This is a genomic window from Pelistega suis (genome assembly GCF_013133795.1).
In the GTDB taxonomy this organism is placed as follows: domain Bacteria; phylum Pseudomonadota; class Gammaproteobacteria; order Burkholderiales; family Burkholderiaceae_B; genus Taylorella; species Taylorella suis.
The window spans coordinates 57,048-114,718 of sequence record NZ_JABGBN010000004.1 but is presented as its reverse complement, the minus strand read 5'-3'; the positions used below and the strand labels follow the sequence as shown (position 1 = coordinate 114,718).

Genomic DNA, 57,671 nt, shown 5'->3' with positions numbered 1-57,671 from the left:
GGTAAGAGTATGTGGGGGGCGATGATTACCTTAGTCGGTGGTGATAATATTTCCAAAGAGGCTGTGGAGTATTATGGCCCTGTTAATCCAGAGTTAGTGCTAGCAGCAAAGCCTGATGTGATTGTCATCAGTGGTCGTGAGACAGAGCTGAAGAAAAATCCAGAGGCTTTAGCAATGGGCTTTGGTATTGATAAGGCTGAAGCAGAGAAACGCCTCGCTGGTTTCGCTAAGCGTCCGGGTTGGTCTGAATTACCTGCCTTAAAAAATAATCGTTTATATGGCGCTTATCATGCTAACTCACGTACTTTATCAGATAGTGCATCTATCCAATTTATGGCAAAAGCGATTTATCCTGAGTTATTTGTTGATTTAGATCCCACAGCTACGTATCTTGATTTCTATAAGAAATATTTACCTGTTGTGCCAGAAGGTACTTTCTATTTAGTTCCTGCATCTAAATAATTGTTGAGAGTTTAGATATATGGATAAATCGGTGGTTGCCGATATCGTCAAAAGCCAGCGTAAGCTTGAACGCAAACGCTGGCTTGTGTTGTTGGCATTTGTGATGATAAGTATAACGGGGCTGGTCTTTGATATTGTGACTGGACCGTCGATGTTACCTGTGACAGAGGTGATTAAGGCTTTGCTGGGGCATGAAACGAGTGATGCGATTAGCAAAGTCATTGTGTATGATTTACGTCTTCCCATGGCATTAATGGCCTTGGTGGTGGGAGCCGCTTTAGGTGTAGGTGGTGCAGAAATTCAAACGCTCTTAAATAATCCAATGGCAAGTCCGTATACGCTTGGTCTTGCCGCTGCCGCAGGGTTAGGGGCTTCATTGGTGATTGCTTTTGGTGGGTTTGGACTTCCGCCGGGTTTTTCTGTGCCTTTGGGGGCATTTGTAATGACGATGTTGGCGTCGGGTATTCTTTTTATGTTTGCCTCAATGAAGCGCTTTACATCGGCTATGCTGGTATTAGTTGGGATTGCTTTATTATTTTTATTCCAATCTATTTTGTCGCTTATTCAATTTATTGCGGCACCAGAGATTTCACAACAAATTTTATTCTGGTTATTTGGAAGTCTAACAAAGGCAACATGGGATAGCTTGCTGATTACGACGGTGGTGACGGCTATCTGTATTTATTTACTTTCTAAAGATGTCTGGAAATTAACCGCATTGCGTCTTGGAGAGGATAGAGCAAATAGTCTAGGCATCAATCTGCAATGGTTAAGATTTAAAACATTAGTGATTGTAGCGATGATGACGGCAACGGCGATTAGTTTTGTTGGGGTTATCGGGTTTATTGGACTGGTAGCACCACATGTTGCACGGATGCTTGTGGGGGAAGATCAGCGCTTTTTCTTGCCTGGCTCTATGCTAGTGGGTGCTGCATTTTTATCAATCGCCTCTGTTTTATCAAAGGTTATTATACCGGGGGCGTTATTCCCTGTAGGTATCGTGACATCTTTTGTAGGTGTACCTTTCTTCTTTTGGATTATTTTAACTAAGCGCTAGGAGAGGGTCATGTTAGTGTTAAAAAATTTAAATATACAACGTGGTCCTTTAACGATTGTTGAAGATGGCCAGCTATCACTTTTGGCGGGTAAAACCTATACGATTTTAGGTCCAAATGGTGCGGGTAAATCGACTTTATTAAAGACGATTTTTGGTGAGGTTGCTTTTAGTGGAATGATGAGTTATAAGGGGCAGGTTTATTCGAATAAGCATCCTTTGCGATGGCGTAAACCGATTGGTTATATGCCGCAAGATACGATGGTAGAGGCCTCATTAACAGCACTAGAAGTTGTCCTCCTTGGGCGAATTGATGCTTTACATATGCATGTGAGTGATGAGTTATTAGCGGAAGCGGCAGGGGTGCTGACGTTGTTGGGTATTGGTCATCTAGCTCATCATGATGTGATGCGTTTATCAGGGGGACAACGCCAATTAGTGATGTTTGCCCAAGTATTATTGCGTCAGCCTGAAATATTGATGTTAGATGAGCCGGTGAGTGCATTAGATATGCACCATCAGTTGAATTTGTTGAGCCGAGTTTGTCAGTATACGCATGAACAGAATTTAATAACGGTAATGATTTTGCATGATTTAAGTCTTGCTGCTCAGTTTTCTGATGAAATCATTTTGTTGGGTAATGGCAAAATTCAAGCTCAAGGCAAACCTGCTGATGTCTTAAAGGCAGATATTATTAGCGAACTCTATCGAGTGGATATTGAGATTTTATATGATAGTCGAGGATTACCCGTCATTCGACCGATGCGTAAAAATTAATTAAAGTATAAAAGGAAGTGAAGATGAAAAAATTATTAGTGATGGGTTTAATACTTTTATCGAATACCGCTTTTGCTGAACATTATGACATTAAAATGCTGAATCATGGCAGTGACGGTGGTATGGTTTTTGAACCTGCTGTATTAAAAGCTAAGGTCGGTGATACGGTGACGTTTAAACCGACGAATAAAGGGCATTGGGTACAAAGCAGAGTTGTACCAGAGGGGGCAGAAAAGTTTTTATCCGAGGAGGATAAAGAGTTTACCTTAACATTGACACATGAAGGGGTGTATGTGTACTTATGTCCACCGCATCGTATGATGAATATGGCTGGACTTATTCAAGTTGGAGCGGCACTTAACAAAGAAAAGGCAGAAAAAATGGTGCTTGAATTGGATAAGCGTGCGATGGATAACAAAGGGCGTTTAGTTAAATATTTTGAGCAAATTCAATAATGACAACGTTATGGCTAACGACTTGTCGGACATGGTCTAATCTGCCTGATAATTTAACTCTACTAGTACAGCAATTAGAGGAGCAAGGCGTAAAAGTGATTGTGGCGCCTTGGCAAGACTGGCAACAAGCAGACTGGGTATTGCCATTATGTGCATGGGATTATGCTAGTCATAGCCATGCGTTTCGTGCATGGTTAATGCGTCTCGCAGAGAAAGGGACTGGTGTATTTAATCCCTTAGAGTTGGTCCGGTGGAATATGTCTAAAGACTATTTGCTTGACTTGGCTAAAGTGGTTGAGGTGATTCCTACGATCGTTTTAGATGCACCTAATCCAGAGGCTTTTCTTGCATTGATTCATCAGAAATCATGGTCTGAGGTCGTACTCAAACCTTTAATCGGACAGAGTGGTAAAGCCGTCACAAAATGGCATGCCATGCAACAAACCGCTTTGCCTGATTTTAGTTGTTATTCATCAGGATTGATTGTGCAGCCTTATATTCAGGAGATTGAGCAATATGGCGAGACGAGTATGGTATTTTTTAATGGAAAGTTTAGTCATGCCGTCAAGCGGCAGCCACCTGTAGGGGAGTGGCGAGCAAATTCTGCTTATGGTGTTGAGGTCTTTGCGATTACACCGAGTGCAGTTGCTTTAGCGAGTGCTAATCAGGTATTGCAGTCATTGCCTGTGATGCCGATGTATGCACGTGTTGATGGGACAGATATTTTGGAACAAGGGCATTTTTTATTGAACGAATTGGAGGTGATTGAACCTGCTTTGTATTTACATACTGCGACGGAGGCAACCGCACAATTCGTTCAAGCGATATTAAACAAAATACGTAAGGGATAGTTAGGTAGCACTTTTGGGTGCTTTAACACGAGTTTTCCACCAAAACATTGCCATGGCAAAGAGGAAGAAAATCGCATTCACCAGAATGGTACCTGTCCAGAAATCAAATTTTCCTGAGCCAATCCATCCTCGCATCATATTCAGCAAATTCATATAGAGTAAGCCAACGAGAGCAGCAATAATGATACTACCTGATTTACCCATACGAGGATTCACTGAGCCGAGAGGAATAGCTAATAAGGCCAAATTTAAAAGCGCAATAGGTAAAGAAACACGCCACATGAGTTGAGCATCACTGTGAGGTCTTTTATCTTTGAGCAAAAGCTCTGAGGGTCGTGCTTTGAGTTGTTGTAAGGCGATGGTACGGATGGTATTTTCTGAGACTGCATTATCATTTTCTAAACGTAATGTGACCTCATCAAAGGCGGCGACACGTACTTCTGGAGATTGAGGAAGTAAGTCATAGCGGCTACCGGGACCTAATTCAATAAAGCGCTCTTGAGTTTTCTCGTCAGTTTTGAAGTTGGCGTATTGAGCACTAATAAAACTAACGGTACCATTGGCATTAATCTCACGAGCAAAAACAGAGCCCATCTCATTTTCTTTATTTTCTGAGGGCTCAATAAAAAAGACTCGTTGTCCTCTGGCTGTTTCAAGGAATTGCCCTTGAGCGACTTTGGCAATATCGGAGCGTTGAGCATAGCGTTGGCGATATTCTTCTGCTTGGCGATAAGCCCAAGGAGAGCTGACCATCGTCAGAACAGTTAATAGAAGGGCTACGGGAATAGCAATACGGAAAACTGGATTAATCCAGTTGGCTAGCGAAACTCCGCTTGAAAACCAGACGAACATTTCTTGTTCTCGATAATTACGCGAAATCGTTGTCAAAATCGCAATAAAGAGGGAAACGATAAGAATAATCGGTAGGGCAGTGATACTTGAAAAAGCTGAAATGGCAATCACCACGTCGGCACCAATCGTCCCTGCAGCCGCTTCACCTAGTAGGCGTACTAATAAAACGCTAAGCCATACAATAATCAGCGTTGAGAATACAACGCCGGCATGACTTAAAATTTCTGCGACAACTGAGCGTTTGAATAGCGACATAATAAAACTTTTAGGTAATAATAATGTTATACAACATAACAAGGTGATTTAACATGCAATTTACCACACAAACTAATCGTTCTTTCCATCAACTAAAAACACCGGCTTTATTTGTGGGTGTCTTTGCCGATGGCCATTTAGGCCAAGTAGCCGCAACGCTAGATAGTGACGGCAGTCTTAAGAAAATCCTTAAAAAAGAATTTAAAGCCGATATTGGCGCTACATTAGTGCTGCGTAATCTCACGGATATGGCTGCGGAGCGACTCGTATTAGTTGGCTTAGGTAACAAAGACAATTATAACGCGAATGCTTTGATGAAAGCACATTCAAGCATTGTCGAGTATTTAAAACAAAGTAGCCTAAATGAGGGGGTGAGTACTTTATTAGAAGAAAGTGCTACGCTTGGTTTTGTAGAGGCAGCACGATTTGCGGCACGTGCAGTAGGTACAGCGACGTATCAATACACGACGACATTAAGTAAACCTGTTGAAACCGTTGCCTTGAAGAAACTGACGTTCACGTGCGATAAAACCAATGATAAAGACGTTAAACTCGGTCTTGCTCAAGGTCAAGCGATTGCTAATGGGATGAATTTCACGCGTCAGTTAGGTAATTTGCCAGCAAATATTTGTACGCCGACATATTTAGGTGAACAAGCTAAAGCCCTAGCTAAAGAGTTTGCTAGCATCAAAGCAGAGGTTTTAGATAAGAAACAAATCGAAGCGTTGAAAATGGGTTCTTTCCTATCAGTAGCCGCTGGTTCAGATCAGCCTCCCCGTTTTATTGTGATGCAATATAGTGCTTCAGGTAAAACGACGAAGAAATCTAAACAAAAACCCATCGTACTAGTTGGTAAGGGCGTGACGTTTGATACGGGTGGTATTTCATTAAAACCAGGTCTTAATATGGACGAAATGAAATACGATATGTGTGGTGCTGCTACGGTATTTGGTGTGATTCGTACAGTGGCAGAGTTAGGTTTACAGCGTGATGTCGTTGCTTTAATTCCAGCGACAGAGAATATGCCGAGTGGTCATGCCACAAAACCCGGTGATGTGGTGACCAGTATGTCTGGTCAAACCATTGAAATTTTAAATACGGATGCCGAGGGTCGTTTAATCCTATGTGATGCTTTGACTTATGCCGAGCGTTTTGACCCAGAAGTCGTGATTGATGTGGCGACATTAACGGGAGCTATTATTATTTCCTTAGGTCATATTAATACCGGTCTTTTCTCTAATAATGATGATTTAGCACAGGAGCTCTTACAAGCAGGTAAGCGTGCACAAGATACGGCATGGCATATGCCTTTAGAAGAGGCTTATCAAGATCGTCTAAAGAGTAATTTTGCGGATATGGCGAATATCGGTGGAGCACCAGGTGGTTCAATTACGGCAGCTTGCTTCTTATCACGCTTTACTAAAGCTTATCCTTGGGCACACTTGGATATTGCAGGTACGGCATGGGATAGCGGTCCTAAAAAGGGAGCGAGTGGTCGCCCAGTACCATTATTAGTTGATTTCTTATTGAATAAACAATAATGAGTCGTATTGATATTGCTTATGGTGCAGAACACCGTATTAAGCAAGCCTGCCAAACGGTATATAAACACTTTTTGGCAGGTCGCCATGTACTTGTCTATTGTACTGATCCCAAGCGACTAGAAGCATTTAATAAAATGCTCTGGTCGGTTGAGGCGACGGCTTTTGTTCCTCATCCGTATTTAGGCGAGGGAGGAGATATGGCAAGAGTACATCTTTGTCATGAGCTATCGGCCCAAAGCTTAATACAATGGGGGGATGGGCAAAAACCTTGGTTGCTTAATTTGGATATCCATTGTCCTCCTTTTTTTGAGCAGTTTGATCGCGTATTAGAAATTATTTCTACTCATTCTGAAGACCGTCGTCTGGCGAGAGAGCGAGTGGCGGTTTATAAGCAAGGGGCTCATCAGATTGTTTATCACGATTTGTCGGCTAAAAATTAAGTGGGAGATTGAAATAGTTGTTGTTAAGTGTAGTGGAAATTGCTTGCATTTTCGCTTATCTACGTTAAAATCAATACTAACAATCATTTCTTTTATAGAGGTTCTTTATGAATAATTACGAACAATACTCAACAGGGCAAGCCAATGGTGCTGTTGTCCGTAATCGTGTCCTACGTAACACGTACACTTTATTGGCCATCTCTATGGTGCCAACAGTATTAGGTGCTTTATTAGCATTAAAGTTAAATCTTTTTGCAGGCCTAAGTCCTTTAATTAGCACTGTGGTCTTTTTTGTCGGTGCTTTTGGCTTAATGTTTATGGTCGAGAAAAACAAAAATAGCGCGGCGGGCGTAGGTTTCTTAATGCTCTTTACGTTCTTTATGGGCGTTATGCTTTCTCGTATCTTAGCGGCGGTATTAAGCCTAAGTAATGGTGGTGATATTATTACCATGGCTTTTGGTGGTACAGCGGTCATTTTTGCGGTGATGGCCTCTATTGCAAGTACATCTAAGCGTGATTTCTCTTTCTTGGGCAAAGCGTTATTCACGGGTGTTATCGTGGTTATCTTAGCGGCGATTGCTAATATCTTTTTAGCCATGCCTGCGTTGACGTTAGCGATTGCAGCGGCAGCGACGGTTATTTTCTCACTCTTTATTCTTTATGATGTACAACGCATCGTTAATGGTGGTGAGACAAATTATATTTCAGCGACTTTATCGCTTTACTTAAATATCTATAATATCTTTACGAGCTTATTACAGTTGTTTGGTATTATGGGTAGTGATGACTAATTAATGCACGTCATCTTTTAAATAAAGCCGGAAAGTCTATCTTTCCGGTTTTTTCATGTGTTATTTATTTTGGGGAGAATAAAATGTCAGATAATACGAATAATCCATTGCCAAATGAATATGTGAATTCAGTTAATAATCAGGTGATTCCGCAGAGTGTGGATACCCAAAAAATTGAATCGGCAGCGACTTACACCAAAATCATTTATGCGCTTTATTTGGCTTCTTTAGTGCTAGGGGTAAGCTTGATTATTGGTGTGATTATTGCTTATGTTAAGCGTGATGATATGACAGGTACTATTTATCGCAGTCATATTGATTCACTGATCAAAATTTTCTGGGTGAGTTTAGTCGTTGCGATTATTGGTTACTTGACTGCCTTTGTATTGATTGGTTTTGTTATTTTATTTGGTTTAGCGATTTGGTTCTTAATTAAGACAGTAACGGGTCTTATTAAATGTATTGATGGTAAGCCGCTTAATCCGTAAACTATAAAAAACTTAACTGCTGTGAGGTGGCGTGGTCTTCGCGGATATAACGGAAAATAAGCGTCCCCTCATAATTTTTACGCTTGCCCACTTCTACAGTCAATTTCCATGTGGGAATAGCTGCTTCTTGTTCTAATTGCTGGATAAAGATATTGAGTTCGCCTGTCTTGCGCCATTGATGGATATGACGTTCTTGCGCTGTCCATTCTAATCCTTCCTCTGGTCCCATTTTGCTTTCATCAACAGTAAATCCAGCATAGCGAATCGCATAGCCGTTTTTAATCTTGTCACAGGCAGGCACCATCACTTCTGCATTGAATAGTTGTTCTAACGCTTGTTTAGACGGACGAATACTAGGCGTTTTGGAGTTGCCTGCACGCAAGGCGAGGAGTTCATCACAAAGACTGACAATGTCTTGTGGATTGACTAAGGCTAAAAAACGACTTAATGATGCCCAGCTACGATCCGACTCGGCAAGTTTGGCATTGTCTCGCAACAACTTAATTTGTTCGGAGTTCATTTCTTCCTAGGAGTTATTATCAATTGAACAAAAGTTTGATATTTTACAAAGGATTTTGCCTAAATTTATTTTTATCATAGGAAGTGTAAAGAATTATCTTTCATCACAGAAGGTATCAGGAGTGATTCAAAGGATTGACTTTATAATGGTAGGTATGCTCGTTATAGGAATATGCTATGCCTACTTATTCTTCTATTTCTCTGGAACAGTTATTAACGTTGCCCGCAGCACAGACGGCTGTTATTACTGCGAATAATCGATTAAGTGTCTTTATCAAGACGGTCTTGTTATCGCATCTCAAATCGCAGAATAAGACGATAAGTTTACCCGCCATTAGTCCTTATAAAGCTTGGTTGGCACAGTTAGCAGATACGCTTGTGTTTCATCATGCGGATATGCCAATTGTGCTCAATGAAACGGCACAGCGTTGGTATTGGCAAAAGGCGATATTAAAAGAAAAAGCAGGTGAAGAGGTCTTAAATCCTTCGGCAGCAGCAGCTTCTCTAAGCCAAGCGCATCGTTTGCAAACAGAGTGGCAAATAGATGTTCATGATGATGAGATTAACCCTGAGTATGAAGCATTCGCCGCATGGCGATTATTATATCAACAAGAGATTGTTCCCTTAGCCGCATGGGATACACCACGATTAGCCAAGGAGATGTTAGACGCTATCAACAATAGACAGTTGCGTGTGCCAAATCATGTTGTGCTTTTAGGGTTTTATAGTTTAAGTGCTTATCAGAGGTCTTTATTAGATGGCTTAGTTGCTCAAGGGACGCAAGTGTATACATTGACGCTACATAGAGAAGTGGCCAATAGTGTGCAAGTGTTTCAGGCAAAGGATAATCAGCAAGAATTACTGGCTGCCTTACATTGGGCGAAGCAAAGCATTCAAGATTATCCAAAGCATAAATTGGCATTGGTTATTCCATCATTGCAGGAAGATGCCGCTTATCTGCGTCGAGTATTAAATAAAACGTTTGCAGGAACAGCTTTAGATAAGCGTTGGCATATGGCGGTAGGACGTCCTTTAGTCGAATGGGGATTAGTCCGCTCGGTAATGGCATGGTTTTCTCTATTGGCTGATTTTCAAAAAGGTAAAGTGGTTCTTGCCAAAATTGGTGAAGCGTTACTTAATGCAGAGTTTGCTTTTGATACTTATCATGCCGATCAGCTGGCTGTCTTGGATAGTGATTTGCGAGAAGAGGACAGTATCGCTTTATCTCGTACTCAATTTGTAGAAAGATTAAAGCGTATTCAGCCAGATTTAGCGCAAGTTTTTGATGATAAATGTATGGCTTGGCATCAAACTTATCGTTGTGCGGATTGGGCACAGGTTTATCGAGATACGCTATCTGCTTTTGGGTTTCCGGGCGTGATGAGTTTGAGTAGTGTCAATTACCAGCTATGCCGAGCTTTTGAGCAGGCAATTAAGAATTTTGCCTTATTAGATGAGATGTTGCCTGCATTAAATGCGAGTGAGGCTTTACAACTTTTCCAGCAGCAATTAATGCAAACTAGTTTCCAAGCTCAGCGAACTAAGGATGTTGTGCTGGATATTGTCGGGCTTTATGAAACAGAAGGTGGGCAATGGGACAGTGTCTGGGTACTCGGTTTGACAGATAAAGTGTTACCGCAGATGCCTAATCCTAATCCCTACTTGCCGGTGCGTAGTCAGCGACGTTGTGGTGTGATGCATGCTACACCTGAAAGTGAGATGCAATGGGCTAATCAGCTGTTTAATGCGATTTTGCATAGTGCGCAACGAGTGATATTGAGTTGGCCACATCAGGTAGGTGATGAGGTCTTACGTCATAGCAGCTTATTAAAACCTTATCTTTCTCAGGTGCAGCTATTAGCTGAAGTAGAGCGTGGTGTTGAGGAGAGTCTAGCACTTGAGGTTATTAGGGATACTAAAGGCTTACCAAAACAAGGACAAGTTAAAGGGGGGTATGGTACCTTAGAACGTCAATCGAAAAATCCACTTTGGGCGTATGCCACATTACGTTTAAATTTAAAACAATTGCCTGCTTACCCAGATACAGAGCTTAATAGTTTCTTGGTGGGTAATTTATTACATCTTGTAATGGAAAGATGTTATGCCAATGCGACATATGCAGATTTACATGATAAAGCTTGGGTTGAGACACGCTTGAGTGAAGCCTTAGCGTATGCGGAAGAAAAGGTGTTGTCGGTGGTTTCTTCAAAGGTTCTCAAGGAGTTATGTTTGCAAAGAGCCAAAGAAATCGCCTTGGAATTTATCGCTTATGATCGGGATAAGCGTTTGCCATTTGAGGTAGCAGAAGTCGAGCGTAGTTATGACTTCTCGAGTCATGGTTTGGATTTCCGATTTAAGGTGGATCGTGTGGATAGGATAGACCAAGACGGACTGGCACACTATATGTTTATTGATTATAAGACAGGTTCACTCAGTAGAGAAAATGAATACAAGGATCGTTGGTTTATACGTGAACGTTTATTAGATTTGCAATTGCCACTCTATGCCTCTGTGCTTAAACGTGCTCCAGTTAATCAAGTAGCAGGAATTGCTTTTGCCAACCTATCGCGTAAAACTCAGGGCTATGTAGGGATATGGCAGATGGCGACCACGGCTGATTATAAAGAGGATAAATTATTGTCTGAAAGTGAATGGTTAAGTATTAATCAGACATGGCAGCAAAAATTAGAAGGACTTTTCCAAGAAATTGCTGAGGGAGAGGCAAGTAATCGTGCCTTAAGTCACAAGGATTTAACGTATTGTGAGGTGACACCATTTTTACGCTTGCACGCGGTAGAGGAAGAAGAAAATGACTAAAGTAGCTATTGATCAAGAAGCGCGTAATAAAGCGGTAGATCCTCGTTATTCTTATATTGTGCAGGCGCCAGCTGGGTCGGGTAAAACGGAGCTATTGACCGATCGTATTTTAGCCCTATTAGCGATAGTGAATCGTCCAGAGGATATTTTGGCGATTACGTTCACGCGTAAAGCAGCAGCTGAAATGCGTGAGCGTGTGATGCTAAAGTTAGAGCAAGCGTTACAGGCAGAACCTACTGAAGTACATAAAAAAGGCTCATGGCAAAAAGCAAAAGCCGTTTTGCAGCGTGACAGAGAGTTGGGGTGGCACTTATTTGATAATCCTAATCGACTACGCATTCAGACGATTGATTCTTTTTGTCAGTCTTTAGTCCGTATGACACCTAGTCTTTCGGGGGCAGGTGCGAGTCTATCACCCACGGAAAATAGTCGAACTTTATTTGAGCAGGCAGTGCAGCGAACCCTTTCGATGTTGGATAAAGAGCCTTGTGTTAAGCAAGTACTCTCACATCTTGATGTGAATGTGGGTCGATTTCATGAACTATTAGTACAGATGCTCGAAAAGCGTCAGAACTGGTTAAAACTGACTCAAGACCCTCAGACGGCGCTAGAGGAAATGGTCGCAACACTCCATGGGATTGTACAACATACATTAGAGGAAGCGATTGTTGCATTGGGTCCAGATTATTTTGAGCAAGTAAAAGCCATTGTTTCTGAGGCAGCACATATGCTGGCGAGCAAAGGGGAAGAGAATCCTTTGAAAGCGTGGCTGACTTGGGATGGGCATGTATTGGGTGCGGATAGTGGCGATGTTGCGCTATGGAAGGGGGTCGTGCACTTGATGCTGACTAAGGATGGTAACTATCGCGCAAAGGTGGATTCGCGAGATGGAGTTGATGCCAAATCGCCTCATAAAAAAGCCTTTCTTGCTTGGTTAAAGACCTTGAGTGACAGTTGTGCAGAGAAATTGCATGCCATTCGTTTGTTACCTGATGAGCTGATTACAGACCATAGTCTTGAAGTGTTTCCCCAGTTTTTTGAGTGTTTGGCCTTGTGTGAGCGTTGTTTACAAGAGGTGTTTAAGGAACAGGGAGAGGTGGATTTTAATGAGATTTCTCAGCGAGCTTTACGTGCTTTGGGTAGTCAAGAAGAGCCTACTGAGATGCTACTTAAAATTGATGCCGACTTAAAACATATTCTCATCGATGAATTCCAAGATACAAACTTAATTCAAAAAGAATTATTGGATTTAATTACGTCAGGTTGGTCATATGGTGACGGTAGAACCTTGTTCTTGGTGGGAGACCCCATGCAGTCGATTTATCGTTTCCGTAATGCTGAAGTGAGTTTGTTTTTAAAAATTGCTGAAGAAGCCAAAAAAAATCAAGGTTTAGCGGATAAGGACAAACAAGTCGTCTTAGGTAATGTGGTGATGGACTTGTTGCTGCTAGAAGAAAACTTTCGTTCAGATGCGGGCGTGGTTAATTGGGTTAATCAGACATTTAAAGAGATTTTTCCTGCGAGCAATCAACTGGCATTGGGAGGAATCTGCTATACCCCTTCAAATGCTTTTAAACCAATGCAGTTTGATTCTCCGGTACGTTATTACCCCTTTACATTCACAAAAGACGAAGAGGGAAGTAAGGATAGGGCTATTCAACAGGCATTGCAATGCGGTGTCAAGCTGGTAAAAGAGGCTTTACAGACTCATTCAGAGAGTGATAATGCCGTAGCAGTATTGGTACGTTCGCGCTCACATTTAGAAGGTTTAGCGGAAGCCTTGGCTGCTGAGGGTATTCCTGTGCAAGCAGTTAAGATGGTTCCTCTTGGCGCTACTGAGGAAGTCTCTGATTTAGTACAGTTAGTGAGGGCTTTGAGTCATCGCAATGATCGTTTGGCTTGGATGTCTTTATTGCGTGCGCCATTTTGTGGTTTAACTTTAAAGAGTTTGACACACCTTTTTGAAAATCAGCTCTTGCAAAGTATTCCATTGCAAATTTCCCATTACTTGCAAGATTTAGTGAATGTAGAGCGTTTGATTGGTCGTGATGAGGCAAAGCGTCTTGCCTTTATTCATCAAGCGGTGAGTATTCCTTATGCGCAGAGTGATATGACTTTTACGGCGTATATTGAGCAGTGTTGGGAGCGTTTAGGTGCTAACCGCTTATATGCGAGCGCAGCGGCTCAAGAGAATATCCAAGCTGTGCTTAAGGTTGTCGATACTTTGGCGCCTTACGGCAATTTAGACTTAAACGAATTTGAGCGAAAAATTAATGAGTTGTTTGCGGCACCGACGAGTGAAAAGGGAGCGGTGCAAATAATGACGATGCATAGCTCAAAAGGATTAGAGTTTAACGAGGTTATTTTATTTGGTTTGCATAAGCAACCTCGAGGTGAAAGAGAGGCACTCTTAGAGATTGAAAGCGAACAAGGGCACTTGCTATTAGGGTCGATTACCCATAAAGCAAGTGGTATAGCAGATCAGGTATCTGCGTTGATTCGTGAACGTAATAAAGAGCGACAAGAGCATGAGGTCAGTCGTTTGTTGTATGTGGCATGTACACGAGCCAAAGAAAAACTGCATTTAGTGTATGTGCAGAATGCAGAGCGAGCGGCGACCAAATCGACAATGTTGGCACGTTTAGAAACGCTAATCGATCCACAACTGGTTGTGGAAGCACCTGAAGTAGACAATTCCATGCCGAGTATGCCATCGCTAGAATGGGAGGTCGATAATTCGAATCTGAAACGTTATCCTGTATCGTTGATAGAGCAGTTATCGCTGCAACACCAGTCGATACCCATGGGTTTCTCAGCACATCAAGGTGGGGCGTGGATCTTTGAGGATAAATTACCTTCTGCTATTGGTACGACGGCGCATTATTGGTTAGAACAGATGGGCTTGGATAAATTGCAAGGGTGGTCGATAGAGCGTATTGAATGTTCTGCTAGCTTAATTAAGCGTCAATTGCGTCATTTAGGTGTAGAGAGTGCAGTATTGGAAAATGCAGCACAGAAAGTGATTGATTTGTTAAGTGGGGTGCTCAATGATGAAAAAGGGCGTTGGCTATTAAGTCATCCAGCTGCTACGCAAGAATGGAGTCTCTTTAATGAAGAGGAGCAAAATCGGATTGTGGATTTGGCGATTAGTACAGAGGAAGGGTGGTTAATTGTGGACTATAAGACAAATCAACGCTTTGATGACGAAAGTCTAGATGCCTTTAAACAACGACTAATAGCTATGTATAGTGAACAGCTTAAAGGTTATGCCCATTATTTAGAGCGTTTAGACGGTCGTGTAGCAAAAACAGCAATTTATGCACTAGATGGTTGTGTGTGGATTGAGCTATTTTAATTCTGTGTTACAATGCTTGTCGGTGGGCCCCTTCGCATGGGTCGGCAGTGAATCTGGTCAGGTCGGGAACGAAGCAGCCATAGCTGTGCGGATCTAGTGCCGGAGTAAGGCTCACTCTTCATTTATACCTTTGCTTTTTCGCATGACTAATAATTATCTCGTACTCGCTCGTAAGTGGCGTCCTCGTACTTTCGAAACCCTTATTGGACAAGACCATGTGGTTAAGGCATTATCCAATGCGTTAAGCACCCAGCGTCTACACCATGCGTGGTTGTTTACAGGGACTCGCGGTGTGGGTAAGACAACATTAGCGCGTATTTTGGCGAAATCACTTAATTGTGAGCAAGGAATTAGTCCAAATCCATGTGGTGTATGTCAAGCGTGTACTGAGATTGATCAGGGACGATTTGTCGATTATCTTGAGTTTGACGCAGCATCTAATCGTGGTGTGGATGAGATGACACAGCTTTTGGAGCAGGCGATTTATGCGCCTACCGTTGGTCGGTTTAAGATTTATACCATTGACGAGGTGCATATGCTTACAGGGCATGCGTTTAATGCCATGCTCAAGACGTTAGAAGAGCCACCACCACACGTCAAGTTTATTTTGGCGACGACCGATCCTCAAAAAATTCCCGTTACTGTTTTATCACGTTGCTTACAGTTCAATCTGAAACAAATGGCACCAGAGAATATTGTGTTGCATTTACAGAATATTCTGACCCAAGAAGCAGTGAACTACGAAAATGAGGGCTTGCGTTTATTAGCACAAGCGGCTGCTGGCTCGATGCGTGATGCTTTATCTTTAACTGACCAAGCGATTGCGTATTCTGGAGCCAATATCACGGCAGATGCTATTCGTGATATGTTAGGTACGATTGATCAGCGTTATTTAGTGAGATTTTTGCAGCAACTTTTAAATGCCAATGCGCAAGGTATTTTAGACGTTGCTGATGAATTGACGACTCGAGGCTTTTCCTTTTCTAGTGCTTTAGAAGATTTGGCGAGCTTACTGTCACGTATTGCGATTGAACAGCGTTTGCCCGGTACCGTCGCTCCAGAAGACCCTAGTGTTGAGGATATTGTGCAATTATCGCAAGCCATCAATCCAGATGTGTTGCAACTTTTTTATAGTATTGCTATCCATAGCCGTGCTGAATTAGCTTTATCGCCTGATGAATATACAGGCTTTGTGATGGCGGGGTTGCGGATGTTGTCTCTGGTATCACCTCAACAAATGCGTACTGTACCTGTGCCAATATCTGCGCCGATAACACCGTCTCGTCCCGCTCAAGAAGTAGGTACTATTCAAGAAACGGCACCTCGTATTGAATCCATTTCTGGTGGGGAATCTGTTGCTGTGACAGGTGAGGATGTTGTAGAGCCCGTTGATGCTCCCCCTGTTTCTACTGAGATTGCTGTTGAGGCTCAAAAAAAAACTGAACAATTAGCAAAAACAGATGATTTTATCCCTGCTTGGGAAGATATACCTGCTGCTTCCTTACCGGAAACTGCGAGTGCTTTGTCTGATGAGGATTTTCCTTTGCAAGAAGTCTTTATTCCTGTTGATATGGGAGATGAGGACGGTGCAGCGATGATGGTGGATAGTGATTTATCATGGGTGCCACAGCATCAAGAATCCCAGAATTATACACTGGAGCAAATGGATGCCGAAAAGTGGGTGCAATTAGCCAAATCCTTTAATGTATCGGGGATGTTAGGCGAGTTGTTGCGACATACAGAATGGGTGGGTGTACAGCAAAATACGATAACCTTACGTCTATTGATGCGTATATCGGATAATTTGGGTTCAAAGGCAAAGCTGAGTACTTTATTAACTGAATACTTTAAACGGATTGTTAAGCTGAATATTGAGTTTGGTGATACAGACCAGACGGCTTTTGCGCAGGAGCAAGCCCAGGCTAAACAACGTCAGCAAGCGGCAGAGCGTAGTGTGGCAGAAAATGCTTTTGTCCAAAGCTTGCAAAAAGACTTTCAAGCGACGATAGTTCCAGATTCTATACGACCATTTTCAGGTTAAAATAATCAATGTATAGAGAGGCAAGGTTCCTCGTTATTGTTTTTAAGGAATTTATATTATGATGAAAAATCAGTTAGCTGGTTTGATGAAACAAGCACAGCAAATGCAAGAAAACATGAAAAAAGCCCAAGAGTCTTTGGGCGATATCGTGGTTGAGGGTGCTGCAGGTGGTGGTTTAGTTAAGGTATCTATGACTTGTCGTCATGATGTTAAGCGTATCACGATTGATGCTTCTTTACTAGGCGATGCTGATGAAAAAGAATTCTTAGAGGATTTAATTGCTGCTGCCGTCAATGATGCTTTGCGTAAAGTCGATAGCACGACACAAGAGAAAATGTCTGCCGTCACTGCAGGTATGCCTTTGCCTGGCGGTTTAAAATTCCCATTCTAATCTGTCCGTTCTATGTCAGTCTTACCCGATCCCGAACCTTTATATGAGTTGATTGAGGCACTGACTCAATTGCCTGGGGTCGGTAAGCGTACGGCACGCCGTATGGCATATTATCTTCTTCAAAATGATCGAGAAGGCGCATTAGCCATTCAAAAAGCGATTGAGAGTGCCTTACAGGATCTTCAGCATTGCAAGATGTGTAATTCCTTCACGCAAGAGGAAATTTGCGCTACTTGTCTTAGCCCTCGTCGAGATAATACTATTCTTTGTGTGGTAGAAACAGCTGCGGATCAGAATATGATTGAGGCTAGCCATAGTTATCATGGCCTTTATTATGTGCTGATGGGAAAATTATCGCCATTAGAGGGAATGGGTGCCGATACGCTAGGTTTTAAGCGGTTATTGCAACGCGTATTTGATTATCCTGTAAAAGAAGTCATCTTGGCGACTAATTTTACGGCTGAGGGCGAAACAACGGCACATTATTTAGGTCAAGTACTAAAAGAACACGGAATTAAAGTCTCGCGCATTGCGAGAGGTGTCCCTAGCGGCAGCGAATTAGAATACGTTGACGCTGGGACTATTGCATGGGCATTAACCGAGCGTCGAAGTGATTAGCGTATCTAGTTTCTCTGCATCAGCGACAAAGGCGCGAATACCTTCGGCAAGTTTTTCTGTTGCCATCGCCTCTTGATTTAATAAAAATCTAAACGTTTTTTCATCTAATACTAAAGGGTTGATGGCTTTTTGTTGGCTATCTTGTTCGTCAAGTACACGAGTTATTGGTGTATCCTGCTGCGATAGTGCTTGCAGTAAATCTGGGCTAATGGTTAGCAGATCACAACCCGCCAACGCAAGAATTTGCGAAGTATTTCTAAAACTCGCCCCCATAATTTCCGTTTTAATACCGAATTTTTTATAGTAGTGATAGATTTTGCTGACGGATTTTACGCCCGGATCATTACTGCCCGCATTATCCGCTTCTACCCATTGATTGCCGGCTTGTTTTTTATACCAGTCGTAGATACGTCCAACGAAGGGAGAAATCAATTGTGCTTTAGCATCAGCGCAAGCGACCGCTTGTACAAGCGAGAAGATAAGGGTCATATTGCATTTAATCCCTTCTTGTTCGAGCTGACGAGCGGCTTGGATGCCTTCCCATGTTGCAGCGATTTTAATTAATATTCGTGAACGATCGATACCGGCTTGCTCATAGAGTTGAATCAAATGTTTTGCACGCTCAATGGTTCCTTGTGTATCAAAAGAGAGGCGGGCATCTACTTCTGTTGAAACGCGTCCCGGTACAACATCAAGAATTTTCTGACCAAATTTAATTAACAAATGATCGAGCTTTTCTTCTACAGAATGGTTAGGGAATTCTTTGATAGTTTCAATAAGTAATGGCTTATAAGTGTCTTGTTGTACTGCTTTTAGAATGAGGGAAGGGTTAGTCGTAGCGTCTGTTGGTTTGTGTACACGGATGCTTTCAAAGTCGCCTGTATCGGCAACAACAGTAGTAAATTGACGTAATTGATTGAGTTGGCTAGGCATAAAATCACTTGTTTTAAATAGTAAAATTAATCAGAACTTTACATTAATTAACAATAATTGCAGCTTTATGACGACTTTCTTAAGTGTAAGTATCTTTATAAAAGATTGCAAAATGTTAAAATCAAAAAAAAATAAATAGTATTAAGTTTGATAATTTGTAGGTTTTTCTCGGGTTTGATATGTTGAGTACCAAACGCCTATTTGTCAAGATTACTCTTGTGCTATGTATGTTTTTATTATACCCAGCACAAGCCAAAGAGCGTGAGTATCGTGTTGGTGATACAGGGCGAATGTTAGGCTTTTCCAAAGTGGAAAATGAATTAGCCATTAATCCTTGTCTGGATGAGGGGCTGATTCGTGCTAAGTATGCCGATCAGGGGGTTCAATACGCTCGTGAGAATCTTAAAAAATACCCGCCGAATCTTTGCACTAATAAACAAACGCTATCTCTACTTTCTAATTGGCATTATAATGCCTCGGCTTTAGTAGCTAATTCAGAGCGACCCTTTATTTTGGGGCGAGAAATTGCTAAGAATTATGTTTTGCTAAAAGAGTGCACCACAGTGGACTGTCTAGGAAAACGCTTGCCGAGAATGCTTGAGTGGTCTAAGACAACGCTTAGCCGTACTCCGATTACCTCTCGTGATGTACAGCCACTATTTATGGGGGGAGCGCCTATTGGACATCCTCAATTGGCATTGAGAGGTCTACAGTTACCACTATCTCAACAAAAAGAAATCTGTGGTTCGGAGGATTTGTCGTCATTGAAATTTGCGACAAGCACTTTGTTGGTTTCTGGACGTGCATTGGCTGTAGTGACTTGTCATGATAAGAAGCGTTTAGGTACTTGGTTACTTGAGCGTAGCGAAAATAAAGGTCAATGGAAAGAGATTTTAGTCTTACCTGGTTTTGAAGATGTCGCTGTATTACCTAATAATCGAGAATTATATCCGCATATTTTCTACAAACAGAAGCAAGGCTCTACAGAAATTATGACGATTTTACGTTATTCGGAGGCATTTGGTTACCAAAAACGTATCCAGTTTGAGCTAGATTTTGATGCTTATGGCTTGGCTCACGCATTTAATATTCAGGTGTTTTAATTTTTGTTAATCGCTCAGATTGCCAGCAGGAAATCGTCAAAAAGTGTAAAATCAGAAAGTTTATTTATTGAATTTAACATTTCTGGGGTTTTATGGCGCTGTCATCACTACTTAAGGGAAATCAAGAGTTTCCCACAGCAATTTTAGCCCTCGCCGATGGTACTGTTTTTAAAGGTATTTCAATTGGCGCAGCTGGCCAAACTGTTGCTGAATTAGTTTTTAACACTTCTATGACGGGTTATCAGGAAATTCTTACTGATCCTAGTTATACCCAACAAATTGTTACTTTAACTTATCCTCATATCGGCAATACAGGTATTAATACCGAGGACGTCGAGTCATCAAAAATCCACGCAGCGGGTCTTGTTATTCGTAACTGTCCGACGCTTCTTTCTAATTTTCGTGCGACACAGTCTTTACCTGAATACTTAAAAGACAATGGCATCGTTGCGATTGCAGAGATTGATACACGTAAATTGACACGTATTCTCCGTGAGGGGGGGGCTCAAGGTGCGTGTATTTTGGTAGGGGATGATGTAGAAAAGGCGGTTGCGTTGGCAAAAGCATACCCTGGAATGGTGGGGCAAGATTTAGCGACACAAGTCAGTGTAAGCACCTCACACAATTGGACACAAGGTACATGGGATTTAACGCAAGGTTATACAAAACCCGCCCAAGATCAATACCACGTGGTCGCTTATGATTTTGGTGTTAAGTCTAACATTCTCCGTTTATTAGCTGATCGTGGTTGTAAGATTACCTTAGTACCTTCTCAGACCTCAGCAGATGAGGTATTTGCACTGAACCCAGACGGTGTGTTTTTAGCGAATGGTCCAGGTGACCCAGGTGCAGTCGAGTATGCTATTGAGACAGCCAAACAAGTCATCGCCAAGAAAATCCCTTTATTTGGTATCTGTTTAGGTCATCAAATTATGGGATTGGCGTTAGGTGCTAAGACTGTAAAAATGAAAACAGGTCATCATGGTGCTAACCATCCAGTTAAGGACTTAGCGACAGGTCGTGTTTATATCACAAGTCAAAACCATGGTTTTGCGGTTGATGGAGAGACATTGCCGTCCAATGCGCGAGTGACGCATATTTCATTATTTGATGGGACATTACAAGGCTTTGAGCTAACGGATCGCCCAGCGTTTTGTTTCCAAGGTCACCCAGAAGCTAGTCCGGGACCACACGATATTATTGAACTATTTGACAAATTTATCAGCCACATGGCGAAGTAGGAAATTATGCCAAAACGTACCGACATAAAAAGTATTTTGATTATTGGTGCAGGTCCAATCATTATTGGTCAAGCATGTGAATTTGACTACTCAGGCGCTCAAGCATGTAAGGCATTAAAGGCTGAAGGTTATCGTACTATTTTAGTCAATAGTAATCCGGCAACCATTATGACCGACCCTGAGACGGCGGATGTAACGTATATCGAGCCGATTACTTGGCAAGCAGTTGAAAAAATTATCGAAATCGAAAAACCAGACGCTTTATTGCCAACAATGGGTGGTCAGACAGCGCTTAACTGTGCCTTAGACTTAGCTCGTGAAGGTGTATTAGCCAAGCATGGTGTAGAGCTGATTGGTGCTAACGAAAAAGCCATCGAAAAAGCAGAAGACCGTTTAAAGTTTAAAGAAGCGATGACGGCGATTGGCTTAGAATCTGCTAAGTCAGGTGTGGCGCATTCGATGGAAGAAGCATGGGAAGTACAACAGCGTATTGCCAGTGAGATTGGTACTTCAGGTTTCCCTGTAGTGATTCGTCCAAGCTTTACATTAGGTGGTTCAGGCGGTGGTATTGCTTATAATCCAGAAGAGTTTGAGACAATTTGTCGCCGTGGTTTAGAGGCTTCTCCAACCAATGAATTATTGATTGAAGAATCTATGTTGGGTTGGAAAGAGTTTGAGATGGAAGTGGTGCGTGATAAGGCAGATAACTGCATTATTGTGTGTTCTATTGAAAACTTAGATCCAATGGGTGTACACACAGGTGACTCTATTACTGTTGCGCCAGCTCAGACCTTAACTGACAAAGAATACCAAATCATGCGTAATGCTTCTATTGCGGTATTGCGTGAGATTGGTGTAGATACGGGTGGTTCAAACGTTCAGTTTGCGGTGAATCCTCAAAATGGTCGTATGATTGTGATTGAAATGAATCCTCGCGTATCACGTTCATCAGCGTTAGCCTCTAAGGCCACAGGTTTCCCTATCGCTAAAGTGGCAGCACGTCTAGCGGTGGGCTATACTCTAGATGAGCTACAAAATGAGATTACGGGTGGGGCGACACCAGCATCTTTTGAGCCTTCTATTGACTATGTTGTCACGAAAATTCCTCGTTTTGCTTTTGAAAAATTCCCAACAGCAGACTCTCGTTTAACGACACAGATGAAATCTGTGGGTGAAGTGATGGCGATGGGACGTACATTTAAAGAGTCATTCCAAAAGGCATTACGTGGTTTAGAGGTCGGCGTTGACGGTCTTAACCAAAAGACGGTTGATCGAGAAACTTTACAAGTAGAGCTAGCTGAGCCGGGGCCTGAGCGTATTTGGTATGTGGGTGATGCATTTGATAAAGGCTTTTCGCTTGAAGAAGTCCATCAACTGACAAAAATCGACCCTTGGTTCTTACAACAGATTAAAGAAATCGTAGACGTTGAGCTTGCTTTAGAGCAAAAAACCTTAGCCGATTTAGATGCTGAAACATTACGCGATATTAAGCGTATGGGTTTCTCTGATCGTCGTCTAGCTTATCTATTAGATACGTCAGAAACTGAAGTACGTAAAGTACGTCATCAGCATGGTATCCGCCCAGTTTATAAGCGTGTTGATACATGTGCCGCTGAATTTGCCACAAATACAGCGTATATGTATTCTACTTACGAAGATGAGTGCGAGGCACAACCTACAGACAAGAAAAAAATCATTGTCCTTGGTGGTGGTCCAAACCGTATTGGTCAAGGGATTGAGTTTGATTACTGCTGCGTACATGCGGCACTCTCATTACGAGAAGATGGTTATGAAACCATTATGGTGAACTGTAACCCTGAAACCGTATCGACAGACTACGATACCTCAGATCGTCTTTACTTTGAACCACTTACGCTAGAAGATGTGTTAGAGATTGTTCATGTAGAGAAACCTATCGGTATGATTGTGCAATATGGTGGTCAAACACCATTGAAATTAGCACGTGCGTTAGAAGCAAATGGTGTGCCTATTATTGGTACTAGCCCAGAGTCTATTGACATTGCTGAAGACCGCGAGCGTTTCCAGAAGTTATTGCATAAATTAGGTTTAAAACAACCTCCTAACCGTACAGCACGTACAGAAGCTGAAGCGATTGCACATGCTGAAGATATTGGTTATCCATTAGTCGTTCGTCCTTCGTATGTATTGGGCGGTCGTGCGATGGAAATTGTTCACGAGCAGGCTGACTTAGAGCGTTATATGCGTGAAGCCGTTAAAGTGAGCAATGATTCCCCTGTATTGTTAGACCGTTTCTTAAATGATGCTACCGAGGTCGATGTGGATTGTATCGCTGATGGCGAAACAGTATTTATCGGTGGAGTCATGGAGCATATTGAGCAGGCAGGTGTTCACTCAGGTGACTCAGCGTGTAGCTTACCTCCTTATTCTTTATCACCTGCAGTGGTTGAAGAAATTAAGCGTCAGACAAGTATGATGGCAAAAGCATTAAATGTTAAAGGTTTAATGAATGTTCAATTTGCTATTCAAAATGACGAAGTCTATGTCTTAGAGGTGAATCCTCGTGCCTCTCGTACTGTACCGTATGTATCAAAAGCGACGGGGCTTCAATTGGCGAAGATTTCTGCGCGTGCGATGGCGGGTAAGACATTAGCAGAGCAGGGTATTACTAAAGAAGTGACACCGAGCCATTACTGCGTAAAAGAGGCGGTATTCCCATTTGTGAAGTTCCCGGGTGTGGATACGATTCTTGGACCTGAAATGAAGTCTACCGGTGAGGTGATGGGTGTAGGCGAAACCTTTGGTGAAGCTTTTGTGAAATCACAAATTGCTGCTGGGGTAACGATGCCTGAGAGTGGCTTAGTGTTTATTAGTGTGAAAGCACAAGATAAACTTAAAGCTATCCCTGTGGCACAAGGTTTAGTGAAGTTAGGCTTTAAGATTGCGGCAACACGTGGTACAGCAGCGACTTTAAGCGAAGCGGGTATTCCTGTACAAATCGTTAATAAAGTGACTGAAGGTCGTCCACATATCGTAGATATGCTGAAGAACGGTGAGATTAGCTTAGTGATTAATACGGTAGAGGAGCGTCGTAATGCGATTAATGACTCTCGTGCTATTCGTACACATGCTTTAGCTGGTCGTGTGACGTTCTATACAACGATTGCGGGTGCACGTGCTGCAGTAGAGGGTATGCAGTACTTACGCAACGGTAAGGGCTTGCGTGTATATCCGTTACAAACCATGCACGCGAAGTAGTTCTTTGCAGTCGTAATATCCTTGGAGGCAAGCTGTTGGTATCAATGGCTTGCTTTTTTGTTAGTTGCTCGTCATTAGCTGCTAACTCACCATCAGGTTCGCTACACGTTCCGTGCAGTCGCTGATTATTGCTAACACTACTGTACATACGCCAATCTGCCTACAGGTTTTTGTCAGTCGCTCAAACAGTGCCTCGCTGACGCTCGCCAAACTCGCTTTGTGATCAAAAACCTCTCCGGCAGACTGGCTTGATTGATAGTACTAGTTAGAACCAGCCCACACGGAGAGACATTCACTCGTAGCGACATTGGAAACGGCGAAGCACTTTCCGGAGCAAGAGTGAACTGTCTGCAGTGTGGGCGGTATCAATACACAAGTTCTGTAGTGAGGACGATACATAGGTGGGCGGTCTGCAGTGCGGACGTTAGTTACTAGTACTACTGTGCATACGCCAATCTGCCTACAGGTTTTTGTCAGTCGCTCGTCATTCGGTGCTAACTCACAATCAGGTTTGCTGCACGTTCCGCGCAGTCGCTCGAACAGAGCCTCACTTCGTTCGCCTAACTCGCTTTGTGCATCGAAACGTCTCCGCAAACCTTGCGTGCTTGAGTGAACATTACTGTGCTAGCTAGTTGTAGTCCTCACGAAGAGAACTTGATGTACCGAGCGAGTTTGCAAACGGCGAGCGATAGCGAAGCACTTTGCCTGTCCGAGCGAATACACAAGTTCTGCAGTGAGGATGATGCACAGCAAGAGTGAACTGTCTGCAGTGTGGGCTATATCAATACACAAGTTCTGTAGTGAGGACGATGCATAGCAAGATGAATGAACTGCTAATGAGAGCCATATGCATTTACCACTTGCTAATGCGTCGTACATTTACCACGGTTTTACCCCTTCGCTAGGTTACAATAAAAGCATTGAAGATTATTATCCAAAGGGGAATTGTCATGAAAGGCAGTCAAAAAGTTGTAGATTACTTTAACTTTCTTATCGCAGGTGAATTAGCTGCACGTGATCAGTACTTTATTCATTCACGTATGTATGCTGAATGGGGTTATACTAAACTATTCGATCGTTTAAATCACGAAATGGAAGAAGAAACTCAACACGCTGAGGTTTTAATTCGTCGTGTGTTGATGTTAGAAGGTACACCTAATATGCGTCCTGAGGCGTTGAATGTTGGTGCTGATGTTCCTGCTATGCTAAAAGCAGATTTAGACGTAGAATATCAAGTGCGTGATAACTTGAAAAAAGGTATTGTATTATGTGAACAAGAGGGTGACTTTGTAAGTCGTGAAATTCTTGTGGCACAATTAGTTGATACTGAAGAAGATCACGCGCATTGGCTAGAACAACAACTTGGTTTAATTGAGAAAGTAGGTTTAGAGAATTACTTACAATCTCAAATGTAATTCATATAGGAAAATAACTTTGCGAGTATTTATTACGGGTGCGAGTAGTGGATTAGGACGTGCTTTAGCACATACCTACGCAAAAGCCGGCGCAACGTTAGGACTTGTAGGGCGTCGGGAAGATGCCCTTTTGTCTTTAATAGCAGAATTGCCAGCAGGTCAGCATCAATATTATGTTGTTGATGTGACAGATCGTGAGGCTTTGCATCAGGCAGCATACGATTTTCAAGTAGGTGGTCCCACTGATATTGTGATTGCGAGTGCGGGTATTAGTGTGGGTACTGTGACGGAGTATTTGGAGGATTTTGCTGTTTTTGAAAAAGTCCACCGTACTAATGTCCTTGCTACCGTAGCGACTTTTGAACCTTTTATTGCGAATATGAAACAACGAGGTGAGGGTACATTAGTCGGTATTGCGAGTGTTGCTGGTGTGCGAGGTCTTCCCGGGGCAAGTGCGTATTGCTCTTCTAAATCGGCGGTACGTACGTATTGTGAGAGTCTACGCGTTGATTTATATAAAACAGGTATTAAGGTGGTTACGATTGCACCGGGTTTTATTGATACGCCGATGACAAAAAAGAATCCCTATAAAATGCCATTTTTAATGCCCGTTGAGGACTTTGCTCAAGAGGCATTTAAAACCATTAATAAAGGATGTTCTTATAAGGTTATCCCTTGGCAGATGGGAATAGTGGGTAAACTATTACGCTTAGTACCTAATCCCGTTTATGATTATTTTGTGTCTAAACGAGGGCGTAAACCACGAGCTCATGAGCAATAAGCTATTTGTGGCAGATTTTTAACTCATAAGAAGAGACAACACCATAAAAGGGTTGCCTCTTCTTTTTATTTTCAGTAAAAGGTCACTCAACCGTGTAGACCCTCGGGAGCCTCAGGAGCAACGAGACGTGATAGACCTGTACCACTAATATCAATTTCTTGTCCAAAACGAGGGCTGGCATTGTTCCAGTCTTTTACCGCTTGATGGATAGCCTCAGCACTATCGGCAACAAAATTCCACCATATAATCGTGGGGTGAGGTAAGGGCTCACCACCTAATAGCATAAGGTGAGTATCCGCACTTAAGCTTAAGGTAAAAGCCTCGAGAGGATTTTCTAAAATCAAGATTTCATCCGCTGTGGCTACAGTACCATCAGCAGCGGTCACACTTCCTTTGATGACTTGTACGCCATATTCCCACCCACTTTGTACAGGAATAGAGAGGGTTGTAGCGTGTTTAGATTGAATATCAATACCGAGTAGCGGACTGTATTGTGTAGTGGGTGCTGTGTACCCTTGGAAAGACCCAGTGGTTAAAACATAGTCAATCCCCTGATTAGACCAACTAGGTAATTCAGGATAATGCTCAAAGTTTGGCTTGATGTCTTTATTCATCGGTAAAGCAATCCAAAGCTGGACAGCATGTAGTGTTTTTACATGCGCTGGGGTCTGCTCTGTATGGGCAATGCCATATGAATCCCCTGTACCAGCCGTCATTAAATTGACTTGCTTTGGACGGATTAATTGACGAAAACCAAGACTATCTTGGTGCCAAACCTCTCCCTCTAACATCCACGTAAAGGTTTGTAGATTAGTATGCGGGTGAGCACCGACTTGCATGCCTTTTGAATGCTCAGGGAATACGGCTGGACCCGCATGGTCTAGAAAACACCATGCTCCAACAGTACGCTTTTGAGCTTGAGGGAGCAAACGGGCAACTGGAATACCCCCTACGTCTTTTGTTTTTGCAGGAAATTTACGCATGTCTTTTTTGAAAAGCATTACGCTTTTTTAACCCAGTCAATAAAAGTGTGAGCAAATTGTTTGAGAAAGTTGGCACTGCGCTCATCAGTGATATTGCCTTGTTCATCTACAGCATTAAAGCGACCTAAACATACCTCGGGAGCTTGAAGGATATTAGCGTTGAGCATTTGTAGTGATTGGCGCACTTGTAATGAGCAAATCAATCCACCAAATGTGCCGGGTGAGGCTGTGACCACAGCGACTTTTTTATTTGTCCAGGCACCTTGACCATATGGACGAGAGCCGATATCAATGACATTTTTTAGTGCAGCTGGCATAGAGCGGTTATGCTCAGGTGTCACAATAAGAACCGCGTCTGCCTCTTTAATCTCTGTGCGAACGCGGTCGTAGCTAGGGATAGATTGGCTATCCAAATCTTGTGTATAAAGAGGAAGGTCACTAATGGTCACTTTATGACTGCTAACATCAGCAGGAAATTGTGAAGCAATAAAATTTGCAATGTGTCCATTAATAGATTGTTGGCTGAGACTGCCGTTAATAATAGCGATTTTCATAGAATGACCTTTCATGAATTGAGAAATTATTTTAAATATGAAAAATAATGTTTAAAAATGGTATTACCCAATTATAGGACTTTCTATGGAATGAATAAATTCTATTTGTGAGACCAATTGTTTCAAAAATAGAACGATATAGAAGGGTTTACAAGTTTATGGTTCGAGTGCTATAAAGATAAGGAGATTGATTAGTTAATAGGAGTTGCTCTATGAAAGATGATAAAGTGCAAAATGATAAAAGCACGTGTGACTTAACATCAGCAGAGGTTATGGAGGCTGAAGAACGTGAGTTAGTCATTGATGATTCTGTGGATGATTTAATGACTTATTCTGATAAAGAGTTAACAGATGCTCAGATTGAGAAAAAGCGTTTGCATTTGAAAGATATCGTGCCTAAGCCTAATCAAGCATAAAAAATATTCGCGATTGGGCTAATATTTCAATCAGTTTCATAGGGAAAAGGCGTATAATTCCGAAGGTTTATCTTCTGCGTGCATTCGGACGCATCTCTTGCAAAAAATCTTTAGGAAGGTTCATATGTCTTATTTCCCTCAGTGGCGTAAACAGACGACGCCCGGTGCTATTGTTGCACCTGATGAATATCTCCCCCTAGGTCAGTCCTTATTAATGGGCGCTCAACACGTTGTGGCTATGTTTGGTGCAACAGTGTTAGCGCCTTTATTAATGGGCTTTGATGCCAATCTTGCGATTTTAATGTCAGGTATCGGTACATTGATTTTCTTCCTTTTTGTAAAAGGACGTGTACCGAGTTACCTAGGTTCTAGCTTTGCCTTTATTGGTGGTGTGGTTTCTGTGACAGGTTATGTGGCAGGTTCTGGTGCCAATCCTAATATTGGGGTTGCCTTAGGTGCCATTATTATGTGCGGTCTTGTTTATACGATTATTGGTATTATCGTGTGGGCAGCCAATACCAAAGGTCATGCTTCTGTTTGGATTGAGAAGTTAATGCCACCTGTGGTAACGGGTGCGATTGTGGCGGTGATTGGTCTTAACCTAGCGCCAATTGCGGCAAAAGGCGCCATGGCAGGTGGTAGTACATTTGATGCATTGATGGCGATTATGACTATCCTATGTGTAGGTGGGGTGGCTGTCTTTACTAAAGGTTCGGTACAGCGTCTACTTATTTTAGTAGGCTTGATTATTGCGTATGTGCTTTATTATGTATTTACAAATGTACTAGGTTATGGTCAGCCCATTGACTTTAGTGGTATTCAACAAGCGGCTTGGTTTGGTCTGCCTACCATGAGTAAGCCAGTATTTGATTTAAGTGCTATTACTGTTATTGTGCCTGTTGCTGTGATTTTAGTTGCAGAGAACTTGGGTCATATTCGTGCGGTGAGTGCGATGACGGGTCAGGATTTGGATCAATACTTAGGGCGCGCTTTTGTCGGTGATGGTGTGGCTACGATGGTATCCGGTGCTGTCGGTGGTACGGGTGTCACGACATATGCCGAAAATATCGGTGTGATGGCGGTCACGCGAGTATTTTCTACGTTGTTATTCGTTGTTGCGGCGGTTTTTGCTATTATTTTAGGCTTTTCACCAAAATTCGGTGCCTTAATTCATAGTATTCCGGGACCTGTATTAGGGGGTGTCTCTATCGTGGTATTTGGTTTAATCGCTGTAGCGGGGGCACGTATTTGGGTGATTAATAATGTGGACTTCTCTGATAATAAAAACCTGATCGTTGCTGCGGTCACTTTAATTATGGGGGCAGGTAACTTTGCCTTAGAAATCGGTAGTTTTAAATTAGAGGGTATCGGTACAGCAACGTTTGGTGCGATTATTCTTTATGCTTTATTAAATCGTGGTAAGTCATCAGCGAATTAATACTTGATTTTTAAATTTAAATCACTATAATGATTGAAACAGCGCTCTGCATTTTTTGTGCAGAGCGTTTTTCACATTTTTGGGATTATAAAACAATTAAAGGATTTCCTATGTCTTCATCTTTACCATTAACGGTTGCAGGGGCTAAGCGTTTAAATGAGGAATTGGCTCGCTTAAAATCAGTTGAGCGTCCTGCAGTTATTGAGGCGATTGCAGAGGCTCGTGCTCAAGGCGATTTGTCAGAAAATGCAGAGTATGATGCTGCCCGTGAACGCCAAGGTTTTATTGAGGGTCGTATTAAAGAGCTTGAGGGGGCATTATCTAATGCACAAATTATTGATCCTACGACATTGGATGTGGATGATCGGATTGTTTTTGGTGCAACAGTTAAGTTGGAAGACCTAGAAAGTGGTGATACAGTTCAATATCAAATTGTCGGTGATTTAGAAGCAGATATTAAGCAAAATTTAATCTCTATTTCTAGTCCAGTTGCTCGTGGTTTAATCGGTAAATCAGAGGGTGATGTGGTATTGATTCGCGTGCCTTCAGGTGAGCGAGAGTTCGAGATTCTAGAAGTATCTTATCTCTAAAAGACAAGTAGATAGATGAGATAAGCTGCTCGAGATGAGCAGCTTTTTTTGTTATACATGTATCAGTGTTGTGCAGCGTGGTTTATTTGCGACGGCCTGCGCGCAAAGTCAATGCACTACCTGTACGACGAGTCGCAGGACGTGCGGATGAACGTGTACTAGGGCGAGCAATTTGACCAGAGGCTTTACGGACGGGGATGGCTGGTTTTTTACGAGGTTTAGCTAATTCATCATTGCCTTTCGGTGTTGATGATTTTTGCTTTTTGTCCTTGATAGATTTACCTGCTGCTGCGAGTTTTTTAGGTGTGTAATCTTCTTTAGGGTCGCGGCGACTGCGTTCTAAAGCAGGTTTGGCTGCCGCTAAGAAGTGTCCATGGTGCGGTTCTGGGCGGAATAGGGTGAGAATCTTACCGAAATGTGCAACGCAGACACAAGCAAGTTCTGCACAGATTTTTTCTAAGATTTCAAGACGATTTTCTCGCTCATCACCAGCAACACGTACTTTAATGAGGCCGTGAGCTGTTAAACTATGGTCAATTTCTTTGAGAACAGCAGCTGTAAGGCCGTTGTTTTCGCCAATTTGTACAATTGGTTTGAGTGAATGAGCTGCTGCACGTAAGGTGCTACGCTCTTTTGAAGATAATTCGTGTAAAGACATAGATATTTTATTAATTAGGATTTTAGGCAAATGGCCAAGAAAAAATTCTCAAAAGAATGGATTCATCAACATATTAATGATCCATACGTCAAAATGGCTCAACAAAAAGGCTATCGAGCCCGCGCTGCATTTAAACTTATCGAAATCTTAGATACCGAAAAGTTAATGCGCAAAGGAGATATTATAGTCGACTTAGGGTCAACACCGGGCAGTTGGTCGCAAGTTGCGAGAGAAAGATTAGTCGGTGAGGGTGGAATTATTGATGGGCGCGTCATTGCACTGGATATTTTACCGATGGAACCGATTGCTGGTGTTGAGTTTATCCAAGGTGACTTCCGTGAAGATGCTGTTTTAGACCAATTAAAAGCTTTGGTTGGTGAGCAGCAAGTGGATCTAGTGATTTCGGATATGGCCCCTAATTTATCCGGCATTAGTTCGGCAGACTCTGCACGAATTCAGCATATTGTTGAGTTAGCGGTGGATTTTGCGACAGCGCATTTAAAACCTGAGGGTGCGTTGATTGTTAAGGCTTTCCATGGTAGTGGGTTTTCTCAACTAGTCGAGTTGTTTAAGCGTCATTTTAAACGTGTTGTAGAGCGCAAACCTAAGGCTTCTCGTGATAAATCGGCGGAGACTTTTATTGTAGGACGTGGCTTAAAGGGGCGATAAGTCGCGCTTATCACTATAAAAAGGCGTATTTAGTACCTCGGTAAATATCTCGTCTTGATATTTCAGCCCATTACCCCCAGATAGAGAGGGACAAGCTTATTTGCCCACAGAAAATATTTCTCAGGTACAATAAGAAACCATTTAGTTTAAATTGAACTGGCTCAGCTAGATAGGGTTGAGCAGGAGTGTTTTACGTTGAAAAATTCATTTTCAAAATTTGCAATGTGGGCAATTTTTATTGTGGTATTGTTTACGGTGTTCAAACAATACGATAGCCCAGGTGCTTCTAATCCAAGCGGTATTTCTTATAGCCAATTTATGGCAGATGCTAAAGCGGGCAAAATTAGCTCCGTTGTTATTCAAGGCAATAATCTGACGGTTACGCCTACTGATGGACGCGTGTACGAAATCACTACCCCTAATGATATTTGGATGGTGAGTGATTTAATGAATGACGGTGTTAAAGTGACAGCAAAACCAGTGGAAGGTCGTTCATTTTTAGCCACAGCCTTAATCTCTTGGTTCCCGATGTTGTTATTGGTTGGCGTATGGATTTTCTTTATGCGTCAAATGCAAGGCGGTGGTAAGGGTGGTGCATTTAGTTTTGGTAAGTCACGCGCACGTATGCTTGATGAGAAAAATAATAATATTACCTTTGCTGATGTGGCTGGTGTTGAGGAAGCCAAAGAAGATGTTCAAGAGCTTGTCGATTTCTTGCGTGACCCTTCTAAATTCCAACGCCTAGGAGGACGTATTCCTCGCGGTGTGTTGATGGTAGGGCCTCCTGGAACAGGTAAAACTTTATTAGCTAAAGCCATTGCTGGTGAGGCGAAAGTACCGTTCTTTACGATTTCTGGGTCTGATTTCGTTGAAATGTTTGTGGGTGTGGGTGCTTCTCGTGTACGTGATATGTTTGAGAATGCTAAAAAACACGCCCCATGCATTATCTTTATTGATGAGATTGATGCGGTCGGTCGTCAGCGAGGTGCTGGTGTCGGTGGTGGCAACGATGAACGTGAGCAAACACTTAACCAAATGCTTGTTGAAATGGATGGTTTCGAATCAGGACAATCAGTGATTGTCATCGCTGCAACTAACCGTCCTGATGTTTTAGACCCAGCTTTATTACGTCCGGGTCGTTTTGACCGTCAAGTCGTGGTTAATCTACCTGATGTGCGTGGTCGCGAGCATATTTTAAATGTACATATGCGTAAAGTGCCATTAGCTCCTAACGTAAATCCTTCTGTATTGGCTCGTGGTACACCGGGTTTCTCTGGTGCAGATTTAGCCAATTTGGTGAATGAGGCTGCTTTATTTGCAGCTCGTCGTAATGGTCGCACCGTGGATATGGTGGATTTCGAAAAGGCGAAAGATAAAATCATTATGGGTGCTGAGCGTCGTTCAATTGTGATGCCAGAAGAAGAGCGTAAAAATACCGCTTACCATGAATCTGGTCATGCCGTAGTAGCGTATCTTTTACCTAAGACTGACCCTGTTCATAAAGTGACGATTATTCCCCGTGGTCGTGCGTTAGGTGTGACCATGCAATTGCCAGAGGGTGATCGTTATAGTATGGACAAAGAGCGCTTGTTAAATATGATTTCTGTCTTATTTGGAGGTCGTATTGCAGAAGAAGTCTTTATGAATCAGATGACCACAGGTGCCTCCAATGACTTTGAGCGTGCTACGGCTTTAGCACGTGATATTGTGACGCGTTATGGGATGACGGAATCTTTAGGCCCTATGGTCTATGCTGAAAATGAGAACGAGGTATTCTTAGGTCGTAGCGTCACGAAGACCACTCATGTTTCTGAAGCAACCATGCAGAAAGTGGATGCCGAAATCCGTAAAATTATTGATGCGCAATATAAAGTTGCTCGTGATTTGATTGAAGCGAATCGCGATAAAATGGAGGTGATGGCAAAAGCATTACTTGAGTGGGAAACCATTGATGCTGACCAAATTAAAGATATTATGGATGGCAAACAACCACGTCCTCCTCATGAACCAGATAAACCTTATGATAGTCAAAATGATGCAACACCTCCAACAGCGGCTGCACCTGTGGTAGTTGATGAGTTGCCTCCTGTTGAGGAGGCTTCTAAAGACGGTGATAAGAGTAACGCTTAATCACTATCATTTACAAGGATAAAATTTAGCGTATGTATGCTAATTTTCAATGTGGACGCTTCGAACTCCGGTTCGAACGTCCTTTTGTTATGGGGATTGTCAATGTGACCCCCGATTCGTTTTCTGATGGTATGCAACACTATGGAGCAGAGCAGGCGATTGCTCATGGATTGCAACTGATAAAAGAAGGCGCTGATATTCTTGACATTGGTGGAGAATCAACACGCCCAGGGGCAGAACCTGTTAGTGTGGATGAGGAACTACGTCGTGTTATTCCGGTGATTAAGGGATTAAAGGATTGTGGTGTTCCTTTATCTATTGATACCTTTAAACCTGAGGTGATGCAAGCAGCGTTAGAGGCAGGAGCGGACTTAATTAATGATATCTATGCTTTACAGCAGCCTGGCGCTTTAGAGGTGGTGGCGAATCATCCGAATTGTGGTGTCTGCATTATGCATATGGTAGGTGAACCTAAGACTATGCAACTTAGTCCCCCTGATTATAATGGTGATGTGACCAAGTCCGTTGTGGATTTTTTAGCACAACGCGTTGAGGTGATGCAGTCCTTAGGAATAGCTTCTGAACGTATTATGTTGGATCCTGGATTTTGTTTTGGCAAAACCGTCCAGCAAAATTATCAATTATTAGCAAATTTATCTGCCTTAAAAGTCTTAAATAAGCCTATACTAGTGGGTGTTTCAAGAAAATCAATGATTGGGGCAGTAACAGGGCAAGAGGTTGCCAATCGTATGCCGGGAAGTGTCGTGGCAGGTATTGCTGGTGTAGAGCGCGGAGCGGTAGTGCTCCGAGTGCATGATGTATGGCAGACCAAGAGTGCCATTGATGTCTGGCGAGCCATTTCATTGAGTTAGTTTATATAAAGTCTTTGTTGGAAAACCAACAATTGGGAGTTCACAATGAGTCGTAAATATTTTGGTACTGATGGTGTACGTGGTAAAGTCGGTGGTGAAGTGATTAATGCAGAGTTTGCTCTGCGCTTAGGATATGCGGCAGGTTTAGTATTAACCGCTAAGCATGAGGGCAATAGTCGCCCAGGTGTGTTAATTGGTAAAGACACGCGTGTATCTGGTTATATGTTAGAGTCTGCGCTAGAGGCAGGGTTGAGTGCAGCAGGTATTGATGTATTTTTAGCAGGTCCTATTCCTACACCAGCAGTAGCCTATTTGACTCGAGCTTTACGCTTGGATGCGGGAGTGGTGATTAGTGCTTCTCATAACCCTTATTATGATAATGGGATTAAGTTCTTCTCTGAGCATGGTACCAAGCTACCAGACGATGTAGAAGCAGAAATTGAACGTTTGTTAGACCAACCTGTTGGTTGTGTTGATTCAGAGAGAATCGGTCGTGCTAAGCGTATAGAAGATGCAGCAGGGCGTTATATTGAGTTTTGTAAGAGTACCTTTCCAAATGATTTAAATTTACGGGGTTTACGTATCGTTGTGGATAGTGCACATGGTGCAGCTTATCATATTGCACCACCTGTTTTTCAAGAGTTGGGTGCTGAGGTAATCACGATTGGTTCAAATCCAGACGGTTTTAATATTAATAAAAATGTAGGTGCTTTACATCCAGACGTATTAGCCTCTACAGTCAATGCCTATCGTGCGGATTATGGTATTGCACTTGACGGTGATGCTGATCGTATTCAAATGGTTGACTCACGTGGCAATATTTATAATGGTGATCAGTTACTGTATGCCATGGTATTGGAGCGTTTACAGCACGGTCCAGTAAAAGGTGTTGTTGGCACGCTAATGACTAATTACGGTTTTGAAAAGCGTATGCAAGAAATGGATATTCCTTTTGTCCGTGCTAATGTCGGTGACCGATATGTTATGGAGCAACTGAAAAAGAACGGTTGGTTATATGGTGGTGAAGGCTCTGGTCATTTATTATGCTTAGATCGTCATACGACAGGAGACGGTATTATTGCGGCTTTACAAGTGTTAACGGGACTTGTTCGTAATAAGGTGACATTAAAAGATTGGATTAAAGATTTAGAAATGTATCCTCAGGTGATGATTAATGTCCCTATTGAAAAGGGAACTGACTGGAAAAATCATGCAGGTATGAAAGCGGCTCAAGTAGAAGTAGAGACTCGTCTTAATGGTCGTGGTCGTACACTTATCCGTGCTTCAGGGACTGAGCCTAAGTTACGCTTAATGGTCGAAGCAGAGAGTTATGCTTTAGCCAAAGAATGCGTTGATATTCTAGCGGCGGTTGATTTGACAAAATAAACTGTCAAAAAGCGGTAAAATAAGACCTGTAATATAATGGATATTACAGGTCTTATTCATGATAAGATTGCCATTTTAGCGGATTGCCAATCATAGACTAAAAGTTTATTAACTGATTGGGAGCGTATCTGCTAAAAGAAAAGGGATACCTTATTTTTCGAGGAAAATAATAAAAAATGCGTGAGCTATTAAGAACGCAATCATCAGAAAAGCGTGATGAACCGGGCTTAGTCTTGGGTTTTGCAACTACCGCTGAGGAAATTGAGGCGTTGCAACGTTTGCGTTTTAATGTCTATACACAGGATATGGGTGCTGTTTTTCCAGAAGCCATTGATGGCATAGATAAAGATAAATTTGATGCATTTTGTGACCATCTTATGGTGTGCGATACACGTACTCAGCAAGTGGTTGGGACGTATCGTGTGATGAGTCCAGAGCAGGCAAAGCAAGCGGGTGGTTATTATTCCGAGTCTGAGTTTGATTTAAGGAATCTCGCACAGATTCGTCATCTTCTTAGTGAATGTGGTCGCTCTTGCACGCATGCCGATTATCGTGGTGGCCCTGCGATTATGATGCTTTGGACGGGGTTGGCACAGTATTTGCATATCAATAATTATCGCTATATGTTAGGGTGTGCTAGTGTGAGTCTGGCTGACGGAGGGACTCAAGCGGCCGAAGTATGGCGTGCTGCTCAATTAGAAATGGAAAAAACACCAGACTTACCACGAATTCACCCTTTAGAGGCTTATCCTTTAGAGAAATTAGAAGCCATGACTGCTAGTAATGATAAGGTTAAAATTCCTCCTCTGATTAAAGGCTATCTTAAAATCGGTGCACGTATCTGCGGTGAACCTGCTTGGGATAAAAACTTTAATGCAGCAGATTTTCCCATCATTATTGACTTACAGTGCATGGATGCACGTTATCGTAAGCATTTTGGGATTGAAGCATAGCCGAGTTGTTGTCCTAAGTGAGTGTCTCAATGAGGTTAAAGGTAAATCCCACCGTCTGCCATTCTTGCGCCTCTAATTCTAAGCTATAGCGAGTCAGAGGATGGTCATCTAGCCATTCCTTGTTTAAGCGCAATGTAATCGTACGGTGATTATCGGTATTGAGGTGTATGACTTTATCTAATTTTTGATTCTGGCGTTTACGTAAGAATAGGGTAGCCAATCGTAAGCAGAGAATCGCTTGCCATTTATCGCTGCTGAGGCTTTGGATATGGGTTTTATTTAAGCGGCCTTGTTGAACTAGGGTTAGAGTAGATAGACGACGTTGGTCATCGCTTGAGAATCCGGGCATATCGGCATGCTCTAAAACATAGGCTGTATGTTTGTGGAATGAAGACTGTGAGATACTTAAACCAATTTCATGTAAATCGGCAGCCCAAGAGACACCACGACGAATACCTTCTTTATTGTCAGGGTTGATTTCGTCATAAAGCTCCAGAGCAAGATTTTTGACACGTGTCGCTTGTTTGACATCGATATGATAGCGGCGCATAAAAATCTTAACGGTCTCATCACGTTTGTCAGAGGCCACATGTCGCCCCAACATATCGTACAAGACACCCACACGTAAAGCCCCTTCACCTTGTAGCATTAAATCCACTTTGAGAGAGCGGAAGATAGCAATCATAATGGCTAGACCTGCTGGTAAGACTTCAATACGATCAGTCTTTAAACCTTTAAGTTCGGGTGAACGAGCAGAACCGTATTTGATGAGTACACGTTTTAATTTCAGCATGCCCTCTAAGGTAATGCCTTTGCTTGAAAACCCCGAGTCACGTAAGACGGCGATAATCGCTTTTGCACTACCAGACGAACCAAATGCTTGAGCCCAACCTTCTTTACGATAGGACTTACTGATAATTTCGAGCTCTTTACTCGCGGCCAATTCTGCTTTTTCAAATCCTTTTTCTGTCACTATCCCATTAGGAAAATAGGCTTTTGTATAACTCACACAGCCCATATGGAGGGATTTCATTAGCTTAGGCTCTAAACCTTTACCAATAATAAATTCTGTTGAACCACCACCGATATCGACGACAAGACGACTTTCTTTGGAAGGAGGGAGCTCATGTGCTACACCAGAGAAGACTAGACGTGCTTCCTCTTGACCTGAAATGATTTCAATAGGAAAACCCAAGGCGGCTTCTGCTCGAGGTAGTAGCTCATCGATATTTTTAGCGACACGGAAAGTGTTGGTTGCTACGGCACGAACTTGGCTGGGGTGGAAATCGCGAATGCGTTCACCAAAGCGTTGTAGGATATCAACAGCCCGTTGAATAGCTTCTTCACTTAATACACGGTTTTCATCTAGACCTGCCGCTAAACGAACAGTTTCTTTGAGGCGATCAATGGAAAAAATTTGTTGAACACCGTCGTGAGTTACCACGCGACCGACAGATAATCGAAAGCTATTAGAGCCTAAGTCAATAGCGGCGAGTAATTGAGTCATCTCCATGTGTCTCGTCCTGTTATGGATATGCTAAAGGAAGGTTTTATCGCATTTTAACGTAAATTTTCAGTTTCACTGTGTATTTATTGTGCTAGTCATAGTATTGTCATCAAACTGAAATTATACTAATAGTATAAACAGTAATTTTTATAAAAATTTAACGTGGAATTTCAATATGGCGACCGATTTTCGAATTCAATATCCTAATTTTATTAATCGTGAATCTTCATTAATGCGCTTTAATGAGCGTGTATTGGCGATGGCAGCGAATCCGAAAACGCCTTTATTGGAGCGTCTGCGTTACTTATGTATTGTGAGTTCCAATCTTGATGAGTTTTTTGAAATTCGTATCGCCAGCCTTAAGAAAAAATTAGCGCATGATGCGAAAACGATTGGTACAGATGGTCTGACACCTGCACAAGCTTTTGATTTGGTGCAAAAGCAAGTTCATGAATTAGTCGAAAAACAATACAGTTTGCTTAATGAGGATATTTTTCCGAAATTGCGTCAATATGGCGTGCGTATCTTTAAGCAACATGATTACAACCAAATTATGTATGACTGGGCAAAACAAATATTTATGGATGAAATTCATCCCTTATTAACGCCTATTGGTTTAGATCCTGCACATCCATTCCCTCGCATTTTAAATAAGAGTCTGAATTTTATTGTGCCATTAGAAGGGAAAGATGCCTTCGGTCGTAATGCGACGATTGCGATTGTACAAGCCCCACGTGCCTTGCCCCGATTGATTAAAGTGCCTGAGGAAGTATGTGGAGAGCCACATGGCTATACCTTGCTTTCTACGTTGATGCAGTTATTTGTCGGCGAGATTTTTCCGGGATTAAGTGTTAAGGGAATTTATCAATGGCGTGTTACCCGTAATAGTGATTTGTATTTAGAAGAAGAAGTCTCAGATTTGCGTTTGGCTTTACAGGGTGAGCTCTCACAACGTAACTTTGGTAATGCGGTTCGTCTGGAAGTTATTAAAGATATGCCTGCTGATTTAGTCAGTTTTTTACAAAAAGAGTTTGGACTAGAGGAGGCGGATACTTACTATACCAATGGTTCCGTCAATCTGACACGTATTATGCCATTGGCGGATATTGATGTTGGGGCAGAGTTAAATTTTTCACCGTATACCGCAAGCCTTCCTGCGCCATTTAATAAAATGAGTGGTAATCCGAGTGAGATGTTTGAAGCGATTGCGAGACAAGATTTATTGCTTCATCATCCTTACCAATCATTCCAACCAGTGATTGATTTTCTGACAGCGGCAGCTTATGACCCTGATGTGGTAGCGATTAAGCAAACGATCTATCGTACTGGTGCAGATTCTGAATTAATGAACTTATTATTACAAGCCGCACGTTCTGGTAAAGAAGTGACTGTGGTGGTAGAGTTGATGGCGCGCTTTGATGAGCAGACCAATATTAATTGGGCAGCACAGCTGGAGGAAGTTGGTGCACATGTCGTCTATGGTGTGGTTGGCCATAAAACACATGCCAAAATGGCTTTAGTCTTACGTCGAGAGAATAAGAAAATTGTCCGTTATGGACATATCGGGACGGGGAATTATCATCCACGTACCGCACGACTGTATACTGACTTTGGCTTATTGACAAGTGATAAAGAGATTACCGCCGATATGGATCAAGTTTTCTCTTTACTCACAGGTGTAGGCACTCGTCGCCCCTTAAAAACCTTATTGCAATCACCCTTTACCTTGCATGAGGGGATGCTGAAACATATTCAACATGAGATTGCCCAAGCACAACAAGGTAAAAAAGCCAAAATTATGTTAAAGATGAATTCTTTAATTGAACCACAAGCCATCAATGCGCTGTATGAGGCTAGCCAAGCAGGGGTGGAAATTGATTTAATTGTGCGTGGTGTGTGTGGCTTAAAAGCGGGTGTACCCGGTTTATCAGAAAATATCCGTCTGATTTCTATTGTTGGACGGTTCTTAGAGCATTCGCGTGTATTTTATTTTTATAACGAGGGTAAGGAAACCGTTTATCTTTCTTCGGCGGATTGGATGGATAGAAATTTTTTCCGTCGTGTGGAGTTAGCTTGCCCAATTAAAGATAGTCATTTGAAAAAACGTGTTATCAATGAAGCGTTTACTTTAGCGCTTAAAGATAATCAATTGGCATGGCAAGGTACAGCAGATGGGCGTTATGAGCCAGTACGTAATCGTCGACGCGCCTTTAATTTACATGAGCAACTGATGAAATTGTTGGGTTAAGGAGAGTTATTTAAGTGCTTGAAATATTACTGTCATAAATAGTCTGTAATATTCTGCCTAAGTAAGGTTATTTGATGTTTGATATCGAAACTTTTTTCTTAGATTAACTTAGGCAGAAGGGGACATTATGTTCACACAAGCATTTAAACGTATTACATTGGCTGTTGCTTTAGGTACAGCATCTTTCTCAGTACAAGCTGCTGTGACCGTAACAGGTGCAGGTGCGTCTTTCCCATACCCGATTTATGCAAAATGGGCGTCAGATTTTGATGCGGCAACAGGTAATAAAATCAACTACCAATCAATTGGTTCTGGCGGTGGACAAAAACAAATTATCGCTAAAACCGTTGATTTTGGTGCATCAGATGACCCATTATCACAAGCTAAATTAGACGAAAATGGTCTATTACAGTTCCCTGCGGTGATTGGTGGTACGGTACCTGTCGTGAATTTAAATGGTATTAAACCAGGTCAATTAAAGTTATCAGGTGAAGTATTAGCGGATATCTTCTTAGGTAAGATTACAAAATGGAACGATGACAAAATCAAAGCGTTAAATGATGGCGTAACATTACCTGATACGAATATCGTGGTGGTACATCGTTCTGATGGTTCAGGTACGACATTTGGTTGGACAAACTACTTATCTAAGGTATCAGCAGAGTGGAAAGAAAAAGTTGGTGAAGGTAAGTCAGTTAAATGGCCTGTAGGTCAAGGTGGTAAAGGTAACGAGGGTGTAGCTGCTTACGTGGGTCAATTGGCTAACTCAATTGGTTATGTTGAGTATGCGTATGCGAAACAAAACAACCTTTCTTGGACAGCGGTTCAAAATAAAGCCGGTAAATTTGTTCAGCCAGAGCAAAAATCATTTGCAGCCGCAGCAGCGAATGCTGACTGGAAAGGTACACCAGGTATGGGTGTTGTATTAACCAATGAAAGTGGTGATGATAGCTGGCCAATCACAGCAGCGACATTTATCCTTTTAAATAAAACAGTAGCTAAGCCAACAGAAGTGAAAACAGCGCTAGAGTTCTTTGACTGGGCGTGGAAGAATGGTGCTGATACAGCGGCTAAGTTAGACTATGTACCATTACCAGATGAGGTCACAAACACTATCCGTCAAGTATGGAAAGAGCAATTAAAAACAGAAGATGGTAAGGCTATCTGGTAATAGACTTATGTATTAAAGTCATCAGTGCTTCTCTCTAGTAGGAGGTTCCGGCTAGAGAGAAGTTTTTCAGCCTAAATCAACAAGAAAAATTTATGTCAAAATCTCATTCAAAACAACGAAATACAATCGCGGATATGCTGTTTGCAGGTACGACGCGATTTTTTGCGTTTTTTGTCTTTGTCTTATTGGCAGCCGTATTGATTTCGCTTATTTATGGTAGTCGAGAGACTATTGCGGAATTTGGTTGGTCATTTTTTGTCACTAATGACTGGAATCCAGGCGAAGATATTTATGGTGCGGTTGTACCGATTATTGGTACGGTAGTGACTGCAGGTATCGCCTTATTCATTGCTGTCCCTGTGTCATTTGGTATTGCGACATTTTTAACCGAACTGGCACCGATGTGGCTGCGTCGTCCATTGGGTATCGCTGTCGAGATGCTTGCCGCCATTCCGTCGATTATTTACGGTATGTGGGGCTTATTTGTTTTTGTGCCTATCTTTCAAAAGCATATCCAACCTGTCATGATTGACGTATTGGGTAGTGTGCCTGTGATTGGTGGTTTATTCCAAGGTACACCTTTTGGGGTGGGGTTATTTACGGCAGGATTAATCTTGTCGATTATGATTATTCCTTTTATCGCTTCAGTGATGCGCGATGTATTCGCTGTAGTCCCTCCTATGTATAAAGAATCAGCTTATGGTCTAGGTGGTACGACTTGGGAGGTGATGTGGAAAGTTGTTCTACCTTATACGAAAAATGGTGTCGTGGGTGGCATTATGTTGGGTTTAGGTCGTGCTTTAGGTGAGACAATGGCCGTTACTTTTGTGATTGGTAATGCTTTCCGTACACCGGGTAGTATTTTTGATCCGGCTAATTCTATTGCTTCGGCTATTGCCAATGAGTTTAATGAAGCAGACGGTTTACAAAAGTCGTCTTTAATTGAATTAGGTCTTATCCTGTTCTTGATTACAACGTGTGTATTGGCTATTTCTCGTTTATTAGTCGCACGTATGGCCAAGAAAGAAGGTAAGCGTTCATAAGGGGGCATGATGGAACAACAAGTGACATTAGCGAATTCGGCTATAAATAGTAAAAATCCCATCTATCAGCGTCGTCGTATGTTTAACCGTATTATGATGAGTCTATCTTTAATCACGGTTGTCTTTGGTTTATTTTGGTTGTTTTGGATTATTATGACTTTATTAACCAAAGGTGCGGGTTCTTTATCTTGGAGTTTATTTACTGAGATTACTCCAGGTCCGGGATCAGCAGGTGGCTTAAAGAATGCCATTATTGGTTCTTTATTGATGTCGGCTGTAGGTACGGCGATTGGTACACCGATTGGTATTCTCGCTGGGACTTATTTAGCCGAATATGGTCAGCGAGGCTGGTTGGCACCGGTGACCCGCTTTTTAAATGATGTCTTACTATCAGCACCGTCTATTGTGATTGGTCTGTTTATCTATGCCTTAATTGTGGCACAACAAGGACATTATTCAGGTTGGGCAGGTGCATTGGCATTGGCAGTATTGGTGATTCCTGTGGTGGTGCGTACCACTGATAATATGTTGTCATTGATTCCGAATAATCTTCGCGAAGCAGCGTTTGCTTTGGGTTGTCCAAAGTGGCGAATGATTATGATGATTTGTTATAAATCAGCGCGTGCAGGTATTTTGACGGGTATCTTATTAGCAGTGGCTCGTATTTTAGGCGAGACAGCTCCATTATTATTTACCGCACTTTCTAACCAATTTATGTCTTGGAATATGAATGCACCGATGGCTAACTTACCGGTCGTGATTTTCCAATACGCCGCAAGTCCTTTTAAAGATTGGAATGAATTAGCTTGGGCGGGTGCAACATTAATTACTTTATTCGTTTTAGGCTTAAACATTTTAGCGCGTAGCCTATTCCGCAAATAATGAGGATCATTAAATGACAGAAATGATTTCAGTAGAAGATACAAAAATTCAAGTGAATGACCTGAACTTTTATTATGGTGGTTTTCATGCAATTAAAGGCGTGAATATGCGAATCCCTCGTAATAAAGTCACGGCTTTCATCGGTCCTTCAGGGTGTGGTAAATCGACTTTATTGCGTACCTTTAATCGTATGTATGAGTTATATCCGGGGCAACGCGCTGAGGGTGAGATTATGATGGATGGTGAAAATCTACTCACCACTAAAATGGACGTATCCTTATTGCGTGCCAAGGTAGGTATGGTTTTCCAAAAGCCAACACCCTTTCCGATGAGCATTTACGATAATATTGCTTTTGGTGTACGCTTATTTGAAAAATTAAATAAAGCAGAAATGGATGAGCGTGTTGAATGGGCTTTACGTAAAGCAGCCTTATGGACCGAGGTAAAAGATAAATTATCACAAAATGGTAATGGTTTATCAGGTGGTCAGCAACAGCGCCTATGTATCGCACGCGGTATTGCCGTCAAACCAGAGGTTTTATTATTAGACGAACCTTGTTCTGCGCTAGACCCGATTTCAACCGTTAAAATCGAAGAACTCATTACTGAGCTGAAAAATGATTATACGGTTGCTATCGTTACGCATAATATGCAACAAGCCGCTCGTTGTTCTGATTACACCGCTTATATGTATTTGGGTGAGTTAATCGAGTTTGGCGAAACAAAACAAATGTTTATTAAGCCGGCTCGTAAAGAAACTCAGGACTATATCACAGGTCGATTTGGTTAAATTGAGTAGGTCGCGCTTTATTCAGATTCATTGGATGAGGTTGGATAAGCGATAAACTTTCCCGTTATCTCGCGGTCTTTCGATAATAGAGGGAGGAGGGGTGCATCACCATAAATTGGATGATGCACTTTTTTTATATCTGTAGGTGAAGTATGAAGGGAAGAGATTTCTTGCGTAGAGGTAATAAAAGAGGATAATACGTCTTCAAGTATTTGCTCAGTTATTTGTAAATATGTGATTAATGCTGCCACATCACGTCCGATGACTAAGGCAAAACCTTTATCCGTTTGCGCATAGAATAGACCTTCCTCATCAAGATACCAAGCATGGATTTTTTCTATGGTTTTTCCTGTATGTGTGATGAGGCCAGAGGTATTGCTTGTATCAAGATGCAAAATCCAAGGTGCTGCACTCAGAGCAACATAGACGCGTTGAGGACCATTTTGAAAAAACCACGCACCGTTTTCATCTTCAAAATAATAGCTATTTAAAAAACGAATCAGTCCTGGACTAGAAATACTTTCACCAGGCTCATGTGCATGCGTAGTTGTATTAAGAACGGGAGTTTTAGGGTGTAAGCGCCATTGCCCATCACGGGTGAGTGAGAGCCATCCATAAAGTGTGGGTACATTGGGCCATTTATCTAAAGAGGCTTGGATAAAGTGATCAAATTGCATGGATAAGGAAATAAAAGCAAATGGTGGATGAAGCTTATACGCTATTATGCCTCATTATAAACAAGTTGAAGATAATCATTTTGCATGCCTTGCTTAAAAAATAGGCAGAGGAAAAGCGGAGGATTTTTGCTATGAGTAATTTATTGAAATACAAAGGACTTTTAATCTTATGCATTTCTTTAAGTAAAAAACCCACAAACTTATCCACAAATTTTTTGGATAAGTCTACAAAAAATGTCTAAACTACAGCTGTTCATAAAATGAGCAGAAGGTAAATTCTTTATTTTTATGTATTATAAGGTATTGAAAAATAAAAGATTCTATAAGTTGTACTTTCTTTTTCTAGACATAGGCACATAGTTATCCAAAGGAATTTTGGATAAGCTGGTGTAGCGCACGACACATCCTGACATCATGAACAAGTAAACTGTGTCCATCACTGCATGAAAAAGCATTTTTCAGGGCGTATGATGAGATAAAGGAAATGTATGGGACAGTTTATTGCGTTTATTTTTATTTTATGTGTGTTGGCTGGAGTTTATAAGATATTTGCGAGAGCTTTTTCCGAGCATCCTCTAGGAGCCATATTGTTGACCTTAGCTTTAGGATTTGCTTACTATGCTTATACACATTGGTCGTGAGAGTAGACCTGTCTAGTGATAGTCTTTATCGCTCGTGGAGGGTTAAAGATTTGTTCTTCTGTCTTCGTTATTTTTTCAAGAATTTTACGTAGAAATACGGATGGATAAACAAGAGATTGTCTAATTGTTCGTTTTGTTTTTTATCGTTAATTTATAGCTTTCTAAAAAATCATTATTTTAAAACAACAAAATGGTTATAACAAATTTGTTGTGTTATGATGGAGGCTATATGAAATATAGTGAGTTTCGGAAGTGGTTGGAAAAACAGGGTGCTGTATTTCGCCCCCATAAATCAGGTTCTAGCCATTTTCGAGTGACGCTCAATAATAAGATGACGATTTTTCCTTTTCATGGCTCAAAGGAAATAGGTACGGGATTAATCAATAAAATAAAAAAGATTTAGGTTTAAAATAATCTTGTGAGGACATTCAAAATGCTTAGCTATCCTGTAAATTTAATGCTTGATGATAATGGAACCTATCTTGTCACTAGTCAGGATATTCCGGAGTTAACGGCAGTTGGTGATAATGAACAAGAAGCGTTACTCAATGCTGTTGAGGCTTTAGAAGCGGCAATGGAAATTTATTTTGACCAGAAGAGACCGATTCCTATGCCATCATCAGTCACTCATCATCAATCAGCCGTAGAATTATCGGCTTTAGTGACCGCAAAGGTTTTGCTGATGAATGAAATGCTACAGCAAAATATTCGTAAGGCAGAACTCGCTCGTCGGTTGGAGGTTTTTCTGCCACAGGTCGATAGACTGCTGAACTTACGACACTCTACTAAACTTGATTTTATCGAACGTGCGTATAGTAAGCTAGGTAAGAAAATTCATATTGAAATGTTATAGTGGTAACGTTAGCGTATTGCTATTAGGAGCAAGAAATGAAAGTCAAATATGGAGTTGTTCTCAAAGAGTACTAGGTATTTAAAACTTAGTAAGGAGAACGACATGAGTCGTAGTTATCGTAAAACACCTATCTGTGGATATACTTGCGCAGAGAGTGAAAAGCAAGACAAACGTATCGCAAATCGTAAGTTCAGACGTGAATCACGAGTGGCTATCCGAAAGGATAAAGAGCCACCTATTTCTTTAAAACAAATTTCCAACATTTGGGATTTCGCCAAGGACGGTAAGCAGTATTTGAGAAAATCAACCTTAGCAAAATATCCTGAATTAATGCGTAAGTAAGCGATATGTAAAGTTGCCACCCATCTTCTATTAAATAGGGATGGGTGCTATTTTATAAGTATGTTAATTTGAGCAGATATTTGAAATCACCTTACTCCCCAATATAAGGATAAAAAGGCTTGCCCCATAATTTATCACGAGGGTTTTGCATCATGACTTCAAGAATGGTAGCAAGACAGTGACTGAGGAATTGACAAGCATCTTCTAATTGTGTGCGGTTTGCTTTACTGCCATAGGTAGAGCCACCATGGACGATCTGATTACGTAGGGTATAGAGACGGTCAAAAATAATAAATAACAAATGTCCTGTTTCTTGAGAGGCGAGGGCTTGGTTCGCTTGTTGTTTAGCCTCGCTAAATAAAGACTGCCATTCTGTTTCGGTGATTTTGCCATTATGAAAATCCCAAAATGGTTGGAATACAAATGGATTGTCGAGGAGTAGGCGAATACTCTTTGGAAAAGTTGTCCACACCAGTTTGTACATTTTTTGTTCATTATCTAAAGAACAAATAAGCTGTAAAAACTCCCGAAAATTATTTCGATCTGCAGGAGAGTTGGTATTAATATCCTTGGCATAAGCGGCATTAAAGCTAATCCATAGACTCATAAATACCATATCCAAATCAGCACCGTCCTCACTTATCGAGGAATTTGCTTTTTTAGCCCAGCTCAATGCTCGGTGAATGCGCAAACGGAAATCATCGGAGAAGTTTGTGCGTTGCTCACGATAAGACGTGTCTAAGTCCAAAAATTTTTGTAGCGATGGCGCGAGCAAGGCTGTCATAGTGAAGTCTCCTGATGAATCTATAAAATGCTTATGAGTAAATGCTTATGAGTATTATATTCTTAGAAAAGCATTTAACGCCAGTATAAAAGTAGTGGAGTATTTTTCGACAACATGGATACATTAAGGCGATGAATGCTTGTTGACACTCATCGCCCCTTCTTATGCTCGCTTAAAAGAGCGATTTAATCTTATCCAACAGACTGTCTTCTTTCGGTTTTAGGGGCGTATCACATTTAGGACAAGCAAACCCTATGATAAAACTATCACCTTGGGAAATGGGTTTCCCCGGCGATATTTTCTGGTCCGAGTAGGAGGGGGGCTCACGCCAACCGCATTTTGGACAGTGTAAACGATGAGATGTTTTAGGAGGTACGGGCATAGTAGATTATTCCTCTTTCATACTGACGATTGCACCAATCAATGTGCCTAATACACTACCAACGCTGAGGTATAGAGTTCCTCTAGTTCCGCTTTTTCGGCTTTTAACAGTGCGAGTTGCTCTTCGAGACTTGGCTCTTGAGCAGTGATATCTTAAAGAGAGTAGGGGACAGGTTGTGTCGCGTTGTTTTTTTGAAAATACTAAGAATTTAATACTTTTATAGGATTAAAATAATTATTTATAATTGGTTGAATGTCTATAAGTTTTTTAGGGGGAAGCGATGTCCTATCGTGAAGATAATGATTTAGAGTTTTTGTCTAAGTGTTCTAGTGAAGAATTAAATGATTTGGTGGATTGCATACTTCACTCTAGTAATGAAGAATTATCTGATTCGTTTGAATATCAGCATTATGTACCAGATCATTGTAGATATTGGGAGAACATTGCAGCTGAGATTCAAAAGTTTGGTGGAAATTCAATTGTGAATGCTGTTCGTGGGACAGGGGTAACTTATAGAGAGATTCTCTGTGATGTGTGCAATCAGTTAGGTGTGAAATATAGTCAAAGTGTTACAGTTTCTGAAATTGAGCATAGTCTATTAAGCTCATTGAATCTTGTTCGAAAGGATGGAGAAAAGAAAGAAGATTATTTTCCTCGAGTAAAAGATAAGTCACAAAAGTTAGCATCAAAGGTATCAAGGAAGAACTTTTTTCAACAGAGCATTTTAGGTGGTTCTTTGTCGGGAGTTCTCTTGACTGGACCAGCATTTAGAGTAACTGTGCCTGTAGTTATTCAAGTGGCTATTTTAAGAGGGCTAGTTTGTAAAGATTAAGAGTGATAGAACTGTAAGAGTTCAGATTTCATCTTACAGTTTTACTTTGGATAAGTAGACTTGTTAGATTGTATCTGAACTTCTTTAGTTAAGACTAGTTTTTATGATTCGAAATTGTAGTATCTCTAAAAACTAGCTGAATGGCATTTCTCATTTTTTGCATAACAATATCTAATTGCTTGATAAGGTCTGCTGTGTCATGTTGTTGAATGCTTTTCTCTAAATTTCTCAAGCGCTCCTCGATGATGTCAACAGAAGAGAGGTTACTGATATTCTCCTCATCATCATATTCATATAAATCCTCCTCATCATCATATTCATATAAATCCTCCTCATCATCATATTCATATAAATCCTCCTCATCTTCTTCTTTATCCAGAAAATTAGACATGAAAAGTCCCCTTTCTAGATGTTTGATTGCAAGCAATTGCTTCTTCACATTTTGCTCTTGTTCTTGTAAGGCATCATAATATTTGTTGTGTACATCTTGTAAGCGAGCTAAAAGTACATCTTGTTTCGATGAAGGGGTATTGAGATTATTAAGAAACTGCGTTAAGGATTTATTGTGACGGTTAGTTTTCCCAAGTGAAATTTCTTCTTTTTGGTTTGAACTATAGGCGACTATTCCTTGAACTGTAATATTTTCTTCATCTAAGACTCTAATAATATTTTCGTAGATAGCCTTCACATCCTCAATAGGTTTGAGATCAGCTTTATTTATAACAATAAATAGGGGTTTATTATTGTCAGAAATAGTAGAATGTAAAAATTTAATATCTTCCCTTGGTAGTGTTCCCGCCTCGACACTGACAACCCAAATAAGAGCATCAGTATTATCAACAAATTCTTTTGCTGCTTTTGCGTCGTCTGATTGAGTACCTGAGTCGGAAGGGTTATATCCAGGAGTATCCACAAAACATAAATGTTCATATCTAAAAGGCGTACTTAAGAAAATATAGGGCATAACTTTCTTTAGATTGAAGCCAAATGATTGAATAAATTCATGAGTCAGTATTTGATGAACATCATAGGATTTCCACAGTTGGGAAAGATCAATAATAGCTCCTTTATTATTACAAGCCGTAATTCGTGAAGTTTTATCACTACTATTTAATACATATGTTGGAATGGCTGTTGTTGGTTTAATTCCAATAGGTAGCGTTAATTGATCGTCTGTAAAAAAACTCGTAATAAAGCGTGATTTTCCTGCACTAAATCCTCCCGCAATAGCAATGCTACGTTTTTGGAAAAAAGCAGAATAACCGCTGATAAGTTTTAGATCGCTACCTATTTCTTGTAACTCTAATAGAGCGGCACTTTCATCTTTAAGTGCATTTTCTTGTGCGGAAAATTGGAAAAAATCGTCATATAGTAGCTTAAAGTATTGTTGAACACCTACATTATCGTTCTCTGTTTCAAGAAGACTTTTAATGAGATTATGACGTAAATCAGCTTGGGTAATACGAACATCTTTTTCCTCTATCTGATTACGAAGACCATCATTTATACGTTGAAGCGTTTTGATATTTTTTAATTGCAATGTGAGTTCGTCTTGAAGGTTTTCTAATTCTTCCTCTTTATTTTCAAAAGTTTCTTTTAGCTCCTCTAAGTCTTCTTCTACTCTATCGCGACTTTTTTTAATACGTTTAATCTCATTGTTTTTTTGTTGGAGCTCATGCTCTTTTTGCTCGATAATATCTTCAAGAGTTGTACTCTGTTCTACCGTTTCATGGATAGTATTCAGCCATGCCAATACTGTTTTCTTCTTGGAAAAAAGAAGTTTGAATGGAAGAGTGGGTTGAAGTAAATGTTGAATTTTTTCTGTATATTCGAGCACTTGTTTATTATTGGTTTTCATATTTTTCTCCAACAGCCTTTAGCTTCTCTAAGAGACTAGTGAGTCTTAAATAACTTTCTTCTTTGTTTTCAAGATTATCAATCAGCTTATCAATTTCTTGATTAATTTTTTCAGTAAAGACGGAGGAAATATCAATGTTCAATAAATCATTCTCTAACTGATTATTGAAATTTGTTAAGAGAGTTCTTGTGTTGCTAATGAGATTAGTCTTATATAGGCGAGCCTCTTCGAGATATTTCTCTGCATCATTACCAGTAAGAGTCTTGGTTTTTGCTAATACCTCTGCAGGATAAGGATTACTTAACTTAAAGTCAAAGTCAGGTATTTGAGCGATAGTTTTTTTGATTGTTTGTTTTAACAAATGATTATCAATCTGTTCTTCGTCAAGAATATCCTCTACTTTCCCTGTGATTTCTCTGGTAAGACGTTTTTTAAAGGCACTCACTTCTTTTCTTGCTAAGATTGTTAAGTCTTGTGCAATACAGTCATATATCTTTGTTTTAAGATAAGAGTGTATTTTATGAGTATCTACAGAAGTAACCTCCTCGAATTCTTTATGGCGTTCAGTTTTGAGTCCCAACCATTTTTTTTCTACTCTGTAATAGCTATCCACTTTTGTTCCTTGGGCAAGGTTGATAGTATCATCAGCATCATCAGAAATCTTATTGATTTCTTTTGATAGACTTTGGTACATGGATACACTAAAGTTTTGACACTCTTCCTCATAGACGTCATTTAAATCATCTGATAGGGCGTGATTGGTTTTTTTGAGTTTATTCTGTTGTTCTTTAAGTTGAGTGATGTCTTGAGATTCTAGGTTTTCTAGATCCCTCTCGATATGTTTTTCGAAAGCACGTAAGTAATTTTGAAGGGCTTTTGTTTTGCTTTTCTCAAAATCATAACGACGTCTTTGAATGATTTCAGATTTTTGAGCTCTAACATCTGCAATGACCTGATGAATGCGGTCTATGTTTGCTAGTGCAAAAAACTCACCTTGAGCCAGGCTATTGTCTCTGAACATATCAGGAAATCGTTCTTGAACCTTTTGATAGATATGGCGTGTATTATTATCGATAATTTCGTCTAAACGGTCAAAATTTTTGTGTAAAGTAAAGAATACGCTAGATGTACAGATAATATCGTTGTGTTCAATTTTTTCGGAAATTTTGTGAAAAAAGGATTCCGTTTGTGCTTTTTTTATAAAGACATCTTTAGCATGTTTTGTGAGACTAGCTGAAATCTGTTCATAAATCATACTTGGATAAGGTTCATCATATTCGCTACCAAAGATTTGAGTGTCTGCTTGAGTTGCAATAAGGTGAATTTCTTGAACACCTTCTTTATCTTGGATGCGATGGATGAGCTCCGTATCTTCTGCAGATAGAAATTGTCCAGAAGGAGAAATAATAAAGACGACATCACATTGTTGCATAAATTGCTCAGTACGCTCGCTGCGAGATTGCACTGGGTCATTGAGTCCAGGGGTATCAACAATTTGTAAACCTTTGAGATTTTCTTCGGGCAAATATAAGGTTACTGATTTTGTAACGGGCATAAATTTCCCTGAAGATCCTACATAATCGCTAAGTTGAGTTGTTAAGTCTTCATAACTAGAGGCTGTGAGTGTTTGATGAGAAGGGAGGTTTTTGATGAAATCATCTCTGATTTTTTTAATTTGTTCATATTGCTCGTAACTCGGAGCATTAACGTGATTACTCATATCACGATTAACAGAGGACTCTGCTCTCAGCTGTATTTCTTTTTGTGATAGAGGTAATTTGCTCTGATGCTGATAAGTTTCTTCTTTTTTAGTGAGTTCAGCGATTTTTTCTTTTAACAGTTTTTCTCGTAAAGCAACAAATACTGCATGTTGTTCTTTAAGTGTATTAATATCTTCTTGAGAGAAGAATTCTACTTCAGCTTTGATTGTCTCGCTATATCGAAGAATAGTTAGTGCTGCTGTCATTGGTGTTGCAGCTTTAGGTAGAATATCTTCACCTTCAAAGAAAATGGCATTGAGCAGTGAACTCTTTCCTGCTTTGACTTTACCAATGATACCAATACAAAGTAAGCGATTCTCATCTTCAAATTTTTGAAATTCTCTCGGCCATTCATCGCTATTTGTTAAACCTAATTCTTTGCGATACAAGTAGTCATCATCTTTATAATCTGCTCTTTTAATAATTGCTTTAAGTTCTTCGTCAAATTGTATGATATTCATGGTTTTCCTCTTAAAGCAATAGGAGCTGAAAAGAACCTATTGCTGATGTGTCTAATGGATGTTATGAAGTGTTAGATTTAGGCGTTAAACAAGTATTCTGTTGCTGTTTGAGTAATTGACTTTTTGCCGTTTTCTAACGTTTGAATGCGCATATCTAAGTCAGCACCTTGTTCCGAACGAGCTTTTTCTGCTTGTTCAATTTCTTCCTGCTTTTGTTGTAGTTGTGCTTCAATATGTTCATTAATTTGGTTAACCATTAATTGAAGTTGATCATTAAAGGCTTCGGGTAAACCTTCTTTAAGTTTGCGTTCAATATCTGGAATCACTTTATAGATAATATGTTGTTCTGCATTTTGGCGAGCTTTTTCCTCTCGTTGTTGTTGAGTAAAAAAGTTAATAATTTCCGGTAAAAAGATAATGACAAGCTCAAGAGCAGGATTAACAATGCTTGTTGTTACCGCAGCTATAGTTGCTATGGCTCTTATTGCATTGGTTGCATTTTTTTGAGTTTTCTGGGACTGAAGGTTATTGTTTAAGTTTTGTAAGCCTGTTTGTGCTTTAGTGAGTAGAAGGCTAGTGTTTTCTTGCAAGCGTTGTAAATCAATATTTTTTAATAAAGACGTAGATGTATCTTCTTTTGCAAATTCAGTTTTAATTTTGTTACTGATATTTACTACGATATCTGCATTCATTTCTTTAAAGTGTCTTTGTACCTCACTTAATAATTTGTCTTTAGTTAAACTATTAATTTCGTGTGATAGTCCTTCAGGGTTATGTATTGCTAAATTAATTAACGAATCTTTTCTGAGGAAAAGCTCATTTGATACTTCTTTAGCAATGCGAGGAATACGATTTTGTGAGTAAGTAAATCCTAATTCTTCAATAGCATTATTTTTCTCTTGTTGTAATTTGAGAATACTATCTTTCAGTAGTTTAATGGCTTTTTGAGCCTCATCTTTGTCTGTCTTGAGTGTAGAAATATTGAGATTAATATTTTCAATAATTTCAAGATAGTTTTGCTTGAGTAAGTCAGCAAAGAGAGACTCTAGCAATTGCTCTGGGTCAATGCTCTTGAGCAAAGCCTTGAGGTTATCACCACCATTTTGATTAAATAGAATGACCTCTTCGGCATAGTGGTAGTCTGCCAATTGTTCAGTAATAACTTGCTTAACTTGCTCTACGTCTTCAGCTGGTTTTAGGTTTGTTTTACTAATGCCAAAGCTAAAGGTTTTATTGAATAGCTGCAAGTTATTAAGCTCTCGTTTCATTGATGATGTGATATTGCCATCAGTTACTGAAGTAAGAAAAACAAAATGAATACCCTTAGCCAAATAGTTTAAGATGGCTTGATTATGTGCCTCAATAGGGGCATCAAACCCAGGCATATCAACTAATACTAAAGGTTGAATGGCTTTTAGATTGTCGTTGTTGAGATAAATGCGTAAGTACTTATAGTTTTTAGCATTATCTTTAAGTGTTGTTAAATCTGCTAGTTCGTAACGAGTAACTTCATCTTTTAAAGAGATGGCTTCAATATAGTCTTCTGAACTATAACGTAATTCAGTAGCTAAAGCTGTTTCTGGTGTGATGGCGGTAGGTAATAGGTTATTACCTAAGAAAGAGTTAATTAATGTGGATTTTCCTGCACTAAATGCACCAATGACGGGAATAAGCAATTCTACTTGTTGTAGATCTGTTTTCAACTTTTCAAGGGTTTCGTTCTTCATCTCTAGTGAGTCTAGAGTAGCGATTACATGATTAGTGTAGTTTAGGTATTGTTGGCGAATTGACATAGTAACTATTCCTTATTGAAAAACTGTTAATGTAAAAACAATCTATTTAATGTAAAAACAATCTATTATTTGTAAGGGTAGGCGTGCTGAATGGTCGTGTTAGAGGTAAAGTATTCCCTTATCTTCATCACCAACTTCTCCTGCAACTCCCCCGGATTAATAATCGTCAGATGAGGAATCCAATATTGCACGATGGGGAGGATTTCCATTTCATTGACATTACGGCTAGAGAGGAGGAGTCCACCGTCTTCTAATTCTTTAATTAGGCTTTGATTGGGTAATAAGTCTCGTCGGGTGAAATAAGGGGCAGCATAAGGGCTAACTTGAATTACCACTTCACTAATCTGATTGCCTGAGTAGATACTATCGCCACCGAGGATGATGTCCTTGAGTGATGGGCTAAATTCAAAGTGTTCTTTCATTTGACGGATAGCGCTCATCTGAGTAAAACAGAAGGTCTTTTGTTTACCATTATGTACACCGATGAGATACCAGACCCCAATCTTGTTAATTAAGGCATAGGGTTCAACACGGTAATAGTCCCCTTTTTTCTGACCTGATTTGACGTAGTAGAACTCAATATAGTGATGTTGTTCGATAGCAGCTTCTAAGGTTTTAAATTCTGCTTGTAAATGAGAGATGTTTTCGTATTGCACCCCTTTAATTTGTACGCTTTGCGTGAGGTGTTTTTGGTAAAAGCGTTGATCAATCTCAGGTAATAAGTCTTGGATACTACAGAAACGAGCAAAGCGCTCAATATCCTCTTTAGTAAGGTGCCCAAGATGTATTTTGTCAATACTATAAAAGCGGGGACCACATTCTTTCCAAGTTAGAAACTCTAAACGCTCGTTGAGGTCTCGCTGGATTGTGCGTTTATCAACTTGAAATTCTTCGGCTAATTGATGTACATCTAAACGTACACCCGCATTAAGTTTAGCGAGAATTTGACTTAAGCGAAAAGCAAAGCGTTCGTGTTTACTACTCATTCCTTTTCTCCTAGAGAATTACGAAATGTGGTGATTATAGGGAGGCTATCTACACGCTTGTGTCGTGTTCTTTGAAAGAAATTTTATCGGAAATTGTTGATTATTTGTAATTTTATTCTTATATGAGAATAAAATGCCATTCTTTTGTGAGGCAATATGCTTGATATTTGCTGTTTGGAGGAAATATGACCAAATCAGCAAAGCAGGAAATCAATCAAAAAATTGGGCAGTCGATTGCCAAACATCGTAAGGTGATTGGTATGACACAGGCAGAATTGGCAGAACGGTTAGATCTCAGTTTAGATGCGGTTTCTCGTCTTGAAAGAGGAAATATTGGTTTATCCGTTGTTCGTCTATTTGAGTTGGCGGAGATTTTTTCGTGTGAGACGACGGATTTATTAGATGAGGCAAGTCATCGTCCGCGTGATATGGCAAGGCAGCTAGAGGAATTATTAGGTCAAATAGATGATACAGAGCGATTGAAACTGCTTGCTATTGTGGAGCAAATGGTCGGGATGTTGCGAGCAAAATCTTCTTAATGCACACAGTAAAATTAGGTGTAATCGTTGAAACATTTCCTTTACAATTCTTAATATCGATAACGATAGACTTATCAGCCTTCTTTGTTATAATGAAAGCATAACTCATTCATTTCATAAGGAATAATACAATGAAATTATCTCGTAAATTAGCATTAGCTGTTTTACCTTTAGCTGCTATTTTAGCTGGTTGCCAGTCAACAGGTTCATCTTCTAGCCAAGCCGCTGCTCCAGCAGCACAAGCTCAACAAATTCAAGTAGCTAACGTTGAGGTTTTTGCAGCATCTGACAAAGTAGTTAAAGGCTACCGTGCTGTTAAATTAAACGAAAAACAAACTATCTACGTTGCTAACGAGCCAGTATTTACTCGTGCTGACTTAACAGCTATCGAGCCAGTACAAGACAACCAAGGTCGTGCATTTGTTCGTTTACAATTAAACGAAAACGGTGTTAAAGCGTTAAATGCTGTTCCAGCTAACCGTGGTTTCGTTACAGTTGTTGGCGGTCAAGTGGCTTCTTTAAGTGGCGTACGTGACGGTAACAACTTCTTATTCTTAACTCGTGATACTCAAACAGCTCAAGCGATTGTTGGTGCTGTAACAGGTCAACAACCAGCAGCTAAGTAATTTTTAGCATAGGTTCGAGTGATAAGCCTCAGGTACTCGCCTGAGGCTTTTTTGCATTTGTCGATTGTTTTATGTTCAGTATCATTTAGCTTCTTGTGAGATGTTATGCGGATTCAATTTTTTTCTCGTTATTTAGTCTTTATTCTCGTCGCCATTATAGCGACGGTGAGTTTTATTTTAAGTTTTTGGGATGCGAGTTGGTTATGGGCATTTATTCCTAGTCTTTTTTTAACAGGGTTAGGTATTTATGATATGCGACAAGTGCGGCATTCCATTCGTCGAAACTATCCCATTCTAGGGAACTTACGCTTTTTCTTTGAATCGATTCGTCCAGAAATTCGTCAATACTTTATTGAAAGTGATACGGAGAATTTACCGTTTTCTCGTTTGCAGCGTTCAATTGTCTATCAACGTGCTAAGCAACAAA

General features: G+C 40.8%; 52 protein-coding genes and 1 other RNA gene (2 of these 53 cut by a window edge). 40 read left to right on the top strand and 13 right to left on the bottom strand.

Annotation, left to right across the window (positions count from 1 at the left end; genetic code table 11):
- The 5 genes in view from HKX39_RS06745 to HKX39_RS06725 are tightly spaced (at most 23 nt apart) and all read left to right on the top strand, a layout consistent with a single transcriptional unit that may run on beyond the window.
- A protein-coding gene (locus HKX39_RS06745) for an ABC transporter substrate-binding protein (protein WP_246226089.1) crosses the window boundary here: on the top strand, positions 1–462 show its 3' end. The gene continues 660 nt to the left of window position 1, outside the view; the window shows 462 of its 1,122 coding nt (coding positions 661–1,122); its start codon lies off the left edge, out of view; it ends in the stop codon at positions 460–462.
- A gap of 19 nt (positions 463–481) precedes the next feature.
- A complete protein-coding gene (locus HKX39_RS06740) occupies positions 482–1,519 on the top strand; it encodes a FecCD family ABC transporter permease (protein ID WP_171680560.1) in 1,038 nt (345 codons plus the stop codon).
- Positions 1,520–1,528: 9 nt separating this feature from the next.
- Positions 1,529–2,293, top strand: a complete 765-nt coding sequence (locus HKX39_RS06735; RefSeq protein WP_171680559.1) for an ABC transporter ATP-binding protein — start codon at positions 1,529–1,531, stop codon at positions 2,291–2,293.
- 23 nt (positions 2,294–2,316) lie between these two features.
- Complete coding sequence (locus HKX39_RS06730) at positions 2,317–2,748, top strand: pseudoazurin (protein WP_171680558.1); 432 nt, start codon at positions 2,317–2,319, stop codon at positions 2,746–2,748.
- The gene (locus HKX39_RS06725) at positions 2,748–3,599 is read left to right on the top strand and encodes an ATP-grasp domain-containing protein (protein ID WP_216605065.1); all 852 of its coding nucleotides are present in this window, start codon (positions 2,748–2,750) and stop codon (positions 3,597–3,599) included. The genes HKX39_RS06730 and HKX39_RS06725 overlap by 1 nt, the downstream gene beginning before the upstream one ends.
- On the opposite strand, the gene lptF is transcribed toward HKX39_RS06725, so the two are convergent.
- Positions 3,600–4,706 carry an LPS export ABC transporter permease LptF gene (lptF, locus tag HKX39_RS06720; RefSeq protein WP_171680557.1) on the bottom strand — a complete coding sequence of 369 codons (1,107 nt, stop codon included), beginning with the start codon at positions 4,704–4,706 and terminating at the stop codon, positions 3,600–3,602.
- Between the two features lie 53 nt (positions 4,707–4,759).
- Here lptF and HKX39_RS06715 point away from each other — a divergent pair, with 53 nt between their 5' ends.
- From HKX39_RS06715 to HKX39_RS06700, 4 genes are all read left to right on the top strand, one after another.
- A complete protein-coding gene (locus HKX39_RS06715; protein WP_171680556.1) occupies positions 4,760–6,247 on the top strand; it encodes a leucyl aminopeptidase in 1,488 nt (495 codons plus the stop codon).
- Positions 6,247–6,690, top strand: a complete 444-nt coding sequence (locus HKX39_RS06710; RefSeq protein ID WP_171680555.1) for a DNA polymerase III subunit chi — start codon at positions 6,247–6,249, stop codon at positions 6,688–6,690. Before HKX39_RS06715 ends, HKX39_RS06710 begins: the two co-directional genes overlap by 1 nt.
- Positions 6,691–6,797: 107 nt before the next feature.
- Positions 6,798–7,481 carry a Bax inhibitor-1/YccA family protein gene (locus tag HKX39_RS06705; protein WP_171680554.1) on the top strand — a complete coding sequence of 228 codons (684 nt, stop codon included), beginning with the start codon at positions 6,798–6,800 and terminating at the stop codon, positions 7,479–7,481.
- An 83-nt stretch (positions 7,482–7,564) separates the two neighbouring features.
- On the top strand, positions 7,565–7,969 hold the full coding sequence (locus HKX39_RS06700; RefSeq protein WP_171680553.1) for a DUF4870 family protein: 405 nt from the start codon (positions 7,565–7,567) through the stop codon (positions 7,967–7,969).
- A 1-nt stretch (position 7,970) separates the two neighbouring features.
- On the opposite strand, the gene HKX39_RS06695 is transcribed toward HKX39_RS06700, so the two are convergent.
- The gene (locus HKX39_RS06695; protein ID WP_171680552.1) at positions 7,971–8,489 is read right to left on the bottom strand and encodes a hypothetical protein; all 519 of its coding nucleotides are present in this window, start codon (positions 8,487–8,489) and stop codon (positions 7,971–7,973) included.
- A 176-nt stretch (positions 8,490–8,665) separates the two neighbouring features.
- On the opposite strand from HKX39_RS06695, the gene HKX39_RS06690 reads away from it, so the two are divergent.
- The 6 genes from HKX39_RS06690 (at position 8,666) to recR (ending at position 17,710) form a co-directional block, all read left to right on the top strand.
- Positions 8,666–11,305 (top strand): PD-(D/E)XK nuclease family protein, encoded by a 2,640-nt coding sequence (locus HKX39_RS06690; RefSeq protein ID WP_171680551.1) that lies wholly within the window; start codon positions 8,666–8,668, stop codon positions 11,303–11,305.
- On the top strand, positions 11,298–14,660 hold the full coding sequence (locus HKX39_RS06685; RefSeq protein ID WP_171680550.1) for a UvrD-helicase domain-containing protein: 3,363 nt from the start codon (positions 11,298–11,300) through the stop codon (positions 14,658–14,660). The genes HKX39_RS06690 and HKX39_RS06685 overlap by 8 nt, the downstream gene beginning before the upstream one ends.
- A gap of 21 nt (positions 14,661–14,681) precedes the next feature.
- Positions 14,682–14,779: signal recognition particle sRNA small type (gene ffs / locus HKX39_RS06680), an RNA gene on the top strand.
- 23 nt (positions 14,780–14,802) lie between these two features.
- Entirely contained in the window at positions 14,803–16,701 is a 1,899-nt protein-coding gene (dnaX, locus tag HKX39_RS06675; RefSeq protein ID WP_171680549.1) for a DNA polymerase III subunit gamma/tau, read from the top strand.
- Between the two features lie 58 nt (positions 16,702–16,759).
- Positions 16,760–17,092 carry a YbaB/EbfC family nucleoid-associated protein gene (locus HKX39_RS06670; RefSeq protein WP_171680548.1) on the top strand — a complete coding sequence of 111 codons (333 nt, stop codon included), beginning with the start codon at positions 16,760–16,762 and terminating at the stop codon, positions 17,090–17,092.
- 12 nt (positions 17,093–17,104) lie between these two features.
- Positions 17,105–17,710, top strand: a complete 606-nt coding sequence (gene recR, locus HKX39_RS06665) for a recombination mediator RecR (protein ID WP_171680547.1) — start codon at positions 17,105–17,107, stop codon at positions 17,708–17,710.
- On the opposite strand, the gene tal is transcribed toward recR, so the two are convergent.
- Complete coding sequence (tal, locus tag HKX39_RS06660; RefSeq protein ID WP_171680546.1) at positions 17,687–18,643, bottom strand: transaldolase; 957 nt, start codon at positions 18,641–18,643, stop codon at positions 17,687–17,689. The two genes, recR and tal, sit on opposite strands and share 24 nt — an antisense overlap.
- 179 nt (positions 18,644–18,822) lie before the next feature.
- Between tal and HKX39_RS06655 the strand changes: the two genes are divergently transcribed.
- The 5 genes from HKX39_RS06655 (at position 18,823) to HKX39_RS06635 (ending at position 26,420) form a co-directional block, all read left to right on the top strand.
- Entirely contained in the window at positions 18,823–19,746 is a 924-nt protein-coding gene (locus tag HKX39_RS06655) for a hypothetical protein (RefSeq protein WP_171680545.1), read from the top strand.
- 92 nt (positions 19,747–19,838) lie between these two features.
- Positions 19,839–20,987 carry a glutamine-hydrolyzing carbamoyl-phosphate synthase small subunit gene (gene carA / locus HKX39_RS06650; RefSeq protein WP_171680544.1) on the top strand — a complete coding sequence of 383 codons (1,149 nt, stop codon included), beginning with the start codon at positions 19,839–19,841 and terminating at the stop codon, positions 20,985–20,987.
- A gap of 6 nt (positions 20,988–20,993) precedes the next feature.
- Positions 20,994–24,224, top strand: coding sequence for a carbamoyl-phosphate synthase large subunit (gene carB, locus HKX39_RS06645; RefSeq protein WP_171680543.1), 3,231 nt, complete (start codon positions 20,994–20,996; stop codon positions 24,222–24,224).
- A gap of 950 nt (positions 24,225–25,174) precedes the next feature.
- Positions 25,175–25,639, top strand: a complete 465-nt coding sequence (gene bfr / locus HKX39_RS06640) for a bacterioferritin (protein WP_171680542.1) — start codon at positions 25,175–25,177, stop codon at positions 25,637–25,639.
- Between the two features lie 19 nt (positions 25,640–25,658).
- The gene (locus tag HKX39_RS06635; protein ID WP_171680541.1) at positions 25,659–26,420 is read left to right on the top strand and encodes an SDR family oxidoreductase; all 762 of its coding nucleotides are present in this window, start codon (positions 25,659–25,661) and stop codon (positions 26,418–26,420) included.
- 86 nt (positions 26,421–26,506) lie between these two features.
- Here the strand turns inward: HKX39_RS06635 and HKX39_RS06630 are convergent, their stop codons facing one another.
- Both HKX39_RS06630 and HKX39_RS06625 read right to left on the bottom strand, forming a co-directional pair.
- A complete protein-coding gene (locus HKX39_RS06630) occupies positions 26,507–27,403 on the bottom strand; it encodes a pirin family protein (RefSeq protein ID WP_171680540.1) in 897 nt (298 codons plus the stop codon).
- 17 nt (positions 27,404–27,420) lie between these two features.
- Positions 27,421–27,957 carry an NADPH-dependent FMN reductase gene (locus HKX39_RS06625; RefSeq protein ID WP_171680539.1) on the bottom strand — a complete coding sequence of 179 codons (537 nt, stop codon included), beginning with the start codon at positions 27,955–27,957 and terminating at the stop codon, positions 27,421–27,423.
- Positions 27,958–28,169: 212 nt separating this feature from the next.
- Between HKX39_RS06625 and HKX39_RS06620 the strand changes: the two genes are divergently transcribed.
- The 3 genes from HKX39_RS06620 (at position 28,170) to greA (ending at position 30,401) form a co-directional block, all read left to right on the top strand.
- Positions 28,170–28,373 (top strand): hypothetical protein, encoded by a 204-nt coding sequence (locus HKX39_RS06620; RefSeq protein WP_171680538.1) that lies wholly within the window; start codon positions 28,170–28,172, stop codon positions 28,371–28,373.
- 124 nt (positions 28,374–28,497) lie between these two features.
- Positions 28,498–29,811, top strand: coding sequence for a solute carrier family 23 protein (locus HKX39_RS06615; RefSeq protein WP_171680537.1), 1,314 nt, complete (start codon positions 28,498–28,500; stop codon positions 29,809–29,811).
- A gap of 110 nt (positions 29,812–29,921) precedes the next feature.
- The gene (gene greA / locus HKX39_RS06610; protein WP_216605064.1) at positions 29,922–30,401 is read left to right on the top strand and encodes a transcription elongation factor GreA; all 480 of its coding nucleotides are present in this window, start codon (positions 29,922–29,924) and stop codon (positions 30,399–30,401) included.
- A gap of 82 nt (positions 30,402–30,483) precedes the next feature.
- Here greA and HKX39_RS06605 read toward each other — a convergent pair whose 3' ends face one another.
- Entirely contained in the window at positions 30,484–31,059 is a 576-nt protein-coding gene (locus HKX39_RS06605) for a YhbY family RNA-binding protein (RefSeq protein WP_171680535.1), read from the bottom strand.
- Positions 31,060–31,089: 30 nt separating this feature from the next.
- Between HKX39_RS06605 and HKX39_RS06600 the strand changes: the two genes are divergently transcribed.
- The 5 genes from HKX39_RS06600 to HKX39_RS06580 all read left to right on the top strand — a co-directional run bounded on the left by HKX39_RS06600 (position 31,090) and on the right by HKX39_RS06580 (position 37,069).
- Positions 31,090–31,728: an RlmE family RNA methyltransferase gene (locus HKX39_RS06600; RefSeq protein WP_171680534.1), complete on the top strand. Its 639-nt coding sequence runs from the start codon at positions 31,090–31,092 to the stop codon at positions 31,726–31,728.
- Between the two features lie 195 nt (positions 31,729–31,923).
- Entirely contained in the window at positions 31,924–33,858 is a 1,935-nt protein-coding gene (gene ftsH, locus HKX39_RS06595) for an ATP-dependent zinc metalloprotease FtsH (protein ID WP_171680533.1), read from the top strand.
- Positions 33,859–33,890: 32 nt separating this feature from the next.
- On the top strand, positions 33,891–34,730 hold the full coding sequence (folP, locus tag HKX39_RS06590; protein ID WP_171680532.1) for a dihydropteroate synthase: 840 nt from the start codon (positions 33,891–33,893) through the stop codon (positions 34,728–34,730).
- Positions 34,731–34,775: 45 nt separating this feature from the next.
- The gene (gene glmM / locus HKX39_RS06585; protein ID WP_171680531.1) at positions 34,776–36,116 is read left to right on the top strand and encodes a phosphoglucosamine mutase; all 1,341 of its coding nucleotides are present in this window, start codon (positions 34,776–34,778) and stop codon (positions 36,114–36,116) included.
- Positions 36,117–36,292: 176 nt separating this feature from the next.
- On the top strand, positions 36,293–37,069 hold the full coding sequence (locus tag HKX39_RS06580) for a GNAT family N-acetyltransferase (protein WP_171680530.1): 777 nt from the start codon (positions 36,293–36,295) through the stop codon (positions 37,067–37,069).
- 13 nt (positions 37,070–37,082) lie between these two features.
- Here the strand turns inward: HKX39_RS06580 and ppx are convergent, their stop codons facing one another.
- Positions 37,083–38,576 (bottom strand): exopolyphosphatase, encoded by a 1,494-nt coding sequence (ppx, locus tag HKX39_RS06575; RefSeq protein WP_171680591.1) that lies wholly within the window; start codon positions 38,574–38,576, stop codon positions 37,083–37,085.
- Between the two features lie 175 nt (positions 38,577–38,751).
- Here ppx and ppk1 point away from each other — a divergent pair, with 175 nt between their 5' ends.
- The 5 genes from ppk1 (at position 38,752) to pstB (ending at position 44,710) form a co-directional block, all read left to right on the top strand.
- Positions 38,752–40,824 (top strand): polyphosphate kinase 1, encoded by a 2,073-nt coding sequence (ppk1, locus tag HKX39_RS06570; RefSeq protein WP_171680529.1) that lies wholly within the window; start codon positions 38,752–38,754, stop codon positions 40,822–40,824.
- A 127-nt stretch (positions 40,825–40,951) separates the two neighbouring features.
- Positions 40,952–41,995, top strand: coding sequence for a phosphate ABC transporter substrate-binding protein PstS (gene pstS, locus HKX39_RS06565; protein ID WP_171680528.1), 1,044 nt, complete (start codon positions 40,952–40,954; stop codon positions 41,993–41,995).
- A 92-nt stretch (positions 41,996–42,087) separates the two neighbouring features.
- On the top strand, positions 42,088–43,038 hold the full coding sequence (gene pstC, locus HKX39_RS06560) for a phosphate ABC transporter permease subunit PstC (RefSeq protein WP_171680527.1): 951 nt from the start codon (positions 42,088–42,090) through the stop codon (positions 43,036–43,038).
- A gap of 6 nt (positions 43,039–43,044) precedes the next feature.
- Positions 43,045–43,920, top strand: a complete 876-nt coding sequence (gene pstA / locus HKX39_RS06555; protein WP_246226087.1) for a phosphate ABC transporter permease PstA — start codon at positions 43,045–43,047, stop codon at positions 43,918–43,920.
- A 13-nt stretch (positions 43,921–43,933) separates the two neighbouring features.
- Positions 43,934–44,710 carry a phosphate ABC transporter ATP-binding protein PstB gene (pstB, locus tag HKX39_RS06550; protein WP_171680526.1) on the top strand — a complete coding sequence of 259 codons (777 nt, stop codon included), beginning with the start codon at positions 43,934–43,936 and terminating at the stop codon, positions 44,708–44,710.
- Positions 44,711–44,727: 17 nt separating this feature from the next.
- Here the strand turns inward: pstB and HKX39_RS06545 are convergent, their stop codons facing one another.
- Entirely contained in the window at positions 44,728–45,387 is a 660-nt protein-coding gene (locus HKX39_RS06545; protein ID WP_171680525.1) for a DUF2946 family protein, read from the bottom strand.
- An 870-nt stretch (positions 45,388–46,257) separates the two neighbouring features.
- Between HKX39_RS06545 and HKX39_RS06540 the strand changes: the two genes are divergently transcribed.
- The 3 genes from HKX39_RS06540 (at position 46,258) to HKX39_RS06530 (ending at position 47,223) form a co-directional block, all read left to right on the top strand.
- Positions 46,258–46,431 (top strand): type II toxin-antitoxin system HicA family toxin, encoded by a 174-nt coding sequence (locus HKX39_RS06540; RefSeq protein ID WP_171680524.1) that lies wholly within the window; start codon positions 46,258–46,260, stop codon positions 46,429–46,431.
- 30 nt (positions 46,432–46,461) lie between these two features.
- Positions 46,462–46,881 carry a type II toxin-antitoxin system HicB family antitoxin gene (locus HKX39_RS06535; RefSeq protein WP_171680523.1) on the top strand — a complete coding sequence of 140 codons (420 nt, stop codon included), beginning with the start codon at positions 46,462–46,464 and terminating at the stop codon, positions 46,879–46,881.
- Between the two features lie 102 nt (positions 46,882–46,983).
- Positions 46,984–47,223 carry a hypothetical protein gene (locus HKX39_RS06530; RefSeq protein ID WP_171680522.1) on the top strand — a complete coding sequence of 80 codons (240 nt, stop codon included), beginning with the start codon at positions 46,984–46,986 and terminating at the stop codon, positions 47,221–47,223.
- Positions 47,224–47,314: 91 nt separating this feature from the next.
- On the opposite strand, the gene HKX39_RS06525 is transcribed toward HKX39_RS06530, so the two are convergent.
- Positions 47,315–48,007 (bottom strand): HEPN domain-containing protein, encoded by a 693-nt coding sequence (locus HKX39_RS06525; protein ID WP_171680521.1) that lies wholly within the window; start codon positions 48,005–48,007, stop codon positions 47,315–47,317.
- 662 nt (positions 48,008–48,669) lie between these two features.
- Here HKX39_RS06525 and HKX39_RS06520 point away from each other — a divergent pair.
- Positions 48,670–49,221: a DUF3944 domain-containing protein gene (locus HKX39_RS06520; RefSeq protein ID WP_171680520.1), complete on the top strand. Its 552-nt coding sequence runs from the start codon at positions 48,670–48,672 to the stop codon at positions 49,219–49,221.
- A 94-nt stretch (positions 49,222–49,315) separates the two neighbouring features.
- Here the strand turns inward: HKX39_RS06520 and HKX39_RS06515 are convergent, their stop codons facing one another.
- The 4 genes from HKX39_RS06515 to HKX39_RS06500 form a co-directional block, all read right to left on the bottom strand.
- A complete protein-coding gene (locus tag HKX39_RS06515; protein ID WP_171680519.1) occupies positions 49,316–51,079 on the bottom strand; it encodes a dynamin family protein in 1,764 nt (587 codons plus the stop codon).
- On the bottom strand, positions 51,066–53,300 hold the full coding sequence (locus HKX39_RS06510) for a dynamin family protein (protein WP_171680518.1): 2,235 nt from the start codon (positions 53,298–53,300) through the stop codon (positions 51,066–51,068). The genes HKX39_RS06515 and HKX39_RS06510 overlap by 14 nt, the downstream gene beginning before the upstream one ends.
- 77 nt (positions 53,301–53,377) lie before the next feature.
- A complete protein-coding gene (locus tag HKX39_RS06505) occupies positions 53,378–55,093 on the bottom strand; it encodes a dynamin family protein (protein ID WP_171680517.1) in 1,716 nt (571 codons plus the stop codon).
- 65 nt (positions 55,094–55,158) lie between these two features.
- Positions 55,159–56,079: a helix-turn-helix transcriptional regulator gene (locus tag HKX39_RS06500; RefSeq protein ID WP_171680516.1), complete on the bottom strand. Its 921-nt coding sequence runs from the start codon at positions 56,077–56,079 to the stop codon at positions 55,159–55,161.
- A 185-nt stretch (positions 56,080–56,264) separates the two neighbouring features.
- On the opposite strand from HKX39_RS06500, the gene HKX39_RS06495 reads away from it, so the two are divergent.
- The 3 genes from HKX39_RS06495 to HKX39_RS06485 form a co-directional block, all read left to right on the top strand.
- Positions 56,265–56,618 carry a helix-turn-helix domain-containing protein gene (locus tag HKX39_RS06495; RefSeq protein ID WP_171680515.1) on the top strand — a complete coding sequence of 118 codons (354 nt, stop codon included), beginning with the start codon at positions 56,265–56,267 and terminating at the stop codon, positions 56,616–56,618.
- 131 nt (positions 56,619–56,749) lie between these two features.
- Positions 56,750–57,244, top strand: a complete 495-nt coding sequence (locus HKX39_RS06490) for a hypothetical protein (RefSeq protein ID WP_171680514.1) — start codon at positions 56,750–56,752, stop codon at positions 57,242–57,244.
- A gap of 105 nt (positions 57,245–57,349) precedes the next feature.
- A protein-coding gene (locus HKX39_RS06485) for an FMN-binding glutamate synthase family protein (RefSeq protein ID WP_171680513.1) crosses the window boundary here: on the top strand, positions 57,350–57,671 show its 5' portion. 1,361 nt of this gene lie beyond the right edge of the window; only the first 322 of its 1,683 coding nucleotides appear in the window; its start codon is at positions 57,350–57,352; its stop codon lies beyond the right edge, outside the window.

Coding starts and splice junctions, on each gene's coding strand:
- HKX39_RS06740 (WP_171680560.1), top strand. CDS start 482: ATGGATAAATCGGTGGTTGCCGATATCGTCAAAAGCCAGCGTAAGCTT.
- HKX39_RS06735 (WP_171680559.1), top strand. CDS start 1,529: ATGTTAGTGTTAAAAAATTTAAATATACAACGTGGTCCTTTAACGATT.
- HKX39_RS06730 (WP_171680558.1), top strand. CDS start 2,317: ATGAAAAAATTATTAGTGATGGGTTTAATACTTTTATCGAATACCGCT.
- HKX39_RS06725 (WP_216605065.1), top strand. CDS start 2,748: ATGACAACGTTATGGCTAACGACTTGTCGGACATGGTCTAATCTGCCT.
- lptF (WP_171680557.1), bottom strand. CDS start 4,706: ATGTCGCTATTCAAACGCTCAGTTGTCGCAGAAATTTTAAGTCATGCC.
- HKX39_RS06715 (WP_171680556.1), top strand. CDS start 4,760: ATGCAATTTACCACACAAACTAATCGTTCTTTCCATCAACTAAAAACA.
- HKX39_RS06710 (WP_171680555.1), top strand. CDS start 6,247: ATGAGTCGTATTGATATTGCTTATGGTGCAGAACACCGTATTAAGCAA.
- HKX39_RS06705 (WP_171680554.1), top strand. CDS start 6,798: ATGAATAATTACGAACAATACTCAACAGGGCAAGCCAATGGTGCTGTT.
- HKX39_RS06700 (WP_171680553.1), top strand. CDS start 7,565: ATGTCAGATAATACGAATAATCCATTGCCAAATGAATATGTGAATTCA.
- HKX39_RS06695 (WP_171680552.1), bottom strand. CDS start 8,489: ATGAACTCCGAACAAATTAAGTTGTTGCGAGACAATGCCAAACTTGCC.
- HKX39_RS06690 (WP_171680551.1), top strand. CDS start 8,666: ATGCCTACTTATTCTTCTATTTCTCTGGAACAGTTATTAACGTTGCCC.
- HKX39_RS06685 (WP_171680550.1), top strand. CDS start 11,298: ATGACTAAAGTAGCTATTGATCAAGAAGCGCGTAATAAAGCGGTAGAT.
- dnaX (WP_171680549.1), top strand. CDS start 14,803: ATGACTAATAATTATCTCGTACTCGCTCGTAAGTGGCGTCCTCGTACT.
- HKX39_RS06670 (WP_171680548.1), top strand. CDS start 16,760: ATGATGAAAAATCAGTTAGCTGGTTTGATGAAACAAGCACAGCAAATG.
- recR (WP_171680547.1), top strand. CDS start 17,105: ATGTCAGTCTTACCCGATCCCGAACCTTTATATGAGTTGATTGAGGCA.
- tal (WP_171680546.1), bottom strand. CDS start 18,643: ATGCCTAGCCAACTCAATCAATTACGTCAATTTACTACTGTTGTTGCC.
- HKX39_RS06655 (WP_171680545.1), top strand. CDS start 18,823: ATGTTGAGTACCAAACGCCTATTTGTCAAGATTACTCTTGTGCTATGT.
- carA (WP_171680544.1), top strand. CDS start 19,839: ATGGCGCTGTCATCACTACTTAAGGGAAATCAAGAGTTTCCCACAGCA.
- carB (WP_171680543.1), top strand. CDS start 20,994: ATGCCAAAACGTACCGACATAAAAAGTATTTTGATTATTGGTGCAGGT.
- bfr (WP_171680542.1), top strand. CDS start 25,175: ATGAAAGGCAGTCAAAAAGTTGTAGATTACTTTAACTTTCTTATCGCA.
- HKX39_RS06630 (WP_171680540.1), bottom strand. CDS start 27,403: ATGCGTAAATTTCCTGCAAAAACAAAAGACGTAGGGGGTATTCCAGTT.
- HKX39_RS06625 (WP_171680539.1), bottom strand. CDS start 27,957: ATGAAAATCGCTATTATTAACGGCAGTCTCAGCCAACAATCTATTAAT.
- HKX39_RS06620 (WP_171680538.1), top strand. CDS start 28,170: ATGAAAGATGATAAAGTGCAAAATGATAAAAGCACGTGTGACTTAACA.
- HKX39_RS06615 (WP_171680537.1), top strand. CDS start 28,498: ATGTCTTATTTCCCTCAGTGGCGTAAACAGACGACGCCCGGTGCTATT.
- greA (WP_216605064.1), top strand. CDS start 29,922: ATGTCTTCATCTTTACCATTAACGGTTGCAGGGGCTAAGCGTTTAAAT.
- HKX39_RS06605 (WP_171680535.1), bottom strand. CDS start 31,059: ATGTCTTTACACGAATTATCTTCAAAAGAGCGTAGCACCTTACGTGCA.
- HKX39_RS06600 (WP_171680534.1), top strand. CDS start 31,090: ATGGCCAAGAAAAAATTCTCAAAAGAATGGATTCATCAACATATTAAT.
- folP (WP_171680532.1), top strand. CDS start 33,891: ATGTATGCTAATTTTCAATGTGGACGCTTCGAACTCCGGTTCGAACGT.
- glmM (WP_171680531.1), top strand. CDS start 34,776: ATGAGTCGTAAATATTTTGGTACTGATGGTGTACGTGGTAAAGTCGGT.
- HKX39_RS06580 (WP_171680530.1), top strand. CDS start 36,293: ATGCGTGAGCTATTAAGAACGCAATCATCAGAAAAGCGTGATGAACCG.
- ppx (WP_171680591.1), bottom strand. CDS start 38,576: ATGACTCAATTACTCGCCGCTATTGACTTAGGCTCTAATAGCTTTCGA.
- ppk1 (WP_171680529.1), top strand. CDS start 38,752: ATGGCGACCGATTTTCGAATTCAATATCCTAATTTTATTAATCGTGAA.
- pstS (WP_171680528.1), top strand. CDS start 40,952: ATGTTCACACAAGCATTTAAACGTATTACATTGGCTGTTGCTTTAGGT.
- pstC (WP_171680527.1), top strand. CDS start 42,088: ATGTCAAAATCTCATTCAAAACAACGAAATACAATCGCGGATATGCTG.
- pstA (WP_246226087.1), top strand. CDS start 43,045: ATGATGGAACAACAAGTGACATTAGCGAATTCGGCTATAAATAGTAAA.
- pstB (WP_171680526.1), top strand. CDS start 43,934: ATGACAGAAATGATTTCAGTAGAAGATACAAAAATTCAAGTGAATGAC.
- HKX39_RS06545 (WP_171680525.1), bottom strand. CDS start 45,387: ATGCAATTTGATCACTTTATCCAAGCCTCTTTAGATAAATGGCCCAAT.
- HKX39_RS06540 (WP_171680524.1), top strand. CDS start 46,258: ATGAAATATAGTGAGTTTCGGAAGTGGTTGGAAAAACAGGGTGCTGTA.
- HKX39_RS06535 (WP_171680523.1), top strand. CDS start 46,462: ATGCTTAGCTATCCTGTAAATTTAATGCTTGATGATAATGGAACCTAT.
- HKX39_RS06530 (WP_171680522.1), top strand. CDS start 46,984: ATGAGTCGTAGTTATCGTAAAACACCTATCTGTGGATATACTTGCGCA.
- HKX39_RS06525 (WP_171680521.1), bottom strand. CDS start 48,007: ATGACAGCCTTGCTCGCGCCATCGCTACAAAAATTTTTGGACTTAGAC.
- HKX39_RS06520 (WP_171680520.1), top strand. CDS start 48,670: ATGTCCTATCGTGAAGATAATGATTTAGAGTTTTTGTCTAAGTGTTCT.
- HKX39_RS06515 (WP_171680519.1), bottom strand. CDS start 51,079: ATGAAAACCAATAATAAACAAGTGCTCGAATATACAGAAAAAATTCAA.
- HKX39_RS06510 (WP_171680518.1), bottom strand. CDS start 53,300: ATGAATATCATACAATTTGACGAAGAACTTAAAGCAATTATTAAAAGA.
- HKX39_RS06505 (WP_171680517.1), bottom strand. CDS start 55,093: ATGTCAATTCGCCAACAATACCTAAACTACACTAATCATGTAATCGCT.
- HKX39_RS06500 (WP_171680516.1), bottom strand. CDS start 56,079: ATGAGTAGTAAACACGAACGCTTTGCTTTTCGCTTAAGTCAAATTCTC.
- HKX39_RS06495 (WP_171680515.1), top strand. CDS start 56,265: ATGACCAAATCAGCAAAGCAGGAAATCAATCAAAAAATTGGGCAGTCG.
- HKX39_RS06490 (WP_171680514.1), top strand. CDS start 56,750: ATGAAATTATCTCGTAAATTAGCATTAGCTGTTTTACCTTTAGCTGCT.